The organism is Streptomyces hokutonensis (assembly GCF_000376565.1).
In the GTDB taxonomy this organism is placed as follows: domain Bacteria; phylum Actinomycetota; class Actinomycetes; order Streptomycetales; family Streptomycetaceae; genus Streptomyces; species Streptomyces hokutonensis.
Genome location: NZ_BARG01000014.1, coordinates 115344 through 169747, shown reverse-complemented (window position 1 = coordinate 169747; position 54404 = coordinate 115344). Strand labels below are relative to the sequence as shown.

60 protein-coding genes (2 of these 60 cut by a window edge) are annotated in these 54404 nt (G+C 71.2%); 26 read left to right on the top strand and 34 right to left on the bottom strand.

The annotated features are described in order from the left end of the window. The 6 genes from SSP08S_RS06420 to SSP08S_RS06395 all read right to left on the bottom strand — a co-directional run. On the bottom strand, positions 1-122 hold the beginning of the coding sequence (locus SSP08S_RS06420; RefSeq protein ID WP_019066748.1) for an RNA polymerase sigma factor. It extends 1192 nt beyond the left edge of the window; only the first 122 of its 1314 coding nucleotides appear in the window; it begins with the start codon at positions 120-122; the stop codon falls past the left edge of the window. 74 nt (positions 123-196) lie between these two features. Continuing rightward, the gene (locus SSP08S_RS06415) at positions 197-553 is read right to left on the bottom strand and encodes a YciI family protein (RefSeq protein WP_019066747.1); all 357 of its coding nucleotides are present in this window, start codon (positions 551-553) and stop codon (positions 197-199) included. Between the two features lie 142 nt (positions 554-695). Next, positions 696-1064 carry a hypothetical protein gene (locus SSP08S_RS06410; RefSeq protein WP_245607838.1) on the bottom strand — a complete coding sequence of 123 codons (369 nt, stop codon included), beginning with the start codon at positions 1062-1064 and terminating at the stop codon, positions 696-698. Between the two features lie 116 nt (positions 1065-1180). Beyond that, a complete protein-coding gene (locus SSP08S_RS06405; RefSeq protein WP_019066745.1) occupies positions 1181-2233 on the bottom strand; it encodes an LCP family protein in 1053 nt (350 codons plus the stop codon). Positions 2234-2356: 123 nt separating this feature from the next. Continuing rightward, the gene (locus tag SSP08S_RS06400) at positions 2357-3700 is read right to left on the bottom strand and encodes a glycoside hydrolase family 10 protein (protein WP_026178236.1); all 1344 of its coding nucleotides are present in this window, start codon (positions 3698-3700) and stop codon (positions 2357-2359) included. A 101-nt stretch (positions 3701-3801) separates the two neighbouring features. Then, positions 3802-4836, bottom strand: coding sequence for a LacI family DNA-binding transcriptional regulator (locus tag SSP08S_RS06395; RefSeq protein ID WP_019066743.1), 1035 nt, complete (start codon positions 4834-4836; stop codon positions 3802-3804). Between the two features lie 107 nt (positions 4837-4943). Here SSP08S_RS06395 and SSP08S_RS06390 point away from each other — a divergent pair, with 107 nt between their 5' ends. Genes SSP08S_RS06390 through SSP08S_RS06375 form a run of 4 tightly spaced genes read left to right on the top strand, consistent with a single transcriptional unit; the run spans position 4944 to position 10419 of the window. Next, the gene (locus SSP08S_RS06390; protein ID WP_019066742.1) at positions 4944-6248 is read left to right on the top strand and encodes an ABC transporter substrate-binding protein; all 1305 of its coding nucleotides are present in this window, start codon (positions 4944-4946) and stop codon (positions 6246-6248) included. A 32-nt stretch (positions 6249-6280) separates the two neighbouring features. Further along, on the top strand, positions 6281-7171 hold the full coding sequence (locus SSP08S_RS06385; RefSeq protein WP_051105860.1) for a carbohydrate ABC transporter permease: 891 nt from the start codon (positions 6281-6283) through the stop codon (positions 7169-7171). Positions 7172-7175: 4 nt separating this feature from the next. Further along, positions 7176-8075, top strand: coding sequence for a carbohydrate ABC transporter permease (locus SSP08S_RS06380; protein WP_026178235.1), 900 nt, complete (start codon positions 7176-7178; stop codon positions 8073-8075). Positions 8076-8109: 34 nt separating this feature from the next. Next, positions 8110-10419 carry a beta-xylosidase/alpha-l-arabinosidase gene (locus tag SSP08S_RS06375; protein ID WP_019066739.1) on the top strand — a complete coding sequence of 770 codons (2310 nt, stop codon included), beginning with the start codon at positions 8110-8112 and terminating at the stop codon, positions 10417-10419. On the opposite strand, the gene SSP08S_RS06370 is transcribed toward SSP08S_RS06375, so the two are convergent. From SSP08S_RS06370 to tsaB, 6 genes are read right to left on the bottom strand one after another with little or no spacing between them, the layout of a single operon-like run. Then, positions 10401-10793, bottom strand: a complete 393-nt coding sequence (locus tag SSP08S_RS06370) for a type II toxin-antitoxin system VapC family toxin (protein WP_019066738.1) — start codon at positions 10791-10793, stop codon at positions 10401-10403. The two genes, SSP08S_RS06375 and SSP08S_RS06370, sit on opposite strands and share 19 nt — an antisense overlap. Continuing rightward, complete coding sequence (locus SSP08S_RS06365; protein WP_026178234.1) at positions 10790-11062, bottom strand: hypothetical protein; 273 nt, start codon at positions 11060-11062, stop codon at positions 10790-10792. The genes SSP08S_RS06370 and SSP08S_RS06365 overlap by 4 nt, the downstream gene beginning before the upstream one ends. Positions 11063-11086: 24 nt before the next feature. After that, a complete protein-coding gene (locus SSP08S_RS06360; RefSeq protein ID WP_019066736.1) occupies positions 11087-11341 on the bottom strand; it encodes a hypothetical protein in 255 nt (84 codons plus the stop codon). Next, positions 11338-12429, bottom strand: coding sequence for a tRNA (adenosine(37)-N6)-threonylcarbamoyltransferase complex transferase subunit TsaD (gene tsaD / locus SSP08S_RS06355; RefSeq protein WP_019066735.1), 1092 nt, complete (start codon positions 12427-12429; stop codon positions 11338-11340). The genes SSP08S_RS06360 and tsaD overlap by 4 nt, the downstream gene beginning before the upstream one ends. Beyond that, positions 12422-12916 (bottom strand): ribosomal protein S18-alanine N-acetyltransferase, encoded by a 495-nt coding sequence (gene rimI, locus SSP08S_RS06350; protein WP_043259290.1) that lies wholly within the window; start codon positions 12914-12916, stop codon positions 12422-12424. Before rimI ends, tsaD begins: the two co-directional genes overlap by 8 nt. Positions 12917-12945: 29 nt before the next feature. After that, a complete protein-coding gene (tsaB, locus tag SSP08S_RS06345; protein WP_019066733.1) occupies positions 12946-13599 on the bottom strand; it encodes a tRNA (adenosine(37)-N6)-threonylcarbamoyltransferase complex dimerization subunit type 1 TsaB in 654 nt (217 codons plus the stop codon). Positions 13600-13719: 120 nt separating this feature from the next. Between tsaB and SSP08S_RS06340 the strand changes: the two genes are divergently transcribed. After that, entirely contained in the window at positions 13720-14277 is a 558-nt protein-coding gene (locus tag SSP08S_RS06340) for a L,D-transpeptidase (RefSeq protein WP_019066732.1), read from the top strand. Here the strand turns inward: SSP08S_RS06340 and SSP08S_RS62470 are convergent. The 7 genes from SSP08S_RS62470 to SSP08S_RS06305 all read right to left on the bottom strand — a co-directional run bounded on the left by SSP08S_RS62470 (position 14274) and on the right by SSP08S_RS06305 (position 20478). Further along, positions 14274-14444, bottom strand: a complete 171-nt coding sequence (locus tag SSP08S_RS62470; protein WP_019066731.1) for a hypothetical protein — start codon at positions 14442-14444, stop codon at positions 14274-14276. The genes SSP08S_RS06340 and SSP08S_RS62470 overlap by 4 nt on opposite strands. Before the next feature lie 140 nt (positions 14445-14584). Next, positions 14585-15106, bottom strand: a complete 522-nt coding sequence (gene tsaE / locus SSP08S_RS06330; protein WP_019066730.1) for a tRNA (adenosine(37)-N6)-threonylcarbamoyltransferase complex ATPase subunit type 1 TsaE — start codon at positions 15104-15106, stop codon at positions 14585-14587. Continuing rightward, on the bottom strand, positions 15072-16310 hold the full coding sequence (locus SSP08S_RS06325) for an alpha/beta fold hydrolase (RefSeq protein ID WP_019066729.1): 1239 nt from the start codon (positions 16308-16310) through the stop codon (positions 15072-15074). Before SSP08S_RS06325 ends, tsaE begins: the two co-directional genes overlap by 35 nt. Beyond that, positions 16307-17572, bottom strand: coding sequence for an alanine racemase (gene alr, locus SSP08S_RS54865; protein ID WP_019066728.1), 1266 nt, complete (start codon positions 17570-17572; stop codon positions 16307-16309). Before alr ends, SSP08S_RS06325 begins: the two co-directional genes overlap by 4 nt. A 46-nt stretch (positions 17573-17618) precedes the next feature. Then, complete coding sequence (locus tag SSP08S_RS06315; protein WP_026178233.1) at positions 17619-18515, bottom strand: L,D-transpeptidase family protein; 897 nt, start codon at positions 18513-18515, stop codon at positions 17619-17621. 96 nt (positions 18516-18611) lie between these two features. Beyond that, entirely contained in the window at positions 18612-20048 is a 1437-nt protein-coding gene (locus SSP08S_RS06310) for an NAD(P)H-hydrate dehydratase (protein ID WP_026178232.1), read from the bottom strand. 58 nt (positions 20049-20106) lie between these two features. Next, positions 20107-20478, bottom strand: coding sequence for a holo-ACP synthase (locus tag SSP08S_RS06305; protein WP_019066725.1), 372 nt, complete (start codon positions 20476-20478; stop codon positions 20107-20109). 149 nt (positions 20479-20627) lie between these two features. Between SSP08S_RS06305 and SSP08S_RS61625 the strand changes: the two genes are divergently transcribed. After that, positions 20628-21695 carry a hypothetical protein gene (locus tag SSP08S_RS61625; RefSeq protein ID WP_158697136.1) on the top strand — a complete coding sequence of 356 codons (1068 nt, stop codon included), beginning with the start codon at positions 20628-20630 and terminating at the stop codon, positions 21693-21695. Positions 21696-21720: 25 nt separating this feature from the next. Here SSP08S_RS61625 and SSP08S_RS06295 read toward each other — a convergent pair whose 3' ends face one another. Next, a complete protein-coding gene (locus SSP08S_RS06295) occupies positions 21721-22134 on the bottom strand; it encodes a hypothetical protein (protein WP_019066723.1) in 414 nt (137 codons plus the stop codon). Between the two features lie 214 nt (positions 22135-22348). Between SSP08S_RS06295 and SSP08S_RS54860 the strand changes: the two genes are divergently transcribed. Next, entirely contained in the window at positions 22349-23344 is a 996-nt protein-coding gene (locus tag SSP08S_RS54860; protein WP_019066722.1) for an alpha/beta hydrolase, read from the top strand. A 12-nt stretch (positions 23345-23356) separates the two neighbouring features. On the opposite strand, the gene hutI is transcribed toward SSP08S_RS54860, so the two are convergent. From hutI to hutU, 4 genes are all read right to left on the bottom strand, one after another. Then, positions 23357-24541 carry an imidazolonepropionase gene (gene hutI / locus SSP08S_RS06285; RefSeq protein WP_019066721.1) on the bottom strand — a complete coding sequence of 395 codons (1185 nt, stop codon included), beginning with the start codon at positions 24539-24541 and terminating at the stop codon, positions 23357-23359. Between the two features lie 35 nt (positions 24542-24576). Then, on the bottom strand, positions 24577-25932 hold the full coding sequence (locus SSP08S_RS06280) for a formimidoylglutamate deiminase (RefSeq protein ID WP_019066720.1): 1356 nt from the start codon (positions 25930-25932) through the stop codon (positions 24577-24579). Beyond that, positions 25929-27131, bottom strand: coding sequence for an allantoate amidohydrolase (locus SSP08S_RS06275; RefSeq protein WP_102133289.1), 1203 nt, complete (start codon positions 27129-27131; stop codon positions 25929-25931). The genes SSP08S_RS06280 and SSP08S_RS06275 overlap by 4 nt, the downstream gene beginning before the upstream one ends. A 389-nt stretch (positions 27132-27520) precedes the next feature. Further along, positions 27521-29185: a urocanate hydratase gene (hutU, locus tag SSP08S_RS06270; protein WP_026178229.1), complete on the bottom strand. Its 1665-nt coding sequence runs from the start codon at positions 29183-29185 to the stop codon at positions 27521-27523. 164 nt (positions 29186-29349) lie between these two features. Here hutU and SSP08S_RS06265 point away from each other — a divergent pair, with 164 nt between their 5' ends. From SSP08S_RS06265 to SSP08S_RS06245, 5 genes are all read left to right on the top strand, one after another. After that, on the top strand, positions 29350-30729 hold the full coding sequence (locus tag SSP08S_RS06265; RefSeq protein ID WP_019066717.1) for a type III PLP-dependent enzyme domain-containing protein: 1380 nt from the start codon (positions 29350-29352) through the stop codon (positions 30727-30729). 182 nt (positions 30730-30911) lie between these two features. Then, positions 30912-31310, top strand: coding sequence for a hypothetical protein (locus SSP08S_RS06260; protein WP_026178228.1), 399 nt, complete (start codon positions 30912-30914; stop codon positions 31308-31310). After that, positions 31307-32128: a hypothetical protein gene (locus SSP08S_RS06255; protein WP_019066715.1), complete on the top strand. Its 822-nt coding sequence runs from the start codon at positions 31307-31309 to the stop codon at positions 32126-32128. The genes SSP08S_RS06260 and SSP08S_RS06255 overlap by 4 nt, the downstream gene beginning before the upstream one ends. 34 nt (positions 32129-32162) lie before the next feature. Further along, positions 32163-32678, top strand: coding sequence for a roadblock/LC7 domain-containing protein (locus tag SSP08S_RS06250; RefSeq protein WP_019066714.1), 516 nt, complete (start codon positions 32163-32165; stop codon positions 32676-32678). 23 nt (positions 32679-32701) lie between these two features. Beyond that, positions 32702-33076: a roadblock/LC7 domain-containing protein gene (locus SSP08S_RS06245; RefSeq protein WP_019066713.1), complete on the top strand. Its 375-nt coding sequence runs from the start codon at positions 32702-32704 to the stop codon at positions 33074-33076. 34 nt (positions 33077-33110) lie between these two features. Here the strand turns inward: SSP08S_RS06245 and SSP08S_RS06240 are convergent, their stop codons facing one another. The 3 genes from SSP08S_RS06240 to SSP08S_RS61620 all read right to left on the bottom strand — a co-directional run bounded on the left by SSP08S_RS06240 (position 33111) and on the right by SSP08S_RS61620 (position 34746). Beyond that, positions 33111-33704 carry a hypothetical protein gene (locus tag SSP08S_RS06240; protein ID WP_078532356.1) on the bottom strand — a complete coding sequence of 198 codons (594 nt, stop codon included), beginning with the start codon at positions 33702-33704 and terminating at the stop codon, positions 33111-33113. A gap of 122 nt (positions 33705-33826) precedes the next feature. Further along, on the bottom strand, positions 33827-34363 hold the full coding sequence (locus tag SSP08S_RS06235; RefSeq protein ID WP_019066711.1) for a PadR family transcriptional regulator: 537 nt from the start codon (positions 34361-34363) through the stop codon (positions 33827-33829). Between the two features lie 161 nt (positions 34364-34524). Further along, positions 34525-34746 carry a hypothetical protein gene (locus SSP08S_RS61620; RefSeq protein WP_019066710.1) on the bottom strand — a complete coding sequence of 74 codons (222 nt, stop codon included), beginning with the start codon at positions 34744-34746 and terminating at the stop codon, positions 34525-34527. Positions 34747-34805: 59 nt separating this feature from the next. Between SSP08S_RS61620 and SSP08S_RS61615 the strand changes: the two genes are divergently transcribed. Both SSP08S_RS61615 and SSP08S_RS61610 read left to right on the top strand, forming a co-directional pair. After that, the gene (locus tag SSP08S_RS61615; RefSeq protein WP_019066709.1) at positions 34806-35042 is read left to right on the top strand and encodes a hypothetical protein; all 237 of its coding nucleotides are present in this window, start codon (positions 34806-34808) and stop codon (positions 35040-35042) included. Continuing rightward, positions 35039-35686 carry a TMEM175 family protein gene (locus SSP08S_RS61610; protein ID WP_019066708.1) on the top strand — a complete coding sequence of 216 codons (648 nt, stop codon included), beginning with the start codon at positions 35039-35041 and terminating at the stop codon, positions 35684-35686. Before SSP08S_RS61615 ends, SSP08S_RS61610 begins: the two co-directional genes overlap by 4 nt. A gap of 81 nt (positions 35687-35767) precedes the next feature. Here SSP08S_RS61610 and SSP08S_RS06215 read toward each other — a convergent pair whose 3' ends face one another. Then, positions 35768-36676: a MurR/RpiR family transcriptional regulator gene (locus tag SSP08S_RS06215; protein WP_019066707.1), complete on the bottom strand. Its 909-nt coding sequence runs from the start codon at positions 36674-36676 to the stop codon at positions 35768-35770. After that, the gene (locus tag SSP08S_RS06210; protein ID WP_019066706.1) at positions 36676-38205 is read right to left on the bottom strand and encodes an aromatic amino acid ammonia-lyase; all 1530 of its coding nucleotides are present in this window, start codon (positions 38203-38205) and stop codon (positions 36676-36678) included. Before SSP08S_RS06210 ends, SSP08S_RS06215 begins: the two co-directional genes overlap by 1 nt. A 142-nt stretch (positions 38206-38347) precedes the next feature. Here SSP08S_RS06210 and SSP08S_RS06205 point away from each other — a divergent pair, with 142 nt between their 5' ends. The 7 genes from SSP08S_RS06205 (at position 38348) to SSP08S_RS06175 (ending at position 44591) form a co-directional block, all read left to right on the top strand. After that, positions 38348-39382 (top strand): ABC transporter ATP-binding protein, encoded by a 1035-nt coding sequence (locus SSP08S_RS06205; protein ID WP_019066705.1) that lies wholly within the window; start codon positions 38348-38350, stop codon positions 39380-39382. Next, complete coding sequence (locus SSP08S_RS06200) at positions 39379-40020, top strand: ABC transporter permease (RefSeq protein WP_019066704.1); 642 nt, start codon at positions 39379-39381, stop codon at positions 40018-40020. Before SSP08S_RS06205 ends, SSP08S_RS06200 begins: the two co-directional genes overlap by 4 nt. Then, positions 40020-40691 carry an ABC transporter permease gene (locus SSP08S_RS06195; RefSeq protein ID WP_019066703.1) on the top strand — a complete coding sequence of 224 codons (672 nt, stop codon included), beginning with the start codon at positions 40020-40022 and terminating at the stop codon, positions 40689-40691. The genes SSP08S_RS06200 and SSP08S_RS06195 overlap by 1 nt, the downstream gene beginning before the upstream one ends. 115 nt (positions 40692-40806) lie before the next feature. After that, positions 40807-41742: an ABC transporter substrate-binding protein gene (locus SSP08S_RS06190; protein ID WP_019066702.1), complete on the top strand. Its 936-nt coding sequence runs from the start codon at positions 40807-40809 to the stop codon at positions 41740-41742. A gap of 109 nt (positions 41743-41851) precedes the next feature. Beyond that, complete coding sequence (locus SSP08S_RS06185; protein ID WP_019066701.1) at positions 41852-42517, top strand: carbonic anhydrase; 666 nt, start codon at positions 41852-41854, stop codon at positions 42515-42517. A gap of 33 nt (positions 42518-42550) precedes the next feature. Further along, positions 42551-44143, top strand: a complete 1593-nt coding sequence (locus tag SSP08S_RS06180; protein ID WP_019066700.1) for a SulP family inorganic anion transporter — start codon at positions 42551-42553, stop codon at positions 44141-44143. Between the two features lie 19 nt (positions 44144-44162). Next, entirely contained in the window at positions 44163-44591 is a 429-nt protein-coding gene (locus SSP08S_RS06175; RefSeq protein WP_019066699.1) for a hypothetical protein, read from the top strand. 9 nt (positions 44592-44600) lie between these two features. Here SSP08S_RS06175 and SSP08S_RS06170 read toward each other — a convergent pair whose 3' ends face one another. Next, positions 44601-45362, bottom strand: a complete 762-nt coding sequence (locus tag SSP08S_RS06170) for an SDR family oxidoreductase (RefSeq protein ID WP_019066698.1) — start codon at positions 45360-45362, stop codon at positions 44601-44603. Positions 45363-45511: 149 nt separating this feature from the next. Here SSP08S_RS06170 and SSP08S_RS06165 point away from each other — a divergent pair, with 149 nt between their 5' ends. After that, positions 45512-46339: a helix-turn-helix transcriptional regulator gene (locus SSP08S_RS06165; protein WP_019066697.1), complete on the top strand. Its 828-nt coding sequence runs from the start codon at positions 45512-45514 to the stop codon at positions 46337-46339. Between the two features lie 349 nt (positions 46340-46688). On the opposite strand, the gene SSP08S_RS06160 is transcribed toward SSP08S_RS06165, so the two are convergent. Next, on the bottom strand, positions 46689-48080 hold the full coding sequence (locus tag SSP08S_RS06160) for a cystathionine beta-synthase (protein ID WP_019066696.1): 1392 nt from the start codon (positions 48078-48080) through the stop codon (positions 46689-46691). A 148-nt stretch (positions 48081-48228) separates the two neighbouring features. Between SSP08S_RS06160 and SSP08S_RS06155 the strand changes: the two genes are divergently transcribed. The 3 genes from SSP08S_RS06155 to SSP08S_RS06145 all read left to right on the top strand — a co-directional run bounded on the left by SSP08S_RS06155 (position 48229) and on the right by SSP08S_RS06145 (position 51789). Next, a complete protein-coding gene (locus SSP08S_RS06155) occupies positions 48229-49299 on the top strand; it encodes an SGNH/GDSL hydrolase family protein (protein ID WP_019066695.1) in 1071 nt (356 codons plus the stop codon). 206 nt (positions 49300-49505) lie between these two features. Beyond that, on the top strand, positions 49506-50726 hold the full coding sequence (locus SSP08S_RS06150; RefSeq protein ID WP_019066694.1) for an acetyl-CoA C-acetyltransferase: 1221 nt from the start codon (positions 49506-49508) through the stop codon (positions 50724-50726). A gap of 274 nt (positions 50727-51000) precedes the next feature. Continuing rightward, positions 51001-51789, top strand: a complete 789-nt coding sequence (locus SSP08S_RS06145; protein ID WP_019066693.1) for a hypothetical protein — start codon at positions 51001-51003, stop codon at positions 51787-51789. Positions 51790-51944: 155 nt separating this feature from the next. Here SSP08S_RS06145 and SSP08S_RS06140 read toward each other — a convergent pair whose 3' ends face one another. After that, positions 51945-52256 (bottom strand): hypothetical protein, encoded by a 312-nt coding sequence (locus tag SSP08S_RS06140; RefSeq protein ID WP_174479369.1) that lies wholly within the window; start codon positions 52254-52256, stop codon positions 51945-51947. A gap of 102 nt (positions 52257-52358) precedes the next feature. Between SSP08S_RS06140 and SSP08S_RS06135 the strand changes: the two genes are divergently transcribed. Further along, on the top strand, positions 52359-52589 hold the full coding sequence (locus SSP08S_RS06135) for a DUF4287 domain-containing protein (protein ID WP_026178224.1): 231 nt from the start codon (positions 52359-52361) through the stop codon (positions 52587-52589). Positions 52590-52685: 96 nt separating this feature from the next. Here the strand turns inward: SSP08S_RS06135 and SSP08S_RS06130 are convergent, their stop codons facing one another. Both SSP08S_RS06130 and SSP08S_RS06125 read right to left on the bottom strand, forming a co-directional pair. Further along, on the bottom strand, positions 52686-53573 hold the full coding sequence (locus SSP08S_RS06130; RefSeq protein WP_019066690.1) for a Bax inhibitor-1/YccA family protein: 888 nt from the start codon (positions 53571-53573) through the stop codon (positions 52686-52688). Positions 53574-53744: 171 nt separating this feature from the next. After that, positions 53745-54404: the 3' portion of a 4-hydroxybenzoate 3-monooxygenase gene (locus tag SSP08S_RS06125; RefSeq protein WP_026178223.1), read on the bottom strand. 543 nt of this gene lie beyond the right edge of the window; the window shows 660 of its 1203 coding nt (coding positions 544-1203); its start codon lies beyond the right edge, outside the window; it ends in the stop codon at positions 53745-53747.

The window sequence follows — 54404 nt, the reverse complement described above, 5'->3', positions numbered from 1 at the left end:
ATGATGCGCGGGGACTCGATGCGGAAGACGGTCTCGATGGCGGTGTGCGGGTCGGTGGCGTTGCCGCGTCGGTCCGTGGGGTGGCCGTGCGGGGCCGCGGTGGGCTGTGATTCCGGAGTCACAACCCACCATGCAACACCCCCGGCGGCCTCGGGCCAAGGAAGACCGGGACCGGGCACGGCAGTACGGGGGCCGCTCAGCCCTCCGCGATCTCCCGCACCTCGCACGTCACCGTCCAGAACTCCTCGTGCACCTTCAGGAACCGCTTCGTCCACTCCAGCGCCTCGGCCATGTCCTTGCACTGCATGATCGCGTAGCCGCCGACGACCTCCTTGGACTCGGTGAAGGGTCCGTCGGTGACGGAGATCTTCCCGCCCTCCCAGTGGACCCGCGCGCCCTGCGCGGTCGGGGTGAGACCGGCGGTGTCCAGCATCACCCCGGCCTTGGTGATCTCCTCGATCAACTCACCCATCCGCTGCATCAGTTCGGCACTCGGTCCCTCGGCGGGGGCGGTCTTCTCGTCGATCTGCACGAGGGAGAGATAACGGGGCATGGTGACTCCTCGGGACGAATGGCGGGCCGGGTCCTTCCCGGCCTTTCAACCATGCGTCGAACGAGGGGCGGCCGGATCGACACACTCGCCGGAATTCCCCGAAGATTTTTCTCGTACGACCGCGTGATCCGCCGGACAGGCCCTAGGCGTCGAGGTAGCGGTAGTCCCCGGCCGGGAGGCCGATCACCAGATCGCCGTTGTGGACCCTCCACTCGCTCATGCCGTCGACGTCGTGGCTGACCAGGAACAGACCCCGGGGCCTCTCGTCGTACTCGTCGTCCGGGTCGGAGGCCGGGATCCGGGCGATGCTACGCAGCCTCTCCTCGAACCAGTCGAGGGCCACCGCGCGGATGTCGCCCCCGTAGAAGGCCCAGCTGAGGTAGTTGTACTGCCGGGCGGGGAAGGCCCAGCCCCCGCTGTAGGTGCGCTCCGGATCGTCCGCCGCCACGATCTCCTTGATCCGGGCCAGCTGTCCGTCGTCGCACTCCAGCCAGCCCCTGACCGAGACCATGGTTCCCACGGCGGTTGCTCCTCATCCGGTGGCGCGCGGCTCCTGTGTGCACGGTAGGGGCGACGTGCTCGGTCCCGCAAAGGGATTGGCAGGGGCTGTGCGGTTGTGGCGGCCGGTCACTTCAGTGACTCCCACAGATCGCTCGCCGCCGGCTCCTTGGCAACCACCCGGTTCGGATCGGACGGTGCCGTCACGACCGGCATCGTGATCGTCTTCACCGCGTCCGCCGACAGGCCCTTCAGGCTCTCGCCGAGGCTGATCAGTTCGCTGAGGGAGTCGAGGCCGGTGTCGGTGGTGAGGCTGTCGGTGATCGCGTCGGTGACCTCGTAGAGCTTGGTGGGGTCGGTGAGGAGGTCGTGGGAGGAGATCTGGGTCAACAGGGCCTTCACCAGCATCTGTTGGAGGCCTATTCGGCCGAGGTCGCTGCCGTCGCCTATGCCGTGGCGGGTGCGGGCGAGGGCCAGTGCCTGCTTGCCGTTGAGGTGGTGGGTGCCCTTCTTCAGGTGCAGGTGGCTGTCGTCGTCGTCGATGTCCTCGGTGGTCGTCACGGTGACACCGCCGAGCGCGTTGACCAGCTTCGCGAAGCCCGCGAAGTCGATCTCTATGTAGTGGTCCATGCGGACGTCCGTGATCGACTCGACCGTCTTGACCGCGCAGACCGGGCCGCCCACCGAGTACGCGCTGTTGAACATCGCGCTGTACGCCACGGAGGTCGAGCCCCCCGACTTCAGCGGGCAGGACGGGCGGATGACGAGGGTGTCGCGCGGGATGCTGACGATCGTGGCCTTCTTACGGCCCGCGTCGATGTGCACGACCATCGCCGTGTCGGAGCGGGCGCCGGAACTGTCGCCGCCGCCGAGCGCCTGGTTCTCCTTGCCGCTGCGCGAGTCCGAACCGAGGACCAGGATGTTCACCGAGCCGGTCGGCACGGGCGCGGCGGACGCGGAGGCGGACGCCGAGGGTGTGGTCACCGCCTTCGCGGGGCGGTTGGCGCCGAGCGCGCTGTCGATGTCGACGCTCTTGATGTTGTTGTTGAGGTGCCAATAGGCCCAGCCCGCCGTGGCTACGCCAAGGACCAGGGCGCCGGCCAGAGTGAGGCCGGCGATCTTCAGCACCCTCGACCGCCGGCCCACTCGTCTGTCCCCGTCGACCTTCTCGTTGTCCGTCACGGGGAGGAACGTAAGTCCGAATTATTAGGAGAAAGTTAGGGGAACGGTCGCAGGACGGTTTTCTGCGGAAAATCTCACGGTTCTCAGTCCCGCTTCACGCCCCGCCTCGCTCCCCCGCCTCCCTCATCCCAAGGTCACCACCGGTACCGGGTTGCTTCCGCTCCAGGACGCGTTGAACCCGAACGTCACCGAGCCGCCGTCCGGGACCGTGCCGTTGTAGCTCGCGTTCGTACAGGTCACGGCCGCCCCCGACTGGGTGCAGGTCGCGTTCCAGGCCTGCGTGATCTGCTGGCCCGCGCCGTACGTCCACGTCGCGTTCCAGGACGACAGCGCGGTCCCGGTGCAGGCGATCGTCACCTGCCCGGTGAACCCGGTGTTCCACTGGCTCGTCACGCCGTACGTCGCCGAGCACGAACCGCTCGGCGGGGTCGTCGTCGTACCGCCGAGTGCCTCCGCGATGCCGTAGTACGCCGGCTTCGGCGCGTAGTTCTCGTCGTACGGCGTCGCCGCCCCGTAGCCCGGGAAGGTACTCGGCACCCAGGAGTCGGAGTCGGTGAAGCCCCAGACGGTGATGTTCACGCAGCGGGTGACGGCGGCGCAGGCGGCGACCACGCTCTTGAAGTCGGCCTTCTGCTGGGCGAGTTTGCCGCTGTCGGCCGGGAGTGCCATGCGTACGTCGAGTTCGGTGATCGCCACGTCCACGCCCAGGTCGGCGAAGCGCTGGATGTTCTGCTGGAGGCCGGCCGGCACCTGACCGAGGATCAGGTGGGCCTGCAACCCCACCCCGTCGATCGGAACGCCCGCCGTCTTAAGGGACTTGACGAGGTTGTAGAGGGCGGTGGACTTCGCGTTGACGCCCTCGACGTTGTAGTCGTTGATGTAGAGCTTCGCCGCCGGGTCGGCCGCGTGGGCCCAAGTCAGCGCCTGGGCTATGTAGTTGGCGCCGAGGCCGTTGTACCAGAGCGTCGAGCGGTAGGTGCCGTCCTCGTTGAAGGGCTCGTTGACCACGTCCCAGGCGGCGATCTCGCCCTTGTAGCGGCCGACTTCGGTGCTGATGTGATTCTGCAGCAGGCTGCTCAACTGGGCGGACGTCCATGTCCCGTTGGTCAGCCAGCTCGGGTTCTGGCTGTGCCAGACCAGGGTGTGGCCGCGCACCTGCTGGTTGTGGGCCTGCGCGAAGGCGACGATCTGGTCGGCCTCGGTCCAGTTGAAGCTGCCCTGCGTGGGCTCTACGGTCCCCCACTTCATGGCGTTGCCGGGGGTGAGCGAACCGAACTGCGCGCCCGCGATGTCGCCGTAGCTGCCGGTGAGTTTGGAGCCGGTGACCGCGGTGCCGACGACTTTGCCCTTCGCGGCGGCGAGGTCGCGCAGCGGGGTGTCGGCGGCGTGCGCGGCGGGTGCGGTGACGAGCATGACGGCGCCGGTGACCAGGGCCGCCAGGGACAAGCCGGTTCTCAGAGATCTCATGCGGATGCCTCCGAAAGTTTCGGTTGTGCAACCGATTGGCTTCGGAGGAGTGTGGGGCGGCTCACCCCACTCGTCAATACGTCACCTTCCGGCCACGCGGGTCACCCCTGCGCCGCGGGCGCCGCCGTACTGCTGCGCACCACCAGGCTCGTCGCCAGTTCCACCCGCCGCGCCGCCGAGGACTCCGGCTCGCGCGCGAGGTCGAGCACCAGCTTCGCCGCCGCCTCGGCCATCTCGGTGAGGGGCTGTCGTACGGTCGTCAGCGGCGGGCCGACCCAGCGGGCGACCGGGAGGTCGTCGAAGCCGACCACGCTCAGGTCCTCCGGGATGCGCAGCCCGAGTTCGCGCGCGGCCTCGTACAGGCCGAGGGCCTGGAGGTCGTTGCCGGCGAAGACGGCGGTGGGCCGGTCCGGGCGGCGCAGCAGTTCCAGCCCCAGCCGGTAGCCGGCCTCGTGGTGGAAGTCGCCGGTGGTGATCAGCGAGCCGTCGACCGGCAATCCGGCCGTCTCCAGCGCGGCCCGGTAGCCGTCGACGCGGGCGCGGCTGCACATCATGCGGGAGGGTCCGCTGATCGCGCCGATCCGGGTGTGGCCGAGTTCGACGAGGTGCCGGGTGGCGGCGAGCCCGCCCTGCCAGTTGGTCGCGCCGATCGACGGCACGTCGGCGCCCGGGTCGCCGGCCGGGTCCATCACCACGAACGGGATGGAACGGCTGGTCAGCAGCGCCCGCTGGGACTCGTCGAGCCCGGACAGGACGAGGACCACGCCGTGCGGGCGGCGGGCGGCGACCTGGTCGGCCCAGGTCCGGCCGGGCGTCAGCCGCCCCGCGCTCTCGCTCAGCACCACGCTCAGCCCGGCGTCCCGCGCCACGTTCTCCACCCCCCGGATCACCTCCAGCGCCCAGGCGCTCTCCAGCTCGTGGAAGACCAGGTCGATCAGCGGGGAGCGGGTCGCCTCGGCACGGCGGCGCCGGTAGCCGTAGACGCGGAGCAGGTCCTCGACGCGGGTGCGGGTCGCGGGGGCGACATCGGCACGGCCGTTGAGGACCTTCGAAACAGTCGGAGCCGAGACTCCGGCCTCGCGGGCGATCTCGGCGAGCGTCGCGGTCTGCGTTTCTACGGCCTTCGAGGGTTTCATGCCCGCGATCGTATCCCTGCGCGACCCCTTGACGAAGCTTCTGTCCCGCCATACGTTCCCGGAACATTCGTAACGTTGATCGAAACATTCGCGAAAGAGGCCGCCCTATGGAGTCCTACAGCAGGCGCTGGGTGCTCGGCGCCGGTGCCACCACCCTGCTCACCGCCGGACTCACGGCCTGCGGCTCCAGTGACAGCACCGGCAGCAGCAGTACCGTCACCGCCTTCGTCTACGGCGACGACGCGACCAAGGTCCAGGTCAAGGCCGCCACCCGGTTCAACGCGTCGGCGGCGGCCAAGAAGGCCAAGGGGAAGATCAAGCTGGAGAAGGTGCCCGGCACCGACTACCCGGCCAAGCTGCGCACCGCGATGGGCTCGCCGAACGCGCCCGACGTCTTCTTCAACTGGGGCGGCGGCTCCATCAAGGCCTACCAGGAGGCCGACCAGCTGGTCGACCTCACCGACACCATCAAGTCCGACCCGGTCCTCAGCAGCGGCTTCCTGCCCTCGGTGCTCGCGGCGGGCGCGCTCAAGGGCAAGAACTACGGCATACCGATGCGCGGCATGCAGCCCGTGATCCTCTTCTACAACAAGTCGGTCTTCGCCGCGCAGAAGCTCCAACCGCCCACCACCTGGGCCGAGTTGCTCGACATCAACAAGAAGCTGAAGGCCGCGAACATCACGCCGTTCGCGCTCGGCGGCGCCGACATCTGGCCCGAGCTGATGTGGCTGGAGTATCTGGTCGACCGGATCGGCGGACCCGAAGTCTTCGACCGCATCAAGAACGGCGACGCGTCCGGCTGGGGCGACCCCGCCGTCCTCAAGGCCGCCGAGACGGTGAAGCAGCTCATCGACGACGGCGCCTTCGGCAAGGGCTTCAGCTCCGTGTCGTACGTCAACGGGGGCGCGCCCGCTGTCTTCGCCAAGGGCAAGGCGGCGATGCATCTGATGGGCTCGTGGGAGTACTCGACGCAGCTCGGCAAGTTCCCCGACTTCGCCAAGACCAACCTGGGCTGGTCCGCGTTCCCGAAGTACGAGGGCGGGGCGGGCGACATCCGCAACGTCGTCGGCAACCCCACCAACTACTGGTCCGTGAACACCCGTACGGGCAACAAGGACGCGGCGATCGCGTTTCTGCGGGACTGCGCGTCGGAGGCGTACGCGAAGGACCTCGTCGCCAACGGGGACATCCCGACCACGTCCAACGCGGAGAAGCTGCTCGACTCCTCCCCCAACCCCGAGTTCGCCAAGTTCCAGTACCAACTGGTGCAGCAGGCGCCCGCGTTCACGTTGAGCTGGGACCAGGCGGTGGATCCGGATGTGTCCACGCCGATGCTGACGGAGATCAACAAGCTGTTCGTGGGGAAGAGTTCGCCGGCCGAGTTCGTGTCGGCGCTCAAGGGGCTCAAGTGACGGAGCGCTCCGCGGGAGGGGTGGTTCGTCGGCTGCCGGCGCGTCGTGGCTGGTCGCGCAGTTCCCCGCGCCCCTATCGGGGCGCTGCACCTCACGCAGTTTGGGCTGTGCCCGGGGTTGTCTTTTTTGCCTTCTTCGCCGTCGCCCCCATGGTTCTCGCCGTCTATCTCTCCTTCACCACCTGGAACGGGCTCGGTGACCCGAAGCCCGTCGGGCTCGCCAACTGGCAGAAGCTGCTGCACGACGACCGGCTCACCCAATCCCTCACCGTCACCGTCCTGTTGACGGTGACGAGCTGGGCGTTCCAGACGGTCGTGTCGCTGCTGCTCGGTGTGTGGGCGGCGGGGCGGCAGCGCAACCGGGCGATACTCTCGGCGATCTTCTTCGTGCCGTTCCTGCTGTCCTCGACGGCGATCGCGCTGCTCTTCTACGCGCTGCTCGACCCGAACTTCGGCGTCATCCACCAGGACACGCTCGGCTCGACCAGTGGCGCGTTTCTGGCGATCGTGTTCGTCGGGGGCTGGCAGTTCATCCCCTTCCACACCCTGATCTACCAGGGCGGGGCCCGTCAGATACCCGAAGTCCTCTACCAGGCGGCGGCGATCGACGGTGCCGGGCGCTACCGGCAGTTCTTCTCGATCACACTGCCGCAGCTCCGCAACACGGCCACGACCTCCAGCGTGCTGATGATCGTCGGCTCGCTCACCTACTTCGAGACCGTCCTGATCCTCACCCAGGGCGGCCCCGGCACGGACACGGCGATCCTGCCGTACCTGATGTACGAAGCCGGCTTCAAGAGCTACGACTTCGGCTACGCGAGCGCGATCGCGACCTTCCTGGTCGTGGCCGCCACCGCGCTGTCCCTCGTCCTGGTCCGGCTCACCGGTTTCGGCGCCATGCGCAGTACCCGCGAAGGGATGTGACGGAGTGTCACACGACACCTTGCCGCGTCCGGTGAAGACGGAGGAGGGGCCCGTGGAGGAGCAGCGGCCCCGACGGCGCCGGCACTGGAGCAGGCGCCCCAACCCCCTCGCCGGTCTCGGTTCCCTCCTCTGGCTCGCGGTCGTCATCGTCCCGATCTACGCGATGATCTCGGCCTCGCTCACCCGCCAGGACAAGGCCCTCGGCAACAACGCCCTGAAGCCGCCCACCGATCCGACCTTCGCCAACTACAACACCGTTCTCCACAACGGCTTCGGCCACTTCCTCGCCAACACGGCACTGGTGGCGGCGGCGGTCGTGGGCATCGTGCTCGTGCTGTGCGTGCCGCTCGCCTACGTCGCCGTACGCACCCGCACCATCTGGTCGAGCGCGGCCTTCCGCCTGTTCCTGCTGGGAGTCGCCATCCCGGCCCAGGCCGTGGTGGTCCCCCTGTACCTGATGATCGCCAAACTCAACCTCTACGACAGCCTGTTGGCGGTCATCCTCCCCACCGCCGCCTTCGCGATGCCGGTCTCCGTGCTGATCCTGACCGGCACCCTGCGGGACATCTCGGAGGACCTGTACGAGGCGATGGCACTGGACGGCGCCTCGGCGACCCGGATGCTGTTCCAGCTGGTCATCCCGCTGGCCAAGGGCGGGATCAGCACCGTCGTCATCTACACGGCGCTCCAGGCCTGGAACGGCTTCCTCTTCCCGCTGATCTTCACCCAGTCCGACGGGCCCCGGGTCCTCACCCTCGGACTCTTCAACTACGTCAGCCAGTTCGGCGTGAACATCCCCGCGCTGCTCGCCTCGGTCGTCCTCTCCGGCATCCCGATCTTCGCCGTCTACCTGGTGGCCCGGCGCGCCCTGGTCGGCGGCCTGATGGGCGTGGGCGGCAAGTGAATCTCCCCAACTCACCTTTTCCGACAGGAGTTTCATGACCACCGCCCCCTGGCGCGACCCCGCCCGGCCCGCCGCCGCCCGCGTCGACGACCTGCTCGCCCGGATGACCCTGGAGGAGAAGTCCGCCCAGCTGTACGGGGTTTGGGTGGGCGCCGACACGGACGGCGACGGAGTCGCCCCGCTGCAACGGGAGATGACCTCCGACTACGACTGGGACGATCTGATCACCCTGGGCCTGGGACAGCTCACCCGATCCTTCGGTACGGCCCCGGTGGACCCGGAGTTGGGCGCGCAGGCGCTGGCCCGCGCGCAGCGCCGGATCGCCGCGGCCGGACGGTTCGGCATCCCGGCCGTCGCCCACGAGGAGTGCCTCGCCGGGTTCACCGCGTGGGGCGCGACGGCGTACCCGGTGCCGCTGGCCTGGGGCGCGAGCTTCGACCCGGCGCTGGTCGAGGAGATGGCCCGGCACATCGGCGCCGACCTGCGCGCGGCCGGCGTCCACCAGGGGCTCGCCCCGGTCCTGGACGTCGTACGGGATCCGCGGTGGGGGCGGGTGGAGGAGACGATCGGGGAGGACCCGTATCTGGTGGGGACCATCGGTGCCGCCTATACGCGGGGGCTCGAGTCGGCCGGGGTGGTCGCGACGCTGAAGCACTTCGCGGGGTACGCGTCCTCGGTGGGGGCGCGGAACCTGGCGCCGGTGCGGGCCGGGGTGCGGGAGTTCGCGGACGTCGTGCTGCCGCCGTTCGAGATGGCGTTGCGGGAGGGCGGCGCGCGGTCGGTGATGGCGGCGTACAACGAGACGGACGGCGTACCGGCGTCCGCGGATCCGGCACTGCTGACCCAACTCCTGCGGGAGGAGTGGCAGTTCACGGGGACGGTGGTCGCCGACTACTTCGGCATCGGTTTCCTGGAGACGCTGCACCGGGTGGCGGGCAGCCCGGCGGAGGCGGCCCGTGCGGCGCTGGCGGCGGGGATCGACGTGGAGCTGCCGACGCTGAAGTGCTACGGGAAGCCGTTGGTGGAGGCGGTGCGGGCGGGGGACGTACCGGAGTCGCTGATCGAGCGGGCGGCGCGCCGAGTGCTGCTGCAGAAGTGCGAGTTGGGGCTGCTGGACGAGGACTGGGCCCCGGAGCCGACCGGCCGGATCGACCTCGACTCGGCGGCGAACCGCGCGCTCGCCCGTCAACTGGCGGAGAAATCAGTGGTGTTGCTGGACAACCCGGACGGCGTACTGCCCCTCCCGCCGGACGCCCGGATCGCGGTGGTGGGCCCCAGGGCGGCGGACGCACTCGCCATGCTGGGCTGCTACTCCTTCCCGTCCCACGTGGGCGTCCACCATCCCGAGGTGCCGATGGGCATCGACATCCCCACCGTCCTTCAGTCGCTGCGGGCCGAACTGCCGGACGCCAAGGTGACGTTCGCGGAGGGGTGCGACGTGTCCGGCCCGGACACGACCGGTTTCGAGGAGGCGGTCGCGCGGGCGTCCGAGGCGGATGTGTGCGTGGCGGTACTGGGCGACCGGGCCGGCCTGTTCGGGCGCGGCACGTCGGGCGAGGGCTGCGATGTGGCCGACCTCCAACTGCCCGGCGTCCAGGCCGACTTGCTGGACGCGCTCGTGTCGACGGGCGTCCCGGTGGTCCTGGTCCTGCTCACCGGCCGCCCCTACGCGCTGGGCCGTTGGCACGGCCGCCTCGGCGCGGTGGTCCAGGCGTTCTTCCCGGGGGAGGAGGGCGGCCCGGCGGTGGCGGGAGTGCTGTCGGGCCGCGTCAACCCGTCCGGCCGCCTCCCGGTGAGCGTCCCGCACGTGCCGGGCGGCCAGCCGTGGACGTACCTCCAGCCCCCGCTGGGCCTCGCCGACGAGGTCAGCAGCCTCGACCCGACCCCGCTGTACCCCTTCGGCCACGGCCGCTCGTACACGACCTTCGCGTGGGAGCCCGCCGAATCAAGGGAGTTGGAGATCGACACGGACGGCTCCCACGACCTGACGCTCACCGTCCGCAACACCGGCGACCGGCCGGGCGCGGAGATCGTCCAGCTGTACCTGCACGACCCGGTGGCCTCGGTGACACGCCCCGACGTCCGCCTGATCGCCTACCAGCGACTGGAGTTGGACCCCGGCGAGGCATCCCGCGTCACCTTCCACTTCCACGCTGACCTGTCGGCGTTCACCGACCGGTCGGGGCGCCGGGTGGTCGAACCGGGGGCGCTGGAGCTGAGGTTGGCCGCCTCCAGCGCGGACGTACGGCATACGGCACGGCTGACGCTCAGGGGGCCGGAACGCGTGCTGGGCACGGACCGGCGGCTGTTGTGCGAGACGGAGGTTCAGACCTTGATCACGTGAACTCCGGCACCGCACAGGTCCCGGAGGTCCTCGGGGTCGGAGGTCAGCACGGTGACGGGTGCGGGCGACGCCAGAGCGGTCGCGGCGACGATCGCGTCGAGCGCGTACGTGTGACCGTGCAGACCGGCCGCAGCGAGGAGCTTGCTCGCCCGGCGGGCGATCGCCTCGCTGGGCGGGACGACGTTGACACGCGAGACGGCGTGGTCGAACCGGGCCTGGTGGGTCCTGGGGTCGCGGGCCTCGACGAGGGTCACGGAGCTGACGACCACGCGGATGTCCTCGGCCTCGGCCGCGACGAGCCACTCGGTGAGTTCGGGAGTGCGGCGGACGAGCTTGGCCAGGCCCTCGCAGTCGAGGACGAGCGTGCCGCTCACGCGGCGCCGGCCGAACCCGCCGAGCCACCGCGCAGGAGGGCTCGCTTGGCCTCGACCCCGGCCTGGTCCACCGGACCGTGCGCGGCTTCCGCGTCCTCGATCAGTTCACGCAGCCGGTCTCGCTCCAGTTGGCGCTGGATGAGTGCTTCCACGTAGGCGGACATGCCCCGCTTGCCGGTGCGCGCCTTGAGGGCGGCGATGGTGCCCTCGTGGAGCGACACCGACACCGGGCGGACGGGGCCTTCGCCGGGCAGGGGAGAATCAGCCATGACCTCACTTTAACAAAACTCTTGTTATTCGCCCGCCGACTCGAACCGCCACCGGTGCACCGCCCGCATGACCAACTCCCCCTCGGGCTCAGGGAGTTCGGGCAGCTCGGTGTCGTAGTCCGCGTCCCACCACGTGATGACGAGGACGCGGTCCTGGGGGGCGCGGAGGAACTCCAGGCGCAGGGGTTCGGCCGACAGCCGTTGCGCCCGCGCCCAGGCGAGCAGTTCGTCGCCCCGCCCCTCGGCCGCCCTCGCCTCCCACATCAGCGCGACCGTCACGAGTACAGGTTCTCCTTGCCGACCTCGTGCACATGGTCGTGCGAGTGGCCGGGGACGTGCGTTTCCGTCACCGGCAGCGAGGAGTCCGCCGAGAGGTCCCAGTCCGAGGGGGCCCGGTCGCGGGCCACCATTTCCGCGCCCAGTGCGGCGACCATCGCGCCGTTGTCCGTGCACAGCTTCGGGCGCGGGACGCGGAGGCGGATGCCGGCCGCCTCGCAGCGCTCCGCCGCCAGGGCCCGCAGGCGGGAGTTCGCGGCTACTCCGCCGCCGATCATCAGGTGGTCGACGCCCTCGTCCTTGCAGGCCCGTACGGCCTTGCGGGTGAGGACGTCGACGACGGCCTCCTGGAAGGACGCCGAAACGTCGCGCACCGGTACGTCCTCCCCGGCCGCCCGCTTCGCCTCGATCCAGCGGGCCACGGACGTCTTCAGCCCGGAGAAGGAGAAGTCGTACGCCGGGTCGCGCGGCCCGGTCAGTCCGCGCGGGAACGTGATCGCCGTAGGGTCGCCCTCCTTCGCGTACCGGTCGATGACCGGCCCGCCCGGGAAGCCGAGGTTGAGGACACGGGCGATCTTGTCGAAGGCCTCGCCCGCCGCGTCGTCGATCGTCGCGCCGAGCGGCCGTACGTCCGAGGTGATGTCGGAGGAGAGGAGGAGGGAGGAGTGGCCCCCGGACACCAGGAGGGCCATTGTCGGCTCGGGCAGCGCGCCGTGTTCGAGCTGGTCCACGCAGATGTGGGAGGCAAGGTGGTTCACGCCGTAGAGCGGCTTGCCGAGCGCGTAGGCGTACGCCTTCGCCGCCGAGACACCCACCAGGAGCGCGCCCGCGAGGCCGGGGCCCGCCGTGACCGCGATGCCGTCGAGGTCGCTCGCGCTGACGCCCGCGTCCTTCAGGGCGCGCTGGATCGTGGGGACCATCGCCTCCAGGTGGGCGCGGGAGGCGACCTCCGGTACGACCCCGCCGAAGCGGGCGTGTTCGTCGACGCTGGACGCGACCGCGTCGGCGAGCAGGGTGTGGCCGCGGACGATGCCGACGCCGGTCTCGTCGCAGGAGGTCTCGATGCCGAGGACGAGGGGTTCGTCAGCCATTGATCTCGGTTCCTTGTACGGAAGTTGACGGGTCGGTGAGGCGCATCACCAGGGCGTCGACGTTGCCCGGCTGGTAGTAGCCGCGCCGGAAGCCGATGGGCGCGAAGCCGAAGCGCTCGTAGAGCTTCTGCGCGCGGACGTTGTCGACGCGGCACTCGAGCATGACCTCGGCGCACTCGAACTCGCTCGCCGCGCTGAGGAGTTCGGTGAGGAGGGTGGCGCCGAGGCCGGTGCCCCAGTGGTCGCGGGCGACGGCGATGGTCTGGATGTCGGCTTGGTCGCCGGTGGTGGCGAGGCCCGCGTAGCCGATGACCCGGACACCGCCCTCGTACTGGTCGCCGGTCACCTCGGCCACCAAGTACCGGCGGGTCGCCTCGGCGCCCCGCGCGTGGGCCAGTTCGGACCAGAACATGCCCCGGGACCAGGCGTCCTCGGGGAAGAGGTCCTTCTCCAGTTCCAGCACGGGGTCGATGTCCCACCAGCGCATCTCGCGCAGCCGGGGGCTCGTGGATTCGGTCACTTGGGGGTGACCACCTTGTAGTTCTTGGGGACCTGGGCGTCGGGGCGGCGCAGGTAGAGCGGCCGGGGCGCGGGGAGTTCGACGCCCGCCGCGAGTCTCTCGGCGGCCAGGGAGGCGAGTGCGGCGGCGGACACGTGCTCGGGCTCGTGGGCGGACGGGAAGGTGTCCGGGTAGAGCAGGGCGCCCGCGCCGACGGCGGGCAGTCCCGCGACCTCGTCGGCGATGTCGGCGGGCCGGTCGACGGCCGGGCCGGTCACCCTCGTACGCGAGTCGGCGTAGCGGGCCCAGTAGACCTCCTTGCGGCGCGCGTCGGTGGCCACGACGAAGGGGCCGTCGAGGTCGGCGGCGTAGGCGAGGCCGTCCAGCGTGCACACACCGTGCACGGGCACGCCGAGCGCGAGCCCGAACGTGTCGGCGGTCATCAGCCCGACGCGCAGCCCGGTGTAGGGGCCGGGGCCGATGCCCACGACGATTCCCGTGACGGCGTCGAGCCTGAGCCCCGCGTCGGCGAGCACACGGTCGACGGCCGGGAGCAGCAGCTCACCGTGGCGGCGCGCGTCCACCTGACTCGACGAGGCGATGACGGCCTCGCCGTCGTGCAGGGCGACGGTGACTGCGGGGGTGGCGGTATCCAGAGCGAGCAAGAGCACGCAAACAGCCTACGGCTCCGGCGCCCCGGGCACGGCCGCCCCGGTCGGCCCGGCCCGACTGCTACCGTCACCTACAGTCACCGCACTTACTGGACATACAAGACACGGAGGTGGGCGCCGATGGCCGGCAGCAGCTCGGGAATCGTGGCCGGGCTCACCGTGGCGGCCGTCGCCACGGTCGGTTTCCTCGCCTATCAGGCGTCGGCGAGCGTCCCGGCCGGGCTGGACAGTGCGGCCCGCGCGAGCGCCCCGCCGGCGGTGGCCACCTCGAAGGCGCCCCGCGACAGGAAGAACCCCGCCGCGCTGCCCGCGGGCTCCGGCAGGGGCGAGCGGGTCGTGTACTCGCTGGACGACGACCGGGTGTGGCTGGTCGCCGAGAACAACAAGGTCAACCGCACGTTCAAGGTCACCCCCGGGACGGTGGATCCGACCCTGGGCTCCTACTGGGTCACGTCCCGCTCGAACGCGGTCACCGGCACCGACGGCACCCCCATCCAGCACGTCGTCCGCTTCACCAGCACGGGCGGGCTCGCGATCGGCTTCAGCGCGGCGGTCAACGGCGCGCCCCAGCAACCCGACCCCACGGTCAAGTCCGGCGGCATCCGCGAGTCGGTCGAGGACGGCACGGCGATGTGGGAGTTCGCGACGATCGGGCAGTCGGTGGTGGTGATCCGCTAGGCGGCCTTGCGCTGCGTCACGGGTGTGTCCACCGGCTCCGGTACGCGTGGCGGCGTCGAGACCGCCTTCGCCGCCTCGCCCGCCGCCAACAACTCCCGCATGGACACCCCGGCGAACGCATACGGCTGCGGGCGGTCCTGGTTCTCTGAAGCCGACGAAGCCGACATGGACGCCTCCTGGGACCTGGGGGCGGACGTAGTTAGGTAGACCTAACTACTAACTGGATACCATGTGACCACGCGCGAGACCCGAAACGCAACATCTTGCCGACACCTTGTCGGAACCCACTCATCCGGTCATCAGGGAGTCACGCGCCGAGCACGCCCAGTTCCACCGCGGCCCAGCGCCCACCGAGCCCGGTGACGGTGACATGCCGTACCTCGTCGGTCGTGTCTCCGACGGCCCGGTGGATGACGACGGACAGCCGGTCGTCGGTCAGCTCCTCGACCTTGCCCTCGCCCCACTCCACGACGATCACCGACTCGGGCAGCGAGACGTCGAGGTCGAGGTCCTCCATGTCGTCGAGCCCGCCGCTCAGGCGATACGCGTCGACGTGGACGAGCGGCGGCCCCTCCCCCAGTGAGGGGTGCACGCGGGCGATGACGAACGTCGGCGAGGTGACCGCGCCGCGCACGCCGAGCCCCTCCCCCAGCCCCCTGGTCAGCGTCGTCTTGCCGGCGCCGAGCTCACCCGTGAGCATCACGAGGTCGCCCGCGCGCAGCAGCTTGGCCAGGCGGCGCCCCAACTCCCCCATCTGCTCGGGGGAGTTGACGGTGATCGAGACGGACAGGGGCTCAGCCGCGTCGTGCGGTGCTGCTGGTGCTTCCATAGCCACTTACGGTAGCCCCTGCGGGCACGGCACCCGCGCGGGTGAGCAGGTCGGCGAGGCGGTCGGTGACCACTTCCGGGTGCTCCAGCATGACCAGGTGCCCGGCGTCCGGCACGAGCACCAGTTCGGCGTCCGGCAACTGGTCGGCGATGGCCTCGCTGTGCTCACTGGGCGTGACGAGATCACCGATCCCGGCCAGCACGAGCACCGGCATGTCCTTGAAGTGGGTGAGGGCCGCGGTCTTGTCGTGGTCGGTGAAGGCCGGGTAGAACTCGGCGACCACGTCGATGGGCGTGCCCTCGATCATCCGCTCGGCGAACCGCGCGACCGCCGGGTCGACGTCCCGGGACGCGAACGAGTACCGCTTGATGATCCCGGCGAACAGATCGGCGGTGGCCCGCCGCCCCCGCTCCACCAGCGCGGCCTGCTGACCGAGCGCCTTCAGCACGCCGGGCAGCACCCGCCGCACCGCGTTGACGCCGACGACGGGCAGCCCGAAGTTGACCTCGCCGAGCCGCCCGGAGGACGTACCGACGAAGGCGGTGGCGACGACCCGGTCGCGGATCAGGTCGGGGTACTGGTCGGCCAGTGCCATCACCGTCATGCCGCCCATGGAGTGCCCGACGAGCACGATCGGTCCCTCGGGCACGGCCGCGTCGAGCACGGCCTTCAGGTCGCGGCCCAACTGGTCGATGGTGAGCGGCATGTCGTCCTCGAGCTGCGCGGCCCCGCGCGCGGAACGGCCGTGGCTGCGCTGGTCCCAGTGCACGGTCCGTACGACCCCGCGCAGGGCCGCCCGCTGGAAGTGCCAGGAGTCCTGGTTGAGGCAGTAGCCGTGACTGAAGACGACGGTGACCGGGGCCGGTGCCTTGCGCCCGAAGAGCCGGCGGCGCTTGGGCGTGACGGCGACCTCGGGCTCGATGTCGTCGACCTCGTAGTACAGCTCGGTGCCGTCGTCCGCGTGGGCCGTGCCGGGGATGCCGCGCAGCGAGCCGTACGGTCCCGTGGAGTCGAGCGCGAGCCGCGCCCGCTCGCGCATGCCGCGCCCGACCGTCATCCGCTCTATGGCGACACCGGCCGCGGCGCCTGCGGCGATCACGCCTATCGCGGCGCCCGCGATTCCGGTCACCTTGCGCCAGTTGCCGGCCACCCCCGTGGCGGCGGAGGCGAGCTCGGCGACCGCCTCCGCACTGCTCTCGCTCACGTGCCGCTCCTCTTCCCGTCCCGGCCCTGCGCCGCGTCGTCCACCTCATACCCGGGGACGACCCCGTCCACGAGGACGTCTTCGTCGTCAAGGACGCCTTCATTGACGTAGACGCGGGGAACGCGCGTTCCGATGCGGGTGACGATCTCGTAGGCGATGGTTCCGGCGGCCTGTGCCCAGTCCTCGGCGGTGGGCTCGCCGCGGTCGCCGGGGCCGAAGAGGATGGCCTCCGCCCCGGGCTCCGGCTCGTCCCCTCCGAGGTCTACGACGAACTGGTCCATGGCGACCCGGCCCGCGACCGTGCGCCACTTGCCGCCGACCAGCACCGGGCCGGTGCCGGAGGCGTGCCGGGGGATGCCGTCCGCGTAGCCGACGGGGACGAGGCCGAGGGTGGTCGTGCCCGGAGTGACGTAGTGATGGCCGTAGCTGACGCCGTGCCCGCCCGGCACCTGCTTCACCAGGGCGACGGACGCCTTCAGGGTCATCACCGGCCGCAGTCCGAAGTCGGCGGACGAGCCCATTTCCGGGCTGGGCGAGATGCCGTAGACGGCGATGCCGGTGCGGACGAGGTCGAAGTGGGAGTCGGGGCGGGTAAGGGTGGCGGGCGAGTTGGCGATGTGGCGGACCTCGGGCCGTACGCCCCGGCCCTCCGCGTAGGCGACCATCTCGCGGAAGAGGGCGAGTTGGGCGTCCACGGAGGGGTGCCCTGGTTCGTCGGCGCAGGCGAAGTGGGACCAGAGGCCGGTGACGCGGAGCAGCCCCTCGGCCTCCGCGCGCAGGGCCTCGCCGACGAGTTCGGCCCAGTCGGCGCCGGGCTGGCAGCCGTTGCGCCCGAGGCCGGTGTCGGCCTTGAGCTGCACGCGCGCGGGGAGGCCGGTTTCGCGGGCGGCCGCCACGACCTCCCGCAGCGCCCACATGTCGCTGAGCGACATGTCGAGGTCGGCCTCGATGGCTTCGCGCCACGGTCCGCCGGGCGTCCAGAGCCAGCACATGATCCGCACCCCGGCCGGCAGCCCGGCGCGGGCCCTCAGGTCGAGGGCCTCCTCGGGGGTGGCCGTACCGAGCCAGGTCGCCCCCGCCTCGACGGCCGCGCGGGCGCAGGGCAGGGCGCCGTGGCCGTACGCCTCGGACTTGACGACGGCCATGACGGCGGCGCCCGGCGCGAGGGCGCGCAGGGTCCGCACATTGGCCCGCAGGGCACCGAGGTCGATCTCGGCGCGGGCGCGCAGGGGCGCGGTCGGCGCAGGTGCTGTCTCGTTCATGACGCCCCCAGTCTCTCAGAGGGGACTGACAAGCCCGCAGGCCCGCCTAGTTTCCGGGCCGGTGGCCCCACACGTAGACCCGGTCGCCCTTCTTGAGGACGCTCCAGAGTTTGCGGGCGTCGGCCAGCCGGAGGTTGACGCAGCCCCAGGAGCCGGTGGTGGTGTAGATGCTGCCGTAGACGGCGTGGAAGGCGATGCCGCCGTCGAAGAACTGGGCATACGGCATAGGGCTGTTGTACAGGGTCGACCAGTGGTTCTTGTGCTTCCAGTAGATCTTGTGCCAGCCGCCCCGGGTGACGTGCCCGGTGCGTCCGCTGCGCATCGGGACCGGTCCGAAGACGACCTTCTTGCCCTTCTGCACCCAGGTGAGCTGCCGGTCGAGATCGACACACGCGACGCGGTACGAGCGGACGGGGCACTTCCGGGCCGCGTTCGGGTTCTTCTTCGCGCTGAGGAGCTGCATGCGCGCCCAGGTCACGGGTCCGGCGAAGCCGATCGCGGGCTTGATGCCCTGCTTCTTCTGGAAGGCCTTGATCACCTTGCAGTCGGCGGCCGACTGCCGGCCGTCCACCTTCAGCTTCAACCACCGCTCCACGCCCCGCTGGTAGGGCCCGGTCTGCTTGCTGCAGGAGACCTTCGCCACGGCGTCCCCGATCGGCACGTACTCGACGAGCGCGTACGTCCCCGCCGCCGCGTCCCTCGGCTCGACCCGGTCCTCCTCCGCGGTCGGCGTGTACACCTTCGGTACGAGGGCCTGGTCGGGCGTGTCGATCTGCCAGGGCTGATACGGCCCCGGGGGAACGCCCGGCACGAGCTCGGTCTCGCCGGGCCCGGGCGCCGGCACCGGGTCGTCGGCCCAGGCGGTCCCGGTCCCTACGGGGAGGGCGATCACCGCGGTGAGCAGCACCGCGATGCTTCTGTGCGCGATTCGTGTACTGATCATGCGATCAGAGAAACGCGGCACCCCGGCGGGGAGCGGGTGCCGCGCGGAGGGGTCACCCTTATTGACGAGCGGTGGCGCCGCAGGTGCGGGAACGCGTCAGTCCCGCACGTCCCGCCACGCCGTCCGCACCGCCTCCGCCACGTCGTGCGCCCCCACCGGCGCCCCGTCCGCCGCCAGCCGCCCCGCGAGACCGTGCAGATACGCCCCCACGCTGCCCGCGTCGAACGCCGGCAGCCCCGCCGCCAGCAACGAGCCCGCGAGCCCCGACAGCACGTCCCCGCTGCCCGCCGTGGCCAGCCAGCCGGTGCCCGTCGGATTGACCCGCACCGCCCCGCCCCCGGAGTCGGCGACCAGCGTCGTCGAGCCCTTGAGGAGGACGGTCGCGCCGTACCGCCGCGCCAACTCCCGCACGGAGGTGAGCCGGGCCGCCTCGACCTCCGCGCGCGGGACCCCGAGCAGCGCGGCGGCCTCCCCCGCGTGGGGAGTCATCAGCGTCGGCGCCGTACGCGCCCGTACGGCGTCCGGATCCGCCAGCCGCAGCCCGTCCGCGTCGATGAGCACCGGCACGTCGGCCGTCACCACCTCCGCCACGGTCGCCGCGTCGTCGCCCGCCCCCGGCCCGACGACCCACGCCTGCACCCGCCCCGCCTTGGCCGGCCCCCGGTCCGACACCAGCGCCTCCGGGAACCGCGCGATCACCGCGTCCGCGGCCGGACCGACGTACCGTACGGCCCCCGCGCCGCCCCGCAGCGCCCCGGCGACGGCGAGCACGGCCGCGCCCGGGTAGCGCCCGGACCCGGCGGCGATGCCCACCACTCCACGCCGGTACTTGTCGCTCTCGGCGTCCGGCACGGGCAGCAGCGCCGCCACGTCCGCGTGCTGGAGGGCCTCCAACTCGGGTTCGACCGGCAGTTCGGCGCCGAGGCCGATGTCGACGAGCCGTACGGAACCGGCGTACTCGCGCGCGGGGTCGATCAGCAGTCCCGGCTTGTGGGTGCCGAAGGTGACGGTGAGGTCGGCCCGGACCGCGGCGCCCAGCACCTCTCCGGTGTCCGCCTCGACGCCGCTCGGGAGGTCCACGGCGACGACGACACCCCGGGAGTCCCCGGCGAGGGTCGCGAGCCGCGCGGCGTCCGGCCGCAGTCCGCCCCGGCCGCCGATCCCGACGATGCCGTCGAGGACGAGGTCGGCGCGCAGGACCGGTTCCTCGGCGGCGTCCGGCGACACGGTACGGCCGCCCGCGCGGAGCAGTGCCGCGAGCCCGCGCGCGTGGGTGCGGTCGGGCGCGAGCAGCACCGCCGTGACGGCCGCTCCGCGCCGGGCCAGCCGTGCCCCGGCGTAGAGCGCGTCGCCGCCGTTGTCCCCGCTGCCGACCAGCAGCGCGACCCGGCTGCCGTAGACCCGGCCCGTCAACTGGGCGCAGGCGACGGCCAGTCCGGCCGCGGCGCGCTGCATGAGCGCGCCCTCGGGAAGCCGTGCCATCAGCCGTCGTTCGGCGGCCCTTACCGTCTCCACGCTGTACGCAGTACGCATGCGGTCGAGTCTGCCCCGGGAGGGGCACGGAACGCACCCGGGCGGGCCGCGCTCCCCGTCACCCCTCCGCGATCACCACCGCCGAGGCCACCCCCGCGTCGTGGCTCAGCGACACGTGCCAGGAGCGGACGCCCAGTTCGGCCGCCCGCGCGGCGACCGTTCCCGTCACCCGCAGCCGGGGCTGCCCGCTGTCCTCGACGTAGACCTCGGCGTCCGTCCAGTGCAGCCCGGCCGGGGCGCCCAGCGCCTTGGCCAGGGCCTCCTTCGCGGCGAAACGGGCGGCGAGGGAGGCGACGCCGCGGCGCTCGCCGCTCGGCAGCAGCAACTCGCTGTCCAGGAAGAGGCGTCGGGCCATCCCGGGCGTACGCGCCAGCGACGCCGCGAACCGGTCGATCTCGGCCACGTCGATACCAACCCCGATGATGCTCATGCCGAGCACCCTACGGCGGCACCGGTCCTGCCCTTGTGGGCAGGTGGAGCGGTTTTCCGGCGCGGGTTCGTTGCCCCGGAGTACCTCGCGGGGGCGTCCGGTCAGCCTGTAGACAACGAAGATCGCGACTCCAGGCCAGAGGTGAGGACGTGCACGCCCGAGACGAAGCCCGCGCGCGGGACGACGCCGTAGCCCGGCGTGCCCCTTTGAGCGGACCCGCAGCCGACACCGCCACCCGGCCCGCGCACGAGTTGCTGTCGCTCCAGTCGAGCGCGGGCAACGCCAACGTCGTACGGATGCTCGGCCAGGCGGGGAGCCCCGCGCCGGCCGTGCAGCGGGCGCCGGTGGTCCAGCGGAACAAGCTGGTGAACGGGAACATCTCGTTCACCAACGTGTCCCTCAAGTACCCGGAGTCGCAGGACAAGGCCACCCGGGTGCTGCAACTCCTCTCCGTCAACACGGCGATCAAGTCCTTCCTCGACGGCCGGACCTGCCGGATCACGCTGGAGAAGCGGACGTCACAGGCCCCGGCGGACGTCGTCGACAAGGGCGCCGACGGCGTCTTCGTGACGATGGCCGCCTACTACCTGGAGAACTACGACATCGGCTACATCGTGGGCATGCTCTGCCACGAGTTCGGCATCCATCCCATGGCGGCCGCCTCCCCCACCATGCGCGACGAGGAGGACGCCTTCCGGAGCGTGCCCTTCCCGGTGCCGGGCCTTGAGGACAAGCCGCATCCCGACGGATTCGCCTCGATGAACACCGACGCCGCCAAACAGGCCGACCATGTGCTCGGCGTCATCCCCGGGAGCCCGCGGTACACCGTCTACCGCGACCTCACCCTGGAGATGGCGGACCTGCTGCTGCGGGACGCGCGCAACAAGGCGCCGGGCGCCCGGGAACAGGACGTCACCGACCTCATCGACTGCTTCCTCATGGACGCGGCCTCGATCGCCGCGACGAACGACAACCGCCTGCGCGGAATGCCGGTCCTGGGCAACAGCGAGGGACCGGCGATCCGCCAGGACATCTCGGCCGTGTACAACGCCTACAAGTCCCGCCTCGCCGCCGAGCTCTCGGAGGAACGGCAGCCCATCAAGCCCCTGTTCCCCCCGGAGAAGACCCCGGAAGCCGTCAAGGCCGACTTCAACACCCTTCTGGGGCGCATCACCAAGGGCGCGTTCCGCGCGTGGAGCATCGACAACAGCGACTAGACGAACGGCTGGGCGGCTGGACGGGTCAGGCGGCGTCGAGGGCCGCGGTGATCTTGCGGATCATCTCGTTCATGGCGGGCCCTGGTCCGCCCTTGAGGCTCCGGACGGCCTCTTCCACGGCGACGAGCACGGTGGCGCGGAAGTTGTCGGCCTCGGCCGGGTCCTGCTGCCGGAGCAGCGCCATGGTCGCGGTCAGGGCCGGCAGCACCCGGTCGGCGAGTTCGGCCGCGGACCTGCCGTCCAGGCCCTCGATCTTCGACTTCTCGGCGAGGACGTGGCCCACCCGACCGGTCGCGGAGGACAGCGCGATGCTGCCCCGGGTGGCGATCCGGTGCGGGGAGCCGGTGGCACCGGCGGCGACCAGCAGCGAGACGGCGCCGTACGCGGCGGTCCGCAGGGTGTTCTTGTCCTGGTCGGTGAGGGTGAGTTCGACGGTCATGGTGGTGTGCTCCTCGGAGTCGCCGGAATCGGTGGAATCGGTGGGCCTTCCTTGTGGAGTAGAGCCTGCGCCCGGCCGGTTTCACCACGGACTCAGCATGCTTTCAACCCCGGTGTCGGGTGTCTGTCGGGGCTGTAGGTCCGGTGTCGGGCGCTTGTCGGCGCGGCCCTGGAACCTCTCACTCACCGCACGTTCCACGACGATCGGAGAGACCATGCGCGCCTCTTTTTCCCTGCCCGTCCCCGTCGCCACCGGCATCGCGCCGCCCGATCTCACCGACAGCACACTCCTGGACGCCGACCCGGACGCGCAGATGTCCCTCGGTACCGTCGCCGTGGACAGCCGTAGCGACGTCACGTACGCGACAGTCGAACTGCCGGACGGGGCGCGGCGCGAGCTGAAGCTCGACGTCCTGCGGCCGGCCGGCGACGACCGGCTTCCGCTGGTGGTCTACCTCCCCGGGGGCGCGTTTCTCCGCTGCACCAAGGCGATGGCGTTCGAGGCGCGCCGGCATGTCGCCGAGTCCGGTTTCGTCGTCGCCAGTGTCGAATACCGCGTCGCCCCTGATGGCGCCACCTTCTACGACTCCGTCCGCGATGTCCGCGCCGCCCTCGCGTATCTGCGGTCGCACGCCGACGACTTCGGCATCGACCCCCGCGCGGTCGCCCTGTGGGGCGAGTCGGCGGGCGGTCATCTGGCGGCGCTGACGGCTGTCACGGACGGTCTGCCCGAGTTCTCCGACGCCTTGGAGACGGCCCCGCAGGGGCAGGTGCGGGCCGTGATCGACGCCTACGGCAGCTCCGAACTCTCCGCCATCGCCGACGACTTCGACGAGGCGGCCCGGGTCTACTACCAGCGGGAGGCCACGCACTTCTCGGCGTACCTCGGCAGGCCGGGCGCACCGTTCCCGGAGATCCCCGACGCCGTACGTGCCGCGGACCCGGCAACCCACGCGACCGCCTCGGCACCGCCGTTCCTGTTCCTGCACGGCAGCGAGGACATGCTCGTCAGCCCCTCCCAGACACAGCACGTGCACCGGGCGCTGCGCGCCGCCGGGGCCGACAGCACCCGCTACGTCCTGAAGGGCGCCAACCACGGGGACGTCGCGTTCCTCGGGGGCCCGAGCACCGGACTGCCCTGGACCTCGGCCACCACGATGGGCGTCATCACCGAGTTCCTCCACCGCCGTCTCGACGCGACGGGGCGGTGAGTCCGGCCGTCGTCAGACGGTCCGTGTTCCCCGCCGCCACACCCCTCTGACCAGCGGCACACCCGGCCGGTAGGCCAGGTGCACATGGCTGGGCGCGTCCAGCAGGATCAGGTCGGCGCGGGCGCCCGGCGCGATCCGGCCCACGTCGTCCCGGCGCAGGGCCGCCGCTCCGCCCGCCGTGGCCGACCACACCGCCTCGTCCGGAGTCATCCCCATGTCCCGCACCGCGAGCGCGATACAGAAGGGCACGGAGGACGTGAAGGACGAGCCCGGGTTGCAGTCGGTGGACAGCCCCACGGTGACCCCGGCGTCCAGGAGCCGGCGCGCGTCCGGCCACTGGGCCCGCGTCGAGAACTCGGCGCCGGGCAGCAGGGTCGCGACGGTACGGCCGCTCGCCAGCGCGTCCACGTCCGCGTCGGTCAGATGCGTGCAGTGGTCCGCGCTGGCCGCGTCCAGTTCTACGGCGAGCTGGACGCCGGGGCCGTAGGAGAGCTGGTTGGCGTGGATGCGCGGGTGCAGGCCCTTCGCCTTCCCCGCGGTCAGGATCGCGCGCGCCTGGTCGCCGTCGAAGGCGCCCTTCTCGCAGAAGACGTCGATCCAACGGGCGTACGGGGCACAGGCGTCGAGCATCTCGCCGGTCACCAGTGCCACATACGCGGCGGGGTCGTCGGCGTAGTCGGGCGAGACGATGTGCGCGCCGAGGTACGTGACCTCGTCGGTGTGCGCGGCGGCGATGCGCAGGGCGCGGGACTCGTCGGCGACCGTCAGGCCGTAGCCGGACTTCGTCTCGAAGGTGGTCGTGCCCTGGCGAAGGGCCTCGTCGAGGTAGCGGGTGAGGTTCGCCTCCAGTTCCGCGTCGCTCGCGGCGCGCGTCGCCGCGACCGTCGTACGGATGCCGCCCGCGCTGTACGCCCGCCCGGACATCCGGGCGTTGAACTCCTGCGTGCGGTCGCCCGCGAAGACGAGGTGCGAGTGGGAGTCCACGAAGCCCGGCAGGACCGCTCTCCCACCGGCGTCGACCCGGTTGTCAGTGGCGGGTGCTTTGCTTGATTCACCGGTCCACGCGATGCGGTCGCCGTCGATGACGACGGCCGCGTCCTGGATCAGACCGAGGGGAGATCCGTCAGTTCCGTCAGCGAGGGAGGGGTCGTTGGTGACCAGCGTGGCGATGTTGGTGATGACGGTGCTGCTGCTCATCGTGTCCTCGTGGGTGCGGAGTTCGGCGTTCGTGTCTATGCGCGCAGGGCTTCGACTGCCTGCGCGAGGGCCTGCGGCACATCCGGTACGAGCGCGTGCACTCCGTCGCGTACGACGTGCCGGCCACCCACGACGGTGTGCCGTACGTCCGCTGCCGTCGCCGCGAATACGGCCGTCTCGGCGCCGAGCCTGGGCACCGGCCCCGCTGTCCTGACCGAGTCGAGCGCGATGGTCGTGAAGTCGGCGAGGGCGCCTGCCGTGATGCTGCCCGCCTCGTCCCAGCCGAGGGCCGCGTGGCCGTCGGCGGAGGCCGCGCGGAGCAGGGCCGCGGCCGTCCAGTGACCTCGGGTGCGGGTGCGCAGGCGCTCGTTCAGCTCCATCGCGCGGGCCTCTTCGAGCAGGTCGATGACGGCGTGGCTGTCGGAGCCGAGGGAGAGCGGTGAGCCGGCTCGCTGGAGGGCCACGGCGGGGCCGATGCCGTCGGCGAGGTCGCGTTCGGTCGTCGGGCACATGCAGGTGCCCGTGCCCGAGCGCCCCAGCAGCGCGATGTCCTCGTCGGTGAGGTGTGTGTTGTGGACACCCGTGGTGCGCGGGCCCAACACCCCGTGATCGGCGAGGAGTTGGGTCGGCGTGCAGTCGTGGGCGGCGCGGCAGGCGTCGTTCTCGGCGGTCTGCTCGGAGAGATGCACATGGAGCGGGGCCCGCCGCTCCTCGGCCCAGCGGGCCACGGTCGCCAACTCCCGCGCGGGCACGGCCCGTACGGAGTGGATGGCGGCACCGATCCGCGCGTGATCCCGTTCCTTGAGAAGTGAACAGCGTTCCGCCCAGGCGTCCGCGCTTCCGTCGGAGAAGCGGAGCTGGTGGTGGTTGGGGGGCTGTCCGAAGCCGGAGGAGAAGTAGGCGGTGTCGAGGAGGGTGATGCGGATGCCGGCTTCGGAGGCGGCGGCGATGAGCGCCTCGCCCATGGCGTTGGGGTCGGCGTAGGGAGTGCCGCCGTGGGCGTGGTGCACGTAGTGGAACTCGCCGACCGCCGTGATCCCGGCCAGCGCCATCTCGGCGTACACCGCGCGGGCCAGGTCGTGGTATGTGTCCGGGGTGAGCTGGTCGGCGAAGGAGTACATGAACTCCCGCCAGGTCCAGAAGGTGCCGGAGCCTACCTGGACGGTCCCGCGCAGGGCGCGGTGAAAGGCGTGGCTGTGGGCGTTGGCGAGCCCGGGGAGGGTGAGTCCGCGCAGGATCTCGGCGCCGGGGGGCGGGGTGTCGACCTCGGTACGGACGGCCGTGATCCGTCCGCCGCTCACCTCCAGGGCGACGCCCGGCTCGACGTTGGTGTCGAGCCAGGCGTGTTCCAGCCAGTACGTCCGCGTGGTGGGGTGCGTGGGGTGCGTCACCTGCAGGCCAGCCCTTCCAGTACGTCGGCGAGTGCGGTCACCCCGGCCACGCAGTCGTCCTCGGCCGCGAACTCGGCCGGGGAGTGCGAGACGCCCGTGGGGTTGCGCACGAACAGCATGGCGGTCGGGATGCTCCCGGAGAGGATTCCGGCGTCGTGTCCGGCGCCGGTGCCGAGGACGGGGACCCTGAGGTCGGTGTCCTTGCCCAGGACGCGGGCGAGTTCGTCGCGCAGGGCGTGGTCGAACTCGACGACGGGGGTGAAGGACTCGCGGACGATGTCGAGGTCGACGCCGTGCGCCTCGGCGTACTCGCGGGCCGCCTTCTCGACGCCGGTGACCACCGTGTCCAGGGTGTCCTGGTCGGCGGCGCGGGAGTCGAGCCAGCCGCGCACCAGGGAGGGGATCGCGTTGACGCCGTTCGGCTCGACGGCGATCTTCCCGAACGTGGCGACGGCACCGGCGAGTTGGGCCTCGCGACGGGCGGCGAGCACGGTCTCGGCGTACGACAGCATGGGATCCCGCCGGTCCACCAGCCTCGTCGTACCGGCGTGGTTGGCCTCACCCCGGAAGTCGAACCGCCACCGCCCGTGCGGCCAGATGGCACTCGCGATGCCGACCCGGTCGCCGGACAGGTCCAGCGCGCGGCCCTGCTCGACGTGGAGCTCGACGAACGCGCCGATACGGGCGAGCCGTTCGGGGTCGGGGCCGATGGCGTCGGCGTCGTAGCCCGCAGCCGCCATGGCCTGCGGCAGCGTGACCCCGTCCCCGTCGGTCAGCCGGTGCGCCTGCTCGACGGTGAGCGCGCCGGAGGTGAGGCGCGACCCGACACAGGCGAGCCCGAACCGGGCACCTTCCTCGTCCCCGAAGTTGACGATGGCAAGCGGCTTGTTGAACTCCGCTCCCCTGCCCCGCAGTTCATCGAGCGCGGCAAAGGACGACACGACACCGAGCGGTCCGTCGAAGGCCCCACCGTCCGGCACCGAGTCAAGATGCGACCCGGTGACGACGGCGTCCCCGGCGGCGGGATCCCCGAGCCAGGCCCACTGGTTGCCGTTGCGGTCGAGCTCGTAGGTGAGACCCCGGGCCAGGGCCTGGTCCTTGAACCAGGCCCGGCATTCGGCATCGGCACCGGTCCAGGCGAACCGGCGATAGCCACCGGAGTCGGGGTGCCGCCCGATGGGGAGCAGCTCACGCCACATCTCGTGGAAGGAGGTCGGGGCGTGGCCCGAGCCTACGGGCCGCACGGGCTGAGCCCGCCCGCCACCCGCCGCCTGGCCCGACCGCACCTCGCCGGCCACGGGCTGCGGCTGAGTGCCACCGGCCGTGGGCTGCGACTGGGCGTCGCCAACCATGGGCTTCGACTGAGCGCCGCCGACCGTGGGCTGCGGCCGGGTCCCGCCGACCACGGGCGGCGTGGTGCCGGTGCCGGTGTCGGTGTCGGTGCCGGTGCCGGCCACAGGCTCTGGCCCGCCAGGCCGTGGGCAGTCGTTCCGCAGGGCGGAACGGGTGGGCACGGCCGGACCCGCGGTCGGCGACGAAACGCCCGCCCCCGCCGAAGAGTCGCCGCCCCGCTCATCTCCCGGAAGGGTCACGCCTCTCCACCCTCGCGCATCGGCACCCGCACACCCCGCTCGTCGGCGACCCGCTCCGCGATGTCGTAGCCGGCGTCGACGTGCCGGATGACGCCCATGCCCGGGTCGTTCGTCAGGACCCGGCGGATCTTCTCGCCGGCGAGCTTCGTGCCGTCGGCCACGGAGACCTGGCCGGCGTGGATGGAGCGGCCCATGCCGACGCCGCCGCCGTGGTGGATGGACACCCAGGACGCACCCGAGGCCACGTTGACCATGGCGTTCAGCAGCGGCCAGTCGGCGATCGCGTCGGAGCCGTCGAGCATGGCCTCGGTCTCGCGGTAGGGGGAGGCGACGGAGCCGCAGTCGAGGTGGTCGCGGCCGATGGCGAGCGGGGCGGCCAACTCACCGGACGCGACCATGTCGTTGAAGCGCTCGCCGGCCTTGTCGCGCTCGCCGTAGCCGAGCCAGCAGATGCGGGCGGGCAGGCCCTGGAAGTGGACGCGCTCACCGGCCAGCTTGATCCAGCGGTGGAGGGACTCGTTCTCCGGGAAGAGGTCGAGGATCGCCTTGTCCGTCTTGTGGATGTCGGACGCCTCGCCGGACAGGGCGGCCCAGCGGAAGGGGCCCTTGCCCTCGGAGAACAGCGGGCGGATGTAGGCGGGGACGAAGCCGGGGAAGGCGAACGCCCGGTCGTACCCGGCGAGTTGGGCCTCGCCGCGGATCGAGTTGCCGTAGTCGAAGACCTCGGCGCCGGCGTCCATGAAGCCGACCATCGCCTCGACGTGCTTGGCCATGGACTCACGGGCGCGGACGGTGAAGCCCGCCGGGTCCTTGGCGGCGGCGTCGGCCATGTCCTCGAAGGCGATGCCCACCGGGAGGTACGCCAGCGGGTCGTGGGCCGAGGTCTGGTCGGTCACGATGTCGATGGGGGCGCCCTCGGCGAGCATCTGCGGGAGCAGCTCCGCCGCGTTGCCCAGGAGGCCGATGGAGAGCGGGCGGCGGGCGTCGCGGGCCTCGACGGCGAGCTGGAGGGCGTGAGCGAGGGAGTCCGCGCGGACGTCGAGGTACCGGTGCTCGATGCGGCGCTCGATGGCGCGCGGGTCGACGTCGATGCAGATCGCGACGCCGTCGTTCATGGTCACCGCGAGGGGCTGGGCGCCGCCCATGCCACCGAGGCCTGCGGTGAGGGTGATCGTCCCGGCGAGGGTGCCGCCGAACTTCTTCGCGGCGACGGCGGCGAAGGTCTCGTAGGTGCCCTGGAGGATGCCCTGGGTGCCGATGTAGATCCACGAACCGGCGGTCATCTGGCCGTACATGGTGAGGCCGAGGGCCTCGAGCCGCCGGAACTCCTCCCAGTTGGCCCAGTCGCCGACGAGGTTGGAGTTGGCGATGAGGACGCGCGGGGCCCACTCGTGGGTCTGCATGACGCCGACGGGGCGGCCGGACTGCACGAGCATCGTCTCGTCCTGCTTGAGGGTGCGCAGGGTGCGGACCATGGCGTCGAAGGAGCGCCAGTCGCGGGCGGCCTTGCCGGTGCCGCCGTAGACGACGAGCTTGTCGGGGTGTTCGGCGACCTCGGGGTCCAGGTTGTTCTGCAGCATCCGCAGGGCGGCTTCCTGCTGCCATCCCAGGGCGCTCAGTTCCGTACCGCGCGGTGCTCGTACGGGGCGGGGTCCTGACATGGTCTGCCTCCTAGCGGACTGCGTTCAGCGGATTTTTAACTGTAGCTATTCACATCCTGGCTTCGTGAATAGAACTAGTCAATACATGAGGGCGTCTCTGTGGGCAGGCTCTGAGTGTTTGGCTGGATGTAACGACCACGGGCAACGACACGACGGGGGACGCAGTGAACGACGTAGACCAGGGTCACACGGACGGCACTCGACGCACCGCCCGCCGGGACGACGCCGTGCGGGCCGCCGTCGAACAGGGGCTGCTGGGGCCGGACTCCCCCATCGTCGCGCTGCTGGACGTGACCGGGATCCGGGAGTCGGCGGCGGCGCTGCGGGCGGCGTTCGACGAGGTGACGGCGCCGGGGACACCCGTGCTGCACGCGTTCGCCGTCAAGGCGAGCCCCCTCGTGCCGGTGCTGCGGCTGCTGCGCGAGGAGGGCATCGGGGCGGAAGTGGCGAGCCCCGGTGAGCTGGCCCTGGCGCGGGCGGCGGGCGTACGACCGGAGCGGACCGTGCTCGACGCGCCCGCGAAGACGCCGGCGGAGCTGCGGGAGGCGCTGGCGCTGGGGATCGCGGTGAACGTCGACAATCCGCAGGAGCTGGAGCGCGTCGACGGGCTGATGCGGTCGGCGAGCAGCCGTTCGCCGCTCGGGATCCGGGTCAATCCGCAGATCGGCGCCGGGTCGATCGCCGCGCTCTCCACGGCGACGGCGACCTCGAAGTTCGGGGTGGCGCTGCGGGACGAGGGGGCGCGGGAGTGGGTGGTGCGGGCGTTCGCCGAGCGGCCGTGGCTGAGCCGGCTGCACGCGCACACCGGGTCGCAGGGCATCCCGTTGGAGCTGCTGGCGCGGGGCGTCGCGGAGACGTACGCGCTGGCGGAGGAGATCAACACACGGCTCGGGCGGCGGCAGATCGACACGCTCGACATCGGCGGCGGGCTGGGGGTCAACTTCGGCTCGGACGCGACGAGTCCGACGTACGCGCAGTACGCGCGGCTGCTGAAGGAGGCGGTGCCGGGGCTGTTCGACGGGCGGTACGGGCTGGTGACCGAGTTCGGCCGGTCGATGCTGGCCAAGCAGGGGACGGTGGTGGCCCGGGTCGAGTACGCCAAGAGTGCCGGCGGGCGGCCGATCGCGGTCACGCACGCGGGGGTGCAGGTGGCGACGCGGACGGTGTACGCGCCGCAGTCGTGGCCGCTGCGGATCGCCGCCTACGACGGGAAGGGGCGGCCCAAGCCGGGGCCCGCGGTGGTGCAGGACGTCGCCGGTCCGGCCTGCTTCGCGGGTGATCTGCTGGCCGAGGGGCAGGCGCTGCCGTTGCTCGAACAGGGTGACCACGCGGCGGCGCTGGACACCGGGGCGTACTACTTCGCGGCCCACTACGCCTACAACTCCCTTGCCAGGCCGGGTATTTACGGCTTCGTGCCGGACGGTTCCGGGGGTGTGGCGTTCGCGACCGTGCGGAAGCCGCAGACGACGGCGGAGATCGTGGCCGAATCCGGAGGGGCGCACGCCGCCGCGCTCACCACCCTGCGCGAATCCGGGCGCCGTTGACGCGCGCCGGTGGGCGCACGGTTCAACTGGCTCACGCAACTGGTGTGAAAACGGGGTCAGTTGACCCACCTTAGTCACTCCAGGCATGTCCCACTGGAAAATGCCAGATCCCTCACCCCTCGGCCACACGGTGCGTAGCTTCGTCGTCACTCAGCCGAACCGCAGGCGGGAGGGGAGCCACGGTGCCCGGAATCGACGAGTGCTTACTGGAGGCCATGCGACTGCCCGGTGCCCGGGGCGCCGCGCTGGTCGACTGGACCAGCGGGCTGGCCCTGGGCGTCGTGGGAGAGTCGCCCGGGGGTGACCAGGAGGCCAGTGCGGCCGAGGCCGCGGAGCTGGCGCGGCTGGCGGCCGAGCACCGGGCGTTCGCGTCCGACGCGGAGGAAGGGGAGGAGGCCGACGATCCTCCGCTGGAGGATCTGATCGTCAGCAACCGGGACAGCTATCACGTGCTGCGGTTCGTGCGGACGTCGTTCGACAGCAGTGTGTTCCTGCATCTGTGGCTGGCCCGCGCGGAGGGGAATCTCGCACTGGCCCGGATCCGGCTCGGCGAGATGGCGGGACGGCTGGTGCTGGGATGACCACGCTCAGGACCACGCCGACCACCCCGCCGCCCCGGCTGCCGGTGCGGGACAAGGCCGCCGCCGTCGACCGGGCCTGGGGCGGGGTGTCGCCGATGCTGACCAGGCTCGCGGCGGAGAAGGCCACCGGTGTCCTCGTCCGCGAGCGCGGCAGTCTGCATCTCGCCGCGGGCCATGTGGTGCACGCCGAGAGCCCGTCCGCCCCCGGTCTCGACCTGCTCCTCACCGCCCACGGCACCCTGCGCGCCGAGGCCTGGGAGGCCGCCGCCAACGCGACCGACGACCGGCACGCCACCACCCGGCTGCTGCTCGACGGCGGCCTGATCGGCCCGGGCGCGCTGGAGCTGTGCCAGCTCGGGGCGCTGTACGACGCGGCCTACTTCGTGCTCGCGCCGAGCAGCACCCCGGGGCGTTTCCGGTACGGGGTGACGCATCCGCTGGGCTCCGTGCGGCCGGTTCCGGTGGCCGCCCTGGAGCGCGAGACGCTGCGCCGCCGCGAGCTGCTGCACCGCGTCTGGCCGGACGCGGCGACGGACGGCGCGCCGCTGGTGCGGGCCGACCCTCTCGCGCCTCCGCCGATCACCGCCCGGCAGGCCGCCGTACTGGCGCGGGTGGACGGGGTGCGGACGGCGCCGGAGATCGCGCGGCTGCTGGGCCGGCGGGCGTACCCCACGCTGCTGGACGTCCGGCGGCTGGTGTCGGCGGGGCTCGTCTCGCCCCGGCCGCCCGCACCGCCCGCCGTCCTGCCCCCGCCCGACGTCACCGACCCCGACATCACATTGCTGAAGAGGCTCAGGGATGCGCTGGAGGCCCTTTGAGTGGCAGCGAGCACGCGCCGAGAGGAGAGAGCCGATGGCCTCCGAGGCCGAAGTCCTGGACGAGCTGCGGCGGTTGAGAGCCCGGGTGCCGCAGCTGACGGGGGCGCTGGCGGCGGGCGTCGACGGTCTCGTGCTGGCGCAGGACACCCCGGGCATCGAGCCGGAGCGGGTCGCGGCGCTCACCGTGACGGCGCTGGGCGTGGCCATGCGGATGGCGGACGCGACCGGGCAGGGCGACTTCCGCGAGCTGCTGGTGCGCGGGGTCTACGGCTATGTCGCGACCTACGCGGCGGGCCGGGGCGCCGTGCTGACCGTGCTCGCCCAGGACCGCGTCAACGTCGGCCGGCTGCTGCTGGAGGGCCGCCGCACGGGGGCCCGGATCGGAGAACTGGTCGACGCCGAGGCGGCGGCGACGGCCGAGGCCGCAGAGCGGGCGGCCGACGCGGCGCCCGCCAAGGCGCCCGCTAAAGCCACCACCGCACGAACGAGAACGGCGCGCGCACCACGCACCACCGCAACGACCAACGCGCGCACCACCACGGAAAGTTGAACGGACCCAAAGGGAGCACTGTCATGGCCAACACCGAAACCTCGCTCAAAGAGGCGCTGACCTCCATCGAGGGCGCGACCGGAGTCGCGCTCGTCGACTACACCAGCGGTATGGCGCTCGGCACGATGGGCGGCAGCAAGACCTTCGACCTCGGCGTCGCCGCCGCCGGCAACACCGACGTGGTGCGCGCCAAGATGCGCACCATGGAGCACCTCGGTCTGAAGGGCGACATCGAGGACATCCTGATCACCCTGTCGAGCCAGTACCACCTGATCCGGCTGATCAAGGGCCGCGGCGGCAACGGTCTGTTCCTCTACCTGGTGCTGGACGCCGGCCGCAGCAACCTGGCGATGGCCCGCCACCAGCTGAAGCGGATCGAGGCGGACCTGGAGGTCTAGGACCCGGAGGTCCGGAAACGGGCCCGGAGCCCGGCTACGCGTACACGTCGCCGCGGCGGCGCGCCCCGCCCGGGGTGGCGTCGCCCGCGGCGATGCCGGTGGAGCGGTAGCCCTTGACGGATTTCCCGGCGGGGGCGCCGCCCCGCCTGTCCAGCCAGTCCACGCGGATCCACAGCAGGACGTCGTCGGCCCGTTCCCTGCGCCCCAGCCAGGCGGCCTTCAGCCGCAGGCCCGTGCCGGCCCCGGCGAGCAGCATGCCGCCCGCCGCCGGCACCGCGAACGCGCTGCCCAGCGCGAGCGCGAAGGCGAGCACGATCCACCAGCGGTGCGCGCGGCGCCAGTTGCGTACGGACACCGCGCGGTCCTGGAGCACATCGTGCTTGCCGGCCCGGGCGGCGCCACGGGCGAGGGCGGTGTAGCGCCTGCGGCGCGCGTACGCCACGACGGCCGCCGTGATGATGAACAGGGCGGCGCCCGCCATCACCCCGATCCGGCGCCCGGTGATGCCGGGCAGCAGCACTCCGACACCCGCCGCCAGCACCCCGAACCACCACAGCGGGGCGGCTCCGGCCCGTACGACGACGGCCACTCGGGCCAGCCCCTGGACTCTGCGATCTCCGCGTGCCACGTCCTGCCTCCTGGTCGTCCCGGCACAGTTCCGTCGGGCCGTGAGACTAGTGAGCGAACGTGAGACGAGTCTGAGAACGGACTTTTTCGCCCTCGTCCCGGGTCAGGAGTCCTTGCCCAGGGTCAGGAGGACGGCGTGTCCAGCCGCTCGGTGAGCTCCCCGGCGGCCCAGCGGGCCCACTGCTCGGCGGTCTCGGAACCCCGCAGCCCGTACTCGAGCATGAGCCAGCCGCAGACCTGGACCGGGTCGCCGACCCACTTCGCGTTGTCGTGGATGGCCTGCAGCGCCGTGAGCCGCGCGTGGTTGTGGTCGGCGAACTTCTCCAAGTAGGCCGCGCCTTCACCGCTGTTGAGGGTCCACAGGAAGAAGACGCGGAGGAGCGCGGCGCTGCGGAAGGCGAGGTCGAGGTCGGGTTCGGTGAGCCAGCGGCGCAGTTCGGCGCGGCCCGCGTCGGTGATGCCGTACTCGCGGCGCTGGCGGGCGCCGGTGCCGGTGATCTCGATCAGACCGTTCTCGTCGAGCTTGGCCAGTTCGCTGTAGACCTGGCTCTTCTGGGCGGGCCACACGGCCGACAGCCCCTCGTCGAACCGCTTGAGCAAGTCGTAGCCGCTGGCGGGCTGTTCGGAGAGGAGCCCGAGGAGGGCGTGGGGCAGGCTCATGAACTCACCCTACCTTTCCGGTATTTCACCAATCCTGACTGGACGGTCGAGAGTTGGACGGTCATAATCCTACCGTCCAACATTGGACTGCCCGCTGAGCTCCTGGATTCGTGGAGGAAGACACCGGTGAACTACGTCCGCGGTTTCGCACCCTGGCTGTGTTACGCGGCCCTGAGCCCGGTCGACTGGCGACTGGGCACGGGCGCCGCCGCACTGGCCGCGCTCTGGTTACTCGCCGGGCAGCTCCGCGCGCGGAGCGTCGACCTGCTGGGCGCCGCCACCTGCGCCTTCTTCGTGGTCATAGCCGTCGTCGCGCTGGCCGACCCGGCGTCGGGGCTGCGGAACTGGATCTGCGCGCTGGCGAACGCCACCCTCGCGGCCACGGCCCTGACCTCGCTCGCCGTGCGCCGCCCCCTTCACCCTGACCTTCGCCCGGGCCGAGGTGCCGCAGGAGTTCTGGCACGCGCCCCGGTTCATCCGGGTCAACATGGTCCTGACGTCGATATGGGCATCCGCGTTCACCCTCGGCGCGCTCGCCTGCGCCCTCGTGGTCGGCTACGACCACTCCTCGACCGCGCCGCTGGTCACCGTCCAAGTCCTGGCGTTCGTCGTGCCGTTCGTCCTCTCCGGCCGCTACGCCGCCCGAGCCAAGGCCGCGGCCGGACAGGCGACCGCATGAGCACGCACGACGCCACGACCGAACCGACCGAGCCCGCCGAGCCCGCCGAGCGGATCGCACCGGCGAGTCCGGAGCGGCTGATCTACTTCTCGGACGCGGTGGTGGCCATCGCCATCACCCTGCTGGCCCTCGAACTGCCGGTCCCCGGAGCGGAGGCGCACGGCGACTCAGGCGTGCAGCACTTCTTGCGCGAGCACCTGACGGAGTACTTCGCGTTCCTCGTCAGCTTCGCGGCCATCGCCATGCAGTGGATGCTGCACCAGCGCGTCTTCCGGTACGTGAGCGGTCTGTCCGGCGGGGCCATCCGCTGGAACCTGCTGTGGCTGCTGCTGATCGTCGTCACACCGTTCACGACGAAACTGCTGACCAGCGAGGCGGACGCGTTCCGGATCCAGTTCATCGCGTACGCGGCCGGCCAGGCCCTGACCAGCCTGTCCTTCAGACTGACCGTCGCGGATCTGCGCAGGTCGGGGCTGCTGCGCCCGGACGCCCCGCGCACGGTGATCGCGGAGACCCTGGCCTGGGTGGACGCGACGATCGTGACCTTCGCCGTCTCGATCCCCGTCGCGCTGGTCACGCACTGGGCGTCCCTGTGCTGGGCGCTGCTGCCGGTGGCGCAGAAGATCCTGCGCCGCGTCACCTGACGGGAAGGGGCCGCCCGGCAACCACCACCCGGGCGGCCCCGACGCCGAAACACCCACGCACACACGGCACTTGACGCCCTGTCACTCCACGAACAGCCCCCGCGCCGCCGCCCGCGCGTCGAACTCCTCCAGCCGGGCCTGCGCGTCCGGCAGGTCGTCGCACATCGCCTCCAGGAGCACGCGGCCCAGCAGCATCGGCGCGCACGCCGTGTCGAAGGCGAGGCCGGTGCCGACGGCGGCCGGGATCAGCAGGTCGGACACCTTGGCGACCGGCGCGAACGCCGAGTCCGCGACGGTGACGACGGTCAGGCCCGCCTCCCGCGCATAGGCCAGCGTGTCCACGACCTCGCGCGGATGCCGGGGCAGCGCGAAGCACAGCAGGGCACTGGCCCCGGCCCGGACGGCCGCGTCGATCCGGTCGTGGATCATCGTGCCGCCCTCGTTGAGCAGCCGTACGTCCGGATGGACCTTGGCGGCGAAGTACGCGAAGCCGTACGCCTGGGAGGCTGCCGCGCGCAGGCCGAGCACCGGCAGCGGGCGGGAGGCGGCGAGGAGGCGGCCCGCCTTGGCGACCGGGCGGGGGTCGGCCAGTATCTCGGCGAGGTGCTTGAGGTTCTCGATCTCGGCCTCTACGGCCTGCTGGTACTCGTTGTACGACGCCGTGTCCGGGGCCGACTCGGCGGGCGCGACCTCGCGGAGGTGCTTGCGCAGCGCCGGGTAGCCGTCGAAGCCGAGGGCGACCGCGAAGCGGGTCACGGAGGGCTGACTGACCCCGGCGAGTTCGGCGAGTTCCACGCTGGACAGGAACGGCACCTCGGCGGCGCGCCGCACCATGCTGTGCGCGATGCGCCGCTGGGTCGGCGTGAGCCGGTGCCCCTCGAAGAGCGTCTGCAGCCGTGCGGCCGGACTGTCGGTCACACCCGTACTCCTGTCCAAGGTTCCCTCCAGGCTCCCGTCCACCGTCTCGTCCAGACTCCCATCCACGGTCATCACGTGTTCCCCCTCCAGATCTCGGTGAACCGGTCCAGCAGTCCGGCCGCCGCCGTCACATCGTCCGTGAGCGGCCGGTCCGCCGGGTCCTCGTCGAGCACCGCCTCGGCGAGCTCCAGCGCGCGGCCGACCGGGAGTTCCGGGTCGGGCCGCAGGTCGCGCTGGCGCAACGCCCGTACGGCGGCGACGAGTTCGCAGCCGACGACGAGACGGTACGCGCGGCAGGCGCGCAGTGTCTGACGGGCGGCGAGCGAGGCGAAGCTGGCCTGTTCCTCGACGCCCCGGGAGAGTACAGCGTGCCCGAGCGAGGCGGGAGCCGAGAACGCGCGCAGATCGCCGAGGGCGGCCGCGGCGGCGTACTCCAGGATCATCACGCCGGAGGAGGCGGGTTCGCTGTCGGCGAGGAAGGGCTTGAGGCGGGTGAACGCGGGCTCGTTGAGGGAGGAGAGCCGGGACGTCGACAGCCGGGCCACCTGGGTGAGCGCGAGCCTGAAGTGGTCCAGGGCGAGGGCGAGTTGGGCCTGGTAGAAGCCGCCGTGATGGTAGGCGGTCATGTCCTCGGCGGAGATGAAGGGGTTCTCGGCTGCCGCGTTGATCTCGATCGCGAGGACCTCCTCCAGCGCGTCCGCCGCGTCGTGCGCGGGCCCGTGGATCTGCGGCAGACACCGGAAGCCGTACGGGTCCTGGATCCGCCCGAGCGGAGGGGTGGGCCGGTCGGCGGCACCGATCAACTCCCGCATCCGGCGGGCGACTTCGGTCGACCCCCGGTGCGGCCGGGCCGCGTGCACGGGCGCGGCGAACGGCTCGTGCGAACCGTCCACGGCGAGCAGTGACAGCGCCCCGACGACCTGGGTGGCCCCGATGAGCCCGCGCAACTCGTGCAGCGCGAGCGCGGACTGCCCGAGGGTGAGCGCGTTGCTGCTGATGAGCGCCAACGCGTCGTTGTTGTCGAGGGGTTGGGGTTCGGGAACGCCGGAGAGACCGTGTTCGGCACCTCTCCAGGGCCGCTCCCCCGCCAACGCAAGACCCACCTGGGCCAGCGCCGCGATGTCCCCCGTCCCCACCGAGCCGAACTCGTTGACGACCGGGTACACCCCGCTCTCCAGCGCCTCGCACAGCGCGGTGACGACCGTCGGCCGTAGCCCCGCGCCGCCCGCGAGCAGCTGGTTGGCGCGGACGGCAAGCATGGCGCGGACCTCGCGGGCCGGGAGTTCGTCGCCGATCGCGCCGGCGTGGCTGCGGAGCAGGCGCAGGCCGTGCTCGGCCGCCGCCTCCGTGGGCACGTCCTCGTTCCGGTTGGCGCCGACGCCGGTCGAGCGGCCGTAGACGCGGCCGGTCGCGGCGATCTGGCGGGCCGCGTCCCAGGACTCGGTCGCGCGCTTCATCGCGTCGGTGCCGGGGACCGGCCGGGCGTCCCCGTCGGCGAGCCGGACGACATCGGCGACCCCGAAGCCGACGCCGTCCAGGACGACGAGGTCGGAGCTCCCGGACACCATCGCATCGGCGGCGTCCACGATCCGAGACGACATAAGGCCCCAAACTCCCCTCAATCAGGACACTCGATCTTGCCTGCCGGGCATCCGTTACCTCGGATTAACGCGGAGACATTGACAAACTATTCAGACACCGAGAACTCTGCATGACGTTATACAGCCGGGCAAGGGACAACTCATGATCCAGTTCGACGCGGTCCACAAGCGCTTCCCCAACGGCACGACAGCAGTTCACGACCTCTCCCTGGAGATGCCGGAAGGCGGGGTCACCGTACTGGTCGGTTCCTCCGGTTGCGGCAAGACGACCACCCTTCGGATGATCAACCGGATGATCGACCCGACCTCGGGCGTCATCAAGGTCGGCGGCAAGGACGTCACCCAGCAGGACGCCGCCGAACTGCGCCGCTCCATCGGGTACGTCATCCAGCAGTCGGGGCTCTTCCCGCACCGCACGGTCCTCGACAACATCGCCACCGTGCCGCTGCTCCTGGGCCACGGCCGGAAGAAGGCCAGGGCCCGCGCGGCCGAGCTGCTGGAGACGGTCGGTCTCGCCGCCGACGCCGGCAAGCGGTACCCGCACCAGCTCTCCGGCGGCCAGCAGCAGCGCGTCGGCGTGGCCCGCGCGCTCGCCGCCGACCCGCCGGTCCTCCTGATGGACGAGCCCTTCGGCGCCGTCGACCCGGTGGTCCGCACCCAGCTCCAGGACGAACTGCTGCGGCTCCAGAAGGAGTTGAACAAGACCATCGTCTTCGTCACGCACGACATCGACGAGGCCGTACGGCTCGGCGACCGCATCGCGATCTTCCGCACCGGCGGCCACCTCGTCCAGTGCGCGGCCCCCGCCGAACTCCTCGCCCGCCCGGCCGACGACTTCGTGGCCGACTTCCTCGGCGCCGAGCGCGGCCTCAAGCTGCTCTCGCTGAAGACCCTCGCGGACGTCCCGCAGGGCCCGGCCCCCGAGGGCGGCACCTGGACGCTCGTACTCGACGAGGCCCGCAAGCCGCTCCACTGGGCGGCCAAGGACGCCGAGATCCCCGTACGACCGCTCCGCGACGGCGATTCGCTCCTGGCCGCGCTCGACGAGTCCGTGGCCTCGCCCACCGGCCTGATCGCCCGCGTCGACGCCGACGGCGTCCTCACCGGTGTCTCGTCCCGCGACGACATCCACACCCACGCGGGCCAGGCGCACGCCGACGCACGGATCGCGGCATGAGCGTCGACTGGTCGTGGATAGGCGACCACACCGACGACCTCACCAGCCTCACGTTCTCGCACCTCCAGGCCGCGATGACCGCCGTCTTCTTCGGCCTGCTGATCTCGCTCCCGCTGGCGGTCGTGGCCCACCGGGTCCGCCCGCTCCGGGGCTTCCTGCTCGGCCTCTCGAACGTGCTGTTCACGATCCCGTCGATCGCGATCTTCGTGCTCCTGCTGCCGATCAGCGGCCTGACCCGCACCACCACCGTGATCGGCCTGACGGTCTACACGCTGGTCGTGCTGCTGCGGAACACGGTCGAGGGCCTCGACTCGGTCCCCGCGAAGACGAAGGAGGCCGCGAAGGCGATGGGCACGCGCCCCCTGCGCACGCTCCTCACCGTCGAACTCCCCCTCGCGCTCCCGGTGATCATGGCGGGCGTCCGCATCGCGACCGTCATGTCCATCTCGCTCGTCTCGGTGGCGACCTACATCGGTGACGGCGGTCTCGGCCAGCTCTTCACCGACGGCTTCCAGCGTGACTTCCCGACGCCGGTGATCGTGGGCGTGGTCCTGACCCTGCTGCTCGCGGTGGTCGCGGACGCGGCCCTGGTCGGCCTCCAGTACGTACTCACCCCGTGGAAGAGGCGGCGAGCCTGATGTACGAACTCTTCAAGAACCTCGCCAAGTGGCTGACCAGCGGCTCCCAGTGGGCCGGCACGGACGGCATCGCGCACCGCCTCGCCGAGCACCTCCAGTACTCGCTGCTGGCGACCCTCATCGCGGCCGTGATCGGCCTCCCGCTGGGCCTGCTGATCGGGCACACCGGCAAAGGCGCGTTCCTCGCGATCAACCTGGCCTCCTTCGGCCGCGCGCTGCCGACCGTCGGTCTGGTCGTCCTGGTCTTCCTGGCCAGCGGCCTCTCGATGTGGCCGGTGTACATCGCGCTGGTCGCCCTCGCGGTCCCGTCGATCGTGACGAACACCTACGCCGGGATGACCGCCGTGGACCCGGACGTGAAGGACGCGGCACGCGGGCAGGGCATGCGCGGCCACCAGGTCCTGTTCCAGGTCGAGCTGCCGCTCGCGCTCCCCCTGATCATGACCGGCCTGCGGCTCGCGCTCATCCAGGTGGTCTCCACGGCCACCGTCGCCGCGTACGTCTCCTTCGGCGGCCTCGGCCGCTTCGTCTTCGACGGACTCGCCCAGCGCGACCTCGTGCAGGTGCTCGGCGGGGCGGTGCTGGTCGCCGTCGTCGCCATCGTCCTCGACCTGGGCCTCTCCGCCCTCCAGCGCTTCCTCTTCCGCCACCGCACGGCGGCGCTCCGCTGACTGTGCCGTCTGTCGTCTGCGGCTTCGTCGTGGCTGGTCGCGCCCACCCGGCGGCAGCCGGACATCGGCACGGCCCCGCGCCCCTCGGGGCGCGCCGAACCTGAAGGAACCCGAAATGAACCGTCGTACCCTCCTCGGCGCCCTCGCCGGAACAGCCGTCGCCGTCCCCGTCCTCTCCGCCTGTTCGAGCGGCGTCACCTCGCTCGACGGCGGGGGCTCCGCCGGCGGTGGCAGCGGCTCCAGCAAGAACGGCGTGACCATCGGCACCGCCAACTTCACCGAGAACCAGGTCCTCGGCTACCTCTACGCCGCCGCCCTCGAAGCGGCCGGCGTGAAGGTCAAGGTCCGCCCCAACCTCGGCACCCGCGAGATCGTCTTCCCCGCCCTCAAGAGCGGCGACATCGACCTCCTCCCCGAGTACCAGGGCTCCCTGCTCACCTACCTCCAGCCCAAGTCCAAGGTCGCGGAGGCGGGCGAGATGCAGAACGCCCTCACCCTCGCCCTCCCCTCCGGCCTCCAGGTCCTGCCCTACGGCATCGCCGAGGACGCGGACTGCTTCGTCGTCACCCGCGAGACCGCCAGGAAGTACGGCCTCGCCACGCTGGCCGACCTCGCGAAGCACAACGGCAAGCTGACGCTGGGCGCCTCCGCCGAGGTGAAGACCCGTCAGGTGGGCGTCGTAGGACTGAAGGACGTCTACGGCGTGGAGTTCAAGGAGTTCAAGTCCCTTGATTCCGATGGCCCGTTGGTGAAGGGCGCGCTGAAGAAGGGCGATGTGGACGTGGCGAACCTGTTCACCACCGACACCGACATCAAGGCCAACGACTGGGTCGTCCTGACCGACCCCAAGACCCTGATCCCCAGTCAGCACATCGTCCCGCTCATCGCCGACCGGGTCGCCGACCCCACGGTCCGCAAGGCGCTCGCGAGCCTCGGCAATCTGCTCACCACGGCCCAACTCACCGAGCTGAACCGCCAGGTGGACAAGGACAAGAAGGACCCGGAGGACGTGGCGAACGCGTACGCGAAGCAGCACGGCATCACGAAGTAATGGCGCGTCGATGATCTGACGAGGGATCAGTCAAGTGTCGTTAAATCGGCACTATCGGTAACTGATCGCATGCGTAGGGTGAGTTCACGCTCACCACCTGAGGAACCGCATGGCCTCGAACCGCAGGGCCTTTCTGACGGCCACCGCCGTCGGCGCGCTGGCCACCGCCCCCACGACCGCCACCGCCGTCGGCACCCACCCCCACCCGACCACCGCACCCGCGGCCCTCGCCGAACTCCTCGACGGCAACCGCCGTTACGCGTCCGGCCACTCCCGCCACCCCGACGAGAGCCGCCCGCTGCGTCATCAACTGGCCACCGCCCAGCACCCGTTCGCGGTGATCGTCGGCTGCGTCGACTCCCGGGTGCCGCCCGAGCTGGTCTTCGACCAGGGCCTCGGCGACCTGCTGTGCATAAGGACGGCGGGCGAGGTCCTGGACGAGGCGGTGCTCGCGTCCATCCAGTACGGCGTCGAGGAACTGCGCATCCCGCTCGTGCTGGTGCTCGGCCACGAGCGCTGCGGGGCGGTGGCGGCGACCCTCGCGCACCTGGAGACCGGCGCGCCCGTCCCCGGCCATCTCGCGCTCCTCGTCGACGAGATCGCCCCGGCCGCGCGGCGCACCCGGGCGCTGCCCGGCGACTGGGCCGAGCACACGATGACCGCCCACACGGCCTGGGTCAGGGACGCGATCCGCGCCGACCCCGCCTTCACCTCCGCACAGGTCGTCGCGGCCCGCTTCGACCTGGACACGGGCCTCGTGTCCCTGCTGCCGTAACCCCCTTCCCCCCACGCGAAGAAGCTCATGCCCATGCCCATGAACGGCGTGCTCTCCGTCCTGCCCTCCCCCGCCGACTTCCGTACGATGACCCGCGCCCCGCGCCGCGACCTGCTCTGCGGCCTCACGGTCGCCGTCGTGGCACTCCCGCTCGCCCTCGGCTTCGGGGTGACGTCCGGTCTCGGCGCGGCCTCCGGTCTGATCACCGCGATCGTCGCGGGCTCGCTCGCCGCGCTGTTCGGCGGCTCCGCGCGCCAGGTCAGCGGCCCGACCGGCGCGATGACGGTCGTCCTCGTCCCGATCGTCCACGAGTACGGCGCGAACGGCGTCCTCACGGTCGGGCTGATCTCCGGCCTCATGCTCCTCGCGCTCGCCTTCGCCCGCGCCGGAACGGCGATGGCCTACGTCCCCGCACCCGTGATCGCCGGTTTCACCATCGGCATCGCGTGTGTGATCGGCCTCCAGCAGGTCCCGTCGGCGCTGGGCGTGCCCACCCCGGCCGGTGACCAGGTGGCGGTGGTGGCGGCCCGCGCGGCCGAGGAGTTCGACGCGACCCCGCACTGGGCGGCCCTCCTCCTCGCCCTGGGCTCGGCCGCGCTGATGCTGGCCGGAGCGCGCTGGAAGCCCACAATTCCCTTCTCCCTGGCGGCAGTCGGCGTGGCGACGGTCGTGGCCGAGGCCCTGCACCTGCACGTGACCCGCCTCGGCAGCCTCCCGTCCTCGCTCCCGGCGCCCTCCCTCGCCTTCCTCGACGTGTCCCGAATCCAGACCCTCCTCCTCCCGGCGGCAGCGGTGGCGGCACTGGCCGCCCTGGAATCCCTCCTCTCCGCCTCCGTCGCGGACGCGATGCGCCCGGGCGAGCGCCACGACCCCGGCAAGGAACTCTTCGGCCAGGGCATCGGCAACCTCGCGGCCCCGCTCTTCGGCGGCGTCCCGGCGACGGGCGCGATCGCGCGTACGGCGGTCAACGTCCGCACCGGCGCCACCTCCCGCCTGGCCGCGCTCGCGCACGCCGTGATCCTCGCCGGGATCGTGGCGGTCGCGGCCCCGCTGGTGGGCCGTATCCCCCTGTCCGCCCTGGCCGGAGTGCTTCTGGCGACGGCGGTCCGCATGGTGGAGACCGACGCGGTCCGCGCGATGGCCCGCTCCACGCACGGCGACGCCCTGGTCCTGGTCCTCACGGCGGCCGGCACCCTCGCCCTCGACCTGGTGCGCGCGGTCCTGATCGGCCTGGGCGTCTCGGTCCTGCTGGCCCTGCGCGCAGCGACGCGGGGCACGAGCCTGATCCCGGCCGAACTCCCCGACACCGCCGCCGGCACGGTGACGTACCGCTTCGAGGGCCCGCTCCTCTTCGCCGCCGCCCACCGCTTCCGCCGCAGCCTGGCGGACGTGCGCGATGTGACGGCCGTAGACCTACGACTCTCCGGGCTGACGGCGGTCGACGCGACGGGCGCGCTGGCGCTGAAGGAGGCGGTGGGCGAGCTGCGCGACCGGGGGATCGAGGTCCGCATCACGGGCGTCGAGCACGCCCACCACCGGGTGCTGGAGTCGCTCGGGGTACTCCCGGTGAACCCGAATCCGAACAGGGGGGCTATCCCCAGTGCAGCGGGCGCGACCGCTCCCTAATCTGAGTCGCATGACGGGAATGGACTCGCACGACGCCGAACTCAAGAAGGAACTCAACGCCACCCTGCAGGCGCGCAGGGAGCTGGGCGACGAGTACGAGTCGGCGCTGGTCGACTCGTTCCTGGAGAAGGTCGACCAGCGCATCGACGGGGCGGTGGAGCGCCGGGTGCGCCGGCAGATGGCCGAGCAGCAGATGGTGGTGGCCCGCGGCTCGCGGAGTCCGAAGCCGACCGACTCCTGGGGCGAGCGCTTCGGCTTCGGCATCGTCTCGATGGTGCTGGCGATCCCGCTCTCCGCGATCGGCGGCGGCATCGCCCACCTCCCCGGGCTCCTGGTGGCCTGGGCCGGCATCGTCGGCGTCAACGCCGTCCAGGCGGCCCGCACCAACCCGGGACTGTTCGGCGGGCGGCGCGGGAAGCCCTCGCAGGACAGCGAGTGGGAGGACTGAACTGCCCGGTCACGCCTGGCGGGTGGGCAGCACCATGATCTGCCGCAGGTTGACGTGCCGGGCACGGCTCGCCGCGTAGGCCACGACATCGGCGACCTCCTCGGCGGACAGTCCGCCCAACGCGCCGAACATCTCGTCCAGTTGGCGGGTCATCTCCTCGCTGCCGAGGTGGGTCCCCAACTCGGTGTCGGTCAGGCCCGGTTCGATGTTGGTGACCCGTACGTCACGGGGTCCGAGCTCGGTGCGCAGCGACTGGGAGAGATAGGTGACGGCGGCCTTGGTCGCGCCGTACACCGCGTAGGTCGGGAACGTGATGTGCGCGCCGACGGACGAGATGTTGACCAGGTCCGCGCTACGCCCCTCCCCCGCCGCGGCCACCAGGTCCCCGGTGAAGGCGCGGATGACACGGAGCACCCCGGTCACGTTGGTGTCGAGCATCCGCCGCCACTCGTCGATCCGCCCGTCGTCGACGGCGTGCGGCAGCATGACACCGGCGGCGTTGACGACCAGGTCGACGGCCCCGAACGTCTCGTGCACCCGCTCGGCGGCGGCCTCCACGGACGCGTCGTCGGTGACATCGGCGACGACGGCGAGGGCCTGTCCCCCGTCGGCCCGGATCTTCCCGGCAAGGGCGTCCAGCCGTTCCCCGCGCCGGGCCAGCAGCGCCACCCGCGCCCCGTTCGCGGCCAGTTGAACGGCGATCGCCTGCCCGATCCCGCTGGCGGCCCCGGTGACGACGGCGGTACGGCCGGCCAGATTCTCGTACGACATGAGGTGCTCCTCGGTGGATGGACCGCCGGGGCACTTCCCCGGCGACGTCCACCACCGTGCGCCGACCGGCGGACCCTACCCAGGGATGCGTTTTTCCTGGGTCTGCCAGTACCAGGTTGGAAAACGGCGACCGGCCTACCATCGAACCCATGGACGGGGACATCGGAGACTTCCTGCGCTCACGCCGCGCTCGCATCCAGCCCGAGGAGGTGGGGCTGGCCTCGTACGGGCGCCGCCGCGTCCCCGGGCTGCGCCGCGAGGAGGTCGCGCAACTGGCCGGAGTGAGCGTCGACTACTACATCCGGCTGGAGCAGGGCCGTGGGACCAGCGTCTCGGACGCGGTGCTCGACGCGATCGCCCGCGTCCTGCGCCTGGACGAGACGGAACACGCCTATCTGCGTACGGTGGCCCGCCCGCACCGAGGGAAGAAGGACCGGACGCCGACTCCTCGTGTCCGCCCAGGTGTTCAGGTGCTGCTGGACGGCATGGACCGTATGCCGGCCTTCGTGCTGGGCCCCCGGATGGACGTGCTCGCCTGGAACACCCTCGCCGACGCGCTCAGCGGTTTCAGCGCCATGCCCGTCGCCGTCCGCAACATCCCGCGCCATGTCTTCCTCGACCCGGCCTCGCGCGACCTCTACCCCGACTGGGCAGCGGTCGCCGCACAGGCCGTCGCTAATCTGCGAGTGGACTCCGGCCGCGACGGCGACGACCCGAAGCTGAACGCTCTCGTCGGTGAACTCTCCCTCCGCAGCGAGGACTTCCGCCGTCTGTGGGCCGACCACGAGGTCAAGGAGTGCGCCTACGGCGTGAAGCGCGTCCGGCACCCGGTCGCGGGCCTGCTGACGCTGCCGTACGAAACACTCGCGGTACCGGGGGAGTCTGCGCAGACGCTCGTGGTCTACACGCCGGAGCCGGGTTCGGAGACGGCCGAGAGGCTTGCGCTGCTGGGAAGTTGGGCAACTTCAGCGTCGTAGACGATGTACCCGCGCAAAAAAGCTATGCGCGGGGACCGCCGCACCCCCCGTTGCCGGGAGGGCGGGACGACGGCGGTCCCCGCGAGGGACGCGTGCCGGGTCAGGGCCGGGCGTGCGCGTCCTAGGCGTCGGTGGAGGTCCGGGAGCCGCTCCGGAGGTCCGTGACGCCGTTTTTGTGTCGGCGAGGCGGGGAGCCGCTCCCGCCCTGCCGACATCCACTAATCTGCCGTACCCGTGTTAAGCGGGTGCTGCGTGGACGTGACGCGCTCGTACCACTTCCGAGAAGTCCACCGATTCGGTGGGCAACCGCAAAGTCGCCGCCGTCACGGCCCGTTCACCGGACGTTTTGCTACTGCTTCCCGCCCTTGGCGAGGAAGGACAGCAGGTCCTGCCGGCTGATGACACCGGTCGGCTTGCCCTCGACCAGGACGATCGCCGCGTCGGCGGCGCCCAGCACACTCATCAGGTCACCCACCGGCTCACCGGAACCGACCTGCGGCAGCGGGGCCGACATGTGCTTCTCCAGCGGGTCGGAGAGGGAGGCGCGCTGGGTGAACAGGGCGTCCAGCAGCTCCCGTTCGACGACCGAGCCCACGACCTCCGCCGCCATGACGTCCGGGTGACCGGCGCCCGGCTTCACGATCGGCATCTGCGAGACGCCGTACTCGCGCAGCACCTCGATGGCTTCGCCGACCGTCTCGTCCGGGTGCATGTGCACGAGGGACGGGATGGCGCCGTGCACCTTGTCGTTCAGGACGTCGGCGACGCGGGCGCTGGGGCCCTCGTCCTCGAGGAAGCCGTAGTCGGCCATCCACTCGTCGTTGAAGATCTTGGAGAGGTAGCCACGGCCGCTGTCGGGCAGCAGGACCACGACCACGTCGTCCGGACCGAGCCGCTCGGCGACCCGCAGCGCCGCCACGACGGCCATCCCGCAGGAACCGCCGACGAGCAGCCCCTCCTCCTTGGCCAGCCGGCGGGTCATCTGGAAGGAGTCCTTGTCGGACACGGCGACGATCTCGTCCGCGACGGTCCGGTCGTAGGCCGTCGGCCAGAAGTCCTCACCGACGCCCTCGACGAGGTACGGCCGCCCGGAGCCGCCGGAGTACACGGACCCCTCGGGGTCGGCACCGACGACCTGGACCTTCCCGTCGCTGGCGTCCTTCAGGTAGCGCCCGGTGCCGGAGATCGTCCCGCCCGTCCCCACACCCGCCACGAAGTGGGTGATCTTCCCCTCGGTCTGCTCCCAGAGCTCGGGGCCGGTCGAGTGGTAGTGGGAGAGCGGGTTGTTCGGGTTGGAGTACTGGTCCGGCTTCCAGGCACCCGGCGTCTCGCGAACGAGCCGGTCGGAGACGTTGTAGTACGAGTCCGGGTGCTCGGGGTCCACGGCGGTCGGGCACACGACCACTTCGGCGCCGTACGCGCGCAGCACGTTGATCTTGTCGGTGGACACCTTGTCGGGGCACACGAAGATGCAGTGGTACCCCTTCTGCTGGGCCACGATGGCCAGGCCGACGCCGGTGTTGCCGCTGGTCGGCTCGACGATGGTCCCGCCGGGCTTGAGCGCGCCGCTCTGCTCCGCCGCCTCGATCATGCGCAGGGCGATGCGGTCCTTCACGCTCCCGCCGGGGTTGAAGTACTCCACCTTGGCCAGAACGGTCGCCTGGATGCCCGCGGTCACGCTGTTGAGCCTCACCAGCGGGGTGTTGCCGACGAGGCTGATCATCGAGTCGTGGAATTGCACCGTTGTCTCCGGTTGCTGCAAAAGAAGTGGTCGTGATTGGTCCCGCCAGCCTAAGGCCCATAAATGGCGTCCACCGCCTGTTGAGATTGGGCGACGGGCTGTTCGGGGCAAGGAGTGGTTGACGGCTACGAGGAGGTGGCGGCGGCGTATGACGAAGATGTCGAGGGCGCGGGTGGCCCGGCGGATCGCGGCCGGTGCGGCGTACGGCGGTGGCGGGGTCGGACTGGTGGGCGCGGCGGCCATCGGGCTGGTGCTGGCCGAGGTCCGCTTCGTGAAACGGCATGTGGGCAACGGCCATGCGCCGGGCAGCAACCATGTGCCGAGCGCCGACGGCCGCTACGGCCATGTCTACGACACCCCGGGTGAACCCCCGCTGCGGCTGACCATGCTCGGCGACTCCACGGCCGCCGGGCAGGGCGTGCACCGGGCGGCCCAGACCCCGGGCGCGCTGCTGGCCTCCGGCCTGGCCGCGGTCGCGGAGCGCCCGGTCGAGCTGCGCAACGTGGCCCTCCCGGGCGCCCAGTCCGACGACCTGGACCGCCAGGTCGCCCTCGCCCTCGCGGACACCTCCCGCGTGCCCGACGTCTGCGTGATCATGATCGGCGCGAACGACGTCACCCACCGCATGCACCCGACCAGATCGGTCCGGCACCTTTCGGCGACGGTACGGCGGCTGCGGACGGCCGGTGCCGAGGTGGTCGTGGGCACCTGTCCCGACCTGGGGACGGTGGAGCAGGTCCAGCAGCCGCTGCGCTGGCTGGCCCGCCGGGCCTCCCGGCAGCTGGCGGCGGCCCAGACGATCGGCACGGTCGAACAGGGCGGGCGCACCGTGTCGCTGGGCGACCTGCTGGGCCCCGAGTTCGCGGCGAACCCGCGCGAGCTGTTCGGCCCCGACAACTTCCACCCCTCTGCGGAGGGGTACGCCACGGCGGCGATGGCGGTCCTCCCGACCGTCTGCGCCGCCCTGGGCCTCTGGCCGGCCGAAGAGGACCGCCCGGACGCGTCCCGCCGCGAGGGCTTCCTCCCGGTGGCACGAGCGGCTGCGGAGGCGGCTTCGGAGCCGGGCACGGAGGTCACGGCGGCGATGCCGACGGGGCCGAGGGGGCCGTGGGCGTTGCTGAAGCGGCGGAAGAGGAGGCGGGTGCAGGAGGCTTCGCCGATTCACGCACCCATTTCGGCGACTGCTCGACCCACCGAGTCGGGTGGTGGGTGGGCATAGGTCGGGGGTCCAGGGGGCGGAGCTCCTTGGGACGTCCGCCCCGACCCACCCGCACCACTGGCCCGCGCTACCGCCGGAGGCCCAAGCAAGCGCTTAGACAATTGCGGTCAGGGTCACACCGCGCTTCCCGTGACCGAGGCCATACGTACGGGTAACTTCCCAAGGAGCCCTGCACATCACACCGTAGATACGCCAATGGAGCCGTGATGCCCGAAGCCGTCATCGTCTCGACCGCCCGCTCCCCCATCGGCCGCGCCGTCAAGGGCTCCCTCAAGGACCTGCGCCCCGACGACCTCACCGCCACGATCATCCAGGCCGCCCTCGCGAAGATCCCCGAGCTGGACCCCGCGCTCATCGAGGACCTGATGCTCGGCTGCGGTCTGCCGGGCGGCGAGCAGGGTTACAACCTGGGCCGGATCGTCGCCGTGCAGATGGGCATGGACCACCTGCCGGGCTGCACGATCACCCGTTACTGTTCCTCCTCGCTGCAGACCAGCCGTATGGCCCTGCACGCCATCAAGGCCGGCGAGGGCGACGTCTTCATCTCGGCCGGTGTCGAGATGGTCTCCCGTTACGCCAAGGGCAGCTCGGACGGCCTCCCGGACACCACGAACCCGATCTTCGCCGAGGCGCAGGCCCGCACCGCCGCCACCGCCGCGTCCGAGGGTTCCACCTGGCACGACCCGCGTGAGGACGGCCTGCTCCCCGACCCGTACATCGCGATGGGGCAGACCGCGGAGAACCTCGCCCGGATCAAGGGCGTCACCCGCCAGGACATGGACGAGTTCGGCGTCCGCTCGCAGAACCTCGCCGAGGAAGCCATCAAGAACGGCTTCTGGGAGCGCGAGATCACCCCGGTCACGCTGCCGGACGGCACGGTCGTCAGCAAGGACGACGGCCCGCGCGCCGGCGTCACCCTGGAGGGCGTCTCCGGCCTCAAGCCGGTGTTCCGCCCCGACGGCCTGGTCACGGCCGGCAACTGCTGCCCACTGAACGACGGCGCCGCCGCGGTCGTCATCATGAGCGACACCAAGGCCCGCGAGCTGGGCCTGACCCCGCTGGCGCGGATCGTGTCGACCGGCGTCTCCGGCCTCTCCCCCGAGATCATGGGCCTCGGCCCGGTGGAGGCGAGCAAGCAGGCCCTCGGCCGTGCGGGTCTGACCGTCGACGACATCGACCTGTTCGAGATCAACGAGGCCTTCGCCGCCCAGGTGATCCCGTCCTACCGCGACCTGAACATCCCGCTGGAGAAGCTGAACGTGAACGGCGGCGCGATCGCCGTCGGCCACCCCTTCGGCATGACCGGCGCCCGCATCACCGGCACGCTGATCAACTCCCTCCAGTTCCACGACAAGCAGTTCGGTCTGGAGACGATGTGCGTCGGCGGCGGCCAGGGCATGGCGATGGTCATCGAGCGCCTCAGCTAGTCAACTCCCCGTAGCCGTACGGGAACTTTGCGTCACCCTCAGGCCCGGAACCCAGTAACCACCTGGGTTCTGGGCCGATTTGTGATCCAATCTCCCCCAGGATGTGACCTATCTCCCATCCGAGAGGGATTTCCCCAGGTCAGGACCGTTTCACCACCAAACATCGGGCCCAAAGTCCTGCCCGATTCGTGACGTTACGCACTGACAGTTGGTTAGTCCGCCCTTCAAGCTGATGTAGGAAGTCGGGGGTCGACTTTGAACCGGGAGTACGTCAGTGAGCGCCATGCCGATCGCTTTGCTGCTCACCACGGCCGCCACAGGCGCCGTGGGCGTCGCCGTCCTGCGCACCCTCTTGGTGCTCCGTCGACAGGTGGCGGACCTGCACACCGAACTGGCCGAGGGCCGGGCCGCCGCCGTACGGGCGCTCGTGCCCGCCGCCCGTAGTCATGCCGACGCGGACGAGATACGCGCCGCCGTGGCCGAGGCACTGGCCGAGGAGCGGGAGCGGGAACTGGCCGAGGCGCGGGCCTTCTGGGCCGCCCAGGAAGCCCGCGACACCGAGGTGCCGACCCTGCTGGGTCTGCCCGACAGCGAGCTGTTCATGCCCCGCCAGAGCGACTTCGTGGGCCTGGAGCCGCTGGAGCCGGTGACCGAGCCGTTCACCGAGCCCGACGAGTTCGCCGGCGACTCCCCCGAACTGGCCGCGGCCCGCCGCCGCCACCCGTCCCACCCGGACTTCGTACCGGCCCAGTCACCGATCGCGAACGACCACGAGCGCACGGTGGCGACGCTGGAGGAACTCGCCGAGTCCGCCGTAGAACTGGCCGACGTCCGCCCGGGCCCGCTCGGCACCCTCGACGTCTACGTCTTCGTCGACGGCACCACCCTCTGCATGACCCCCGGCCACCGCGAAACCGCCGAACGCCTCGCCGCGGCCCTCCGCGCCGGCGAGACCCCGTTCCTGCTCGGCGGCTCGGGAGTCTCCGGCGCGTACACGCTGACGTTCGCGTGCGGCGAGGAGAACGTGTACATCCTGGCGGACAGGGTTATAGCGTCACTCTGATTTTTCGGGGGTGCGGGTTCGTTTTCGAGTGCGGGCCGGTGGGGGCTGGTCGCGCAGTTCCCCGCGCCCCTAAAAAAACTCAGGGTGCCGTGTCTCTTTAGGGGCGCGGGGAACTGCGCGACCAGCCACAACGCACCCGCACCCGCCGACGCACCTCAGACCCCCGCCCTCTTCTGCGCCTCCGCAACCAACCCGAGCGCCTCATCGACTTCGGCGTCATTCACCAACACAACCGCCAAGTCATGCACAGCAACGGTGATTTGATCCGCCGCGGCGAACATCCCCGCGTCCGGCATCTCCCGAGGCACCCCCAGGGGATCCTCGACCCGCTGCGCCCACAGGGCGAACTCCCTGGCCAGCCCCAATGCCTCAGCCGCAGCGCCCCGTTGCAAACGGCTCTGCGGCGCAGCCCGCAACCGGTCCGCGAAGTGATCCACCGCTTGAGTCAACCGCGTCGTATCCACCACGCCGCGAGACTACGCGCCGCACCGGGACTGTTGCCAACGGGCGAACGCTCAGGCACGGTGACTTGAAGGACCGGCTTACACCCCATGCGTCCGGAGGCGCCGATGTCCCAAGTGTTCTCCCAGGAGACCCACCGCAACCTGCTCGCCCGCATCCCCCACTGCACCGGTCGTGAAGTGTCCGACTGGCTGCGCACCGTCGACGAAGGCCCCGCCCTCTTCCGCTTCGAGGAGAAGGTCAGCTGGCTCCGCGCCGAGCACGACCTCGCATACGGCCACGCCAAGGCGATCATTCACGAGTACGACCTGAGGAGGGCCGCGCGCAAACTGCTCTAGGCGCGCACCACAGACCGACCCATCACGGACATACGGACATGACGAAGGGCCCCGGGGACGAACCCGGGGCCCTTTCGCGGATCAGCCTGCCGTCGGCTAGTCGTTGCTGTTGAGGATCGCGATGATCCGCAGGAACTCCATGTAGATCCACACCAGCGTCAGCGTGAGCCCGAAGGCCGCGAGCCACGCCTCTTCCTTCGGGGCGCCGTACGCGATGCCGTCCTCGACCTGCTTGAAGTCCAGGGCGAGGAAGCAGGCACCGAGGATGATGCCGATGACGCCGAAGAAGATGCCGAGCGGGCCGCTGCGGAAGCCGAGGCCGTCACCGCCGCCGAACACCGCGAACAGCAGGTTGACGGCCATCAGCAGCACGAAGCCGAGCGCGGCGGCCATCACGAAGCCGTAGAAGCGGCGGTTGACGCGGATCCAGCCCGCGCGGTACGCGATGAGCACGCCGGCGAAGACCGCCATCGTGCCGATCACGGCCTGCATGGCCGCGCCGCTCGCGATGCGGTTGTCGACGACGCTGGAGACGACGCCGAGGAAGACGCCTTCCAGGGCGGCGTACGACAGGATCAGCGCGGGGACGGGCTTGCGCTTGAAGGACTGGACGAAGCCCAGCACCATCGCGATCAGCGCGGCGCCGATCCCGATGCCGTAGGAACGGCCGATGTTGGCGTCGTCGACCGGGAGCAGCACCCAGGCGAGCGCGGCCGTGACGATCAGCGTGCCGAGGGTGGTGCCGGTGCGCTGGACGACGTCGTCCATGGTCATCCGGCCGGTGGTGGCCGGGGCCTGGGGCGGCGCGCCCTGCTGCAGGTCCTGCTGGGCGTAAGGGTTCTGCGCGTACGGGTTGCCCGCCGCGTAGGGGTTGCCCTGCGTTCCTACGGCGGGGCCCCCGGCCTGCGGCGCGGTGTTGAAGCCCGCGTAGCCGTTGTCGCGGCTGAACCCCCGTCGCGAGAAGACCGGGTTTCTGCTCCTCATTTCACTCCTCCATGGCCGCCTCGCGCGGCCTTGGCCTCAAGAGTAATAGGTAGGCAAAAGTTTGACCCTACCTCTTGGGGAGGATCTTCCCCTCGTCCTGCCAAGGTACGCGGTGGACCGCACCCCCTGTGAACACTGGTACCAACCCGTGACGCCCGCCTTAGAAGGCCCTTATCCCTGTTCAGCAGGTTCATCCGTTTCATCCAGGGGGAACCCGGTGTACGCCTCCGCGAGGTCCGTCTCGGCCGCCCGCGAGGACGCGATCCGCTCCAGCCGGGCCAGCTGGAGCCGCCCCTCGAAGGGCGTCGCGTCGGGCGCGCGGTGCAGGAGGCTCGTCATGTCGTAGGAGAACCGCTCGGCCTGCCACACCCGCCGCAGACAGGTCGCGGAGTACGCGTCGAGCCGCTCCTCGCTCCCCGTCTTCCTCTTGTACGTCAGTGCCCGCGCGAAGGTGACGACGTCGCCGACGGCGAGGTTGAGGCCCTTGGCCCCGGTGGGCGGCACGATGTGCGCGGCGTCGCCGGCGAGGAAGAGCCGGCCGTACCGCATGGGCTCGTGGACGTAGGAGCGCATGGGGGTGACCGACTTCTGGGTGATGGGCCCGCGGTCGAGCGTCCAGCCGTCCTCCGTCTCGAACCGGCGCTCCAGCTCGTCCCAGATGGCGTCGTCGCTCCAGCTCTCGGGTTCTGTGCCCTCCTCCACCTGGAGGTAGAGACGGGAGACGGAGGGGGAGCGCATGGAGAGGAGGGCGAAGCCGCGGTCGTGGCGGGCGTAGACGAGTTCGTCGTGCGAGGGCGCGACATCGGCGAGGATGCCGAGCCAGGCGTAGGG

Coding starts and splice junctions, on each gene's coding strand:
- SSP08S_RS06415 (WP_019066747.1), bottom strand. CDS start 553: ATGCCCCGTTATCTCTCCCTCGTGCAGATCGACGAGAAGACCGCCCCC.
- SSP08S_RS06410 (WP_245607838.1), bottom strand. CDS start 1,064: ATGGTCTCGGTCAGGGGCTGGCTGGAGTGCGACGACGGACAGCTGGCC.
- SSP08S_RS06400 (WP_026178236.1), bottom strand. CDS start 3,700: ATGAGATCTCTGAGAACCGGCTTGTCCCTGGCGGCCCTGGTCACCGGC.
- SSP08S_RS06395 (WP_019066743.1), bottom strand. CDS start 4,836: ATGAAACCCTCGAAGGCCGTAGAAACGCAGACCGCGACGCTCGCCGAG.
- SSP08S_RS06390 (WP_019066742.1), top strand. CDS start 4,944: ATGGAGTCCTACAGCAGGCGCTGGGTGCTCGGCGCCGGTGCCACCACC.
- SSP08S_RS06375 (WP_019066739.1), top strand. CDS start 8,110: ATGACCACCGCCCCCTGGCGCGACCCCGCCCGGCCCGCCGCCGCCCGC.
- SSP08S_RS06365 (WP_026178234.1), bottom strand. CDS start 11,062: ATGGCTGATTCTCCCCTGCCCGGCGAAGGCCCCGTCCGCCCGGTGTCG.
- tsaD (WP_019066735.1), bottom strand. CDS start 12,429: ATGGCTGACGAACCCCTCGTCCTCGGCATCGAGACCTCCTGCGACGAG.
- rimI (WP_043259290.1), bottom strand. CDS start 12,916: ATGCGCTGGTGGGACATCGACCCCGTGCTGGAACTGGAGAAGGACCTC.
- SSP08S_RS06340 (WP_019066732.1), top strand. CDS start 13,720: ATGGCCGGCAGCAGCTCGGGAATCGTGGCCGGGCTCACCGTGGCGGCC.
- SSP08S_RS62470 (WP_019066731.1), bottom strand. CDS start 14,444: ATGTCGGCTTCGTCGGCTTCAGAGAACCAGGACCGCCCGCAGCCGTAT.
- tsaE (WP_019066730.1), bottom strand. CDS start 15,106: ATGGAAGCACCAGCAGCACCGCACGACGCGGCTGAGCCCCTGTCCGTC.
- alr (WP_019066728.1), bottom strand. CDS start 17,572: ATGAACGAGACAGCACCTGCGCCGACCGCGCCCCTGCGCGCCCGCGCC.
- SSP08S_RS06315 (WP_026178233.1), bottom strand. CDS start 18,515: ATGATCAGTACACGAATCGCGCACAGAAGCATCGCGGTGCTGCTCACC.
- SSP08S_RS06310 (WP_026178232.1), bottom strand. CDS start 20,048: ATGCGTACTGCGTACAGCGTGGAGACGGTAAGGGCCGCCGAACGACGG.
- SSP08S_RS06305 (WP_019066725.1), bottom strand. CDS start 20,478: ATGAGCATCATCGGGGTTGGTATCGACGTGGCCGAGATCGACCGGTTC.
- SSP08S_RS06295 (WP_019066723.1), bottom strand. CDS start 22,134: ATGACCGTCGAACTCACCCTCACCGACCAGGACAAGAACACCCTGCGG.
- SSP08S_RS54860 (WP_019066722.1), top strand. CDS start 22,349: ATGCGCGCCTCTTTTTCCCTGCCCGTCCCCGTCGCCACCGGCATCGCG.
- hutI (WP_019066721.1), bottom strand. CDS start 24,541: ATGAGCAGCAGCACCGTCATCACCAACATCGCCACGCTGGTCACCAAC.
- SSP08S_RS06275 (WP_102133289.1), bottom strand. CDS start 27,131: ATGTGGCGTGAGCTGCTCCCCATCGGGCGGCACCCCGACTCCGGTGGC.
- hutU (WP_026178229.1), bottom strand. CDS start 29,185: ATGTCAGGACCCCGCCCCGTACGAGCACCGCGCGGTACGGAACTGAGC.
- SSP08S_RS06255 (WP_019066715.1), top strand. CDS start 31,307: ATGACCACGCTCAGGACCACGCCGACCACCCCGCCGCCCCGGCTGCCG.
- SSP08S_RS06250 (WP_019066714.1), top strand. CDS start 32,163: ATGGCCTCCGAGGCCGAAGTCCTGGACGAGCTGCGGCGGTTGAGAGCC.
- SSP08S_RS06245 (WP_019066713.1), top strand. CDS start 32,702: ATGGCCAACACCGAAACCTCGCTCAAAGAGGCGCTGACCTCCATCGAG.
- SSP08S_RS06235 (WP_019066711.1), bottom strand. CDS start 34,363: ATGAGCCTGCCCCACGCCCTCCTCGGGCTCCTCTCCGAACAGCCCGCC.
- SSP08S_RS61610 (WP_019066708.1), top strand. CDS start 35,039: ATGAGCACGCACGACGCCACGACCGAACCGACCGAGCCCGCCGAGCCC.
- SSP08S_RS06215 (WP_019066707.1), bottom strand. CDS start 36,676: ATGACCGTGGATGGGAGTCTGGACGAGACGGTGGACGGGAGCCTGGAG.
- SSP08S_RS06210 (WP_019066706.1), bottom strand. CDS start 38,205: ATGTCGTCTCGGATCGTGGACGCCGCCGATGCGATGGTGTCCGGGAGC.
- SSP08S_RS06205 (WP_019066705.1), top strand. CDS start 38,348: ATGATCCAGTTCGACGCGGTCCACAAGCGCTTCCCCAACGGCACGACA.
- SSP08S_RS06200 (WP_019066704.1), top strand. CDS start 39,379: ATGAGCGTCGACTGGTCGTGGATAGGCGACCACACCGACGACCTCACC.
- SSP08S_RS06195 (WP_019066703.1), top strand. CDS start 40,020: ATGTACGAACTCTTCAAGAACCTCGCCAAGTGGCTGACCAGCGGCTCC.
- SSP08S_RS06190 (WP_019066702.1), top strand. CDS start 40,807: ATGAACCGTCGTACCCTCCTCGGCGCCCTCGCCGGAACAGCCGTCGCC.
- SSP08S_RS06185 (WP_019066701.1), top strand. CDS start 41,852: ATGGCCTCGAACCGCAGGGCCTTTCTGACGGCCACCGCCGTCGGCGCG.
- SSP08S_RS06180 (WP_019066700.1), top strand. CDS start 42,551: ATGCCCATGAACGGCGTGCTCTCCGTCCTGCCCTCCCCCGCCGACTTC.
- SSP08S_RS06175 (WP_019066699.1), top strand. CDS start 44,163: ATGGACTCGCACGACGCCGAACTCAAGAAGGAACTCAACGCCACCCTG.
- SSP08S_RS06170 (WP_019066698.1), bottom strand. CDS start 45,362: ATGTCGTACGAGAATCTGGCCGGCCGTACCGCCGTCGTCACCGGGGCC.
- SSP08S_RS06165 (WP_019066697.1), top strand. CDS start 45,512: ATGGACGGGGACATCGGAGACTTCCTGCGCTCACGCCGCGCTCGCATC.
- SSP08S_RS06155 (WP_019066695.1), top strand. CDS start 48,229: ATGACGAAGATGTCGAGGGCGCGGGTGGCCCGGCGGATCGCGGCCGGT.
- SSP08S_RS06150 (WP_019066694.1), top strand. CDS start 49,506: ATGCCCGAAGCCGTCATCGTCTCGACCGCCCGCTCCCCCATCGGCCGC.
- SSP08S_RS06135 (WP_026178224.1), top strand. CDS start 52,359: ATGTCCCAAGTGTTCTCCCAGGAGACCCACCGCAACCTGCTCGCCCGC.
- SSP08S_RS06130 (WP_019066690.1), bottom strand. CDS start 53,573: ATGAGGAGCAGAAACCCGGTCTTCTCGCGACGGGGGTTCAGCCGCGAC.